This window comes from Bacillus sp. MYb56 (assembly GCF_002976445.1).
GTDB classification, from domain to species: Bacteria; Bacillota; Bacilli; order Bacillales; family Bacillaceae_G; genus Bacillus_A; species Bacillus_A mycoides.
This window is the reverse complement of sequence record NZ_PCOH01000004.1, coordinates 1-57,671: the sequence shown is the minus strand read 5'-3', so window position 1 is coordinate 57,671 and position 57,671 is coordinate 1. Positions and strand designations below refer to the sequence as shown.

The window sequence follows — 57,671 nt, the reverse complement described above, 5'->3', positions numbered from 1 at the left end:
TTACAAATAGTAGTGTAGAGAATGTAACGGAACAAGGCTGTATTCCTGGATGGATTCGAGGAGACGGAACAAGTTGTGATCCGAAAGATGTTTCTCATCAGGAAAGTTTTACAGGAGGTTCGTCTATTTTATTAGAGCGTAGCCAATACGGTGGTTCAAATGTAGGATATGGTCAGTATATAGACTTAAATCAGAAAAAGGCAGAAACATTAACGCTAACAGGAATGTCTAAATCTGAAAATGTAGAAAATGATGCTCCAGATAAATTATCTAGAGACTACTCTGTTTGGGCAGATGTACATTATCAAGATGGCAGCGGTGAAAATTATCAAGCAAAATTCCCAAGTGGGACAAATGATTGGAACCGTAGTGCGGTTGTCATTCCAGCTAAGAAACCAATTAAGCAGATTCAAGTATATCTGTTATTTAGAAACAATAATAAAGGAAAAGTATGGTTTGATGATGTTCGTTTATTAGAAGGAAATGCTCTTATTAAAAATGAGTATGACAACGATGGAAATGTCATCGCAGCGTATGATGAAGAGGGGCAAAAAAATACATTCACGTACGATGCATCAGGAAATAAAAAGAGCGAAACAGATGAAAAAGGAAATACAAAACTATATGATTACAACAAAGATAATCTATTAACAAAGGTTACCCTGAAAAATGGTACCTCTGTAAATTATCTTTATGATCATAATGGAAATACAACAGGAAAATCTGTCATGTTTGGTGGGAAAACACAAACACACAAATATGAATATGATGTAGATAATAAAAATACAGTCTATATCGATGCGTTAAACCGTCGTATTGAAAACACGTATGATGAGAATGCAAACAAGATTAAGACAAAAATGCCAAATGGCTCGGTTTTAGAATCTGTTTATGATTCAGCAGATCGCGCGATTGGTGAAAAGCGAAATGGAAAAGATTCATTTACATTCGAACGTGATCAGAATGGACAAGTTACGAAAGTCAAAGACCATGTCAATGGTGTAGAACGTACAAAAACATACGATAAGGCAGACCGTGTCACAAGTGCAACGGATAGCCGAGGCGGAAAAATTGACTGGGCGTATCATGACAAAGCAAACAGTAAGACAGAAAAACTAAAAGAACAAACAGTAACGCAAGGCGGATACACAAATAAAGTATCGTATGACTACAACACGTTAGATCAAAACATACGTGTGACAGATGGCTCTCAAACATATCGATTTGACTACGATGATCAAGGAAATGTTCGTACGTATACAGCTGGAAATGGTTCAGGTTCTACCTTTAACTATGATCACGCAAATAAAATTAAAGATTTAGTAGTGGGTACTTCAAACAGTGTTCTTCTTTCTGAACGATATGAATATGACCAATCAGGTAACCGTACGAAAATTAAACATGAAGGTGCGGGCGGCAAAGTAACAGAAACAAACTTTGTATATGACCCGATTAACCAACTATTAAACGAGGCATTACCAAACGGAACAAGTAAATCTTACACATATGATGGATTTGGAAACCGTACAAGTGTGAAAGTTGTAGAGAACGGAAAAGAAACAAAATCTATAGCGGCAACATTCAATGATGGAAATCAGCTTGTAAAATTCGGAAGCGAATCGTTAACGTATGATGCCAATGGAAATCGTACATCGGATGGAAAGTACAAGTATACATGGGGTGAAAATGACCAAATTGTAGCTATCACAAAACAAGGTGAAAGCAATGCATTTGCAACATATAAGTATGATGAAGATAATCGTCGTATTGAAAAGAGTGTAAATGGTCAAGTAACACGTTATTTCTATGATGGAGATAGTATTAACCCATTGTATGAAACAGATGGAAGTGGAAATGTTCTTCGTCAATATGTATACTCTATGGATGGCGCACGTTTGGCAATGAAATCACAAGGGCAAACGTTATACTATCACTATAACCCTCGTGGTGATGTTGTTGCGATGACTAATCAAAACAAAGAAGTTGTAGCAACGTATGAATATGATTCGTGGGGTAACGTATTAAAGAGTGAAGTAAAAGGTATCGCAGCAGATAATCCATTTGGATATGCGGGATACATGTATGATAAAGAAATTGGTATGTATTATTTGATTGCTCGTTACTATAATCCAGATCATGGTGTGTTTTTATCGGTAGATCCTGATCCAGGTGATGAAGATGATCCGATTACAATGAATGGGTATACGTATGGTGATAATAATCCGGTGATGATGGTGGATCCGGATGGCAAGTGGGCATGGTTAGTACCAGTTGCAATTGCAGGAGGAATTATAGCAGCTAGGGTTGGTGGGAAATATGCAATCCGTTATGGTGTGAAATATGGTAAAAAAGCGGCTAAATGGACAGCAAATAAGGCAAAGGATGCATGGAAAAATCGCAAATACACCATTCAGGGGCCAAGCAAAAGAGATGGTAGGGTATTTGCTATTGTAAATCGCAAAAAAAAGCAGACAAAATCAACGGATTCTAGATGGTTTGCATTGGATTATCATCAAATTAGAGAAAATAAAAAAAGGACAACCAGAAAGGTTTTACATGTGCATTGGAACTATAAAAAGAATAAACATCACATTATATATCCTAAAAGAAGTAAGGTGAAATGGGAATAAAATAATTATAACCTTGAGAGAAAAGAAGGTGTATTATGGATTTTACATTCGAAAAGGTCCAACATATTGAAGATGAAAATATATATCGTGTTAGTAATGTAACTGATATATATGAAACAGATTTATTTGATGATTATAATCGTAATGTTGATAACTTAATTTTACTTTTTCATGAGAGGATTAATCAGTTTATTGTACATGTAGATAAATCAGAGGGAAAAAATTTAAAAGAAGAACTAGATTCTAAAAACATTTCCTACACAGTTTTTGATTTGGGAAGAAAGAATATTTTCTTTGTTTTTGATTCTATACCAAGGACAGAAGTATCATATATAATAAAGATGTTTTATGGTGTAAGTATAGAAAATGCTTTGGCTATTATCAGTTTAGGAAATAGCGTTGGCATTAAACTAGAGAAAATAAATCAAAGTAAATTTATGGAGTGTTTAACGGGAGAATGTTTTGTGCCACAAATCAAATTGGTTCCATCATCGGCATGTGCATTTATCCAATATGATGGTGCGCTTTTAACAATTGCTAGTAATAATTTGGATATTTGTGCAACATGAAAATAATAAGATGTAATTAAATGGTTTTCTTAGCACAAGGAGATACTAGAGAATAGCTTGTATAATAGTTTCTAAGTGTTTTATGGAAATAAATCGTAAAGAATAAATAGAAAAATGATTTGTAAAAAAGAAGGGCTAGTTTTGGCTCTTCTTTTTGTTATAAGCCTTTATGCAAATACGTATCAATTTGATTACGATGATCAAGGAAATGTTCGTACGTATACAGCAGGAAATGGTTCAGGTTCTACCTTTAACTATGATCACGCAAATAAAATTAAAGATTTAGTAGTGGGTACTTCAAACAGTGTTCTTCTTTCTGAACGATATGAATATGACCAATCAGGTAACCGTACGAAAATTAAACATGAAGGTGCGGGCGGCAAAGTAACAGAAACAAACTTTGTATATGACCCGATTAACCAACTATTAAACGAGGCATTACCAAACGGAACAAGTAAATCTTACACATATGATGGATTTGGAAACCGTACAAGTGTGAAAGTTGTAGAGAACGGAAAAGAAACAAAATCTATAGCGGCAACATTCAATGATGGAAATCAGCTTGTAAAATTCGGAAGCGAATCGTTAACGTATGATGCCAATGGAAATCGTACATCGGATGGAAAGTACAAGTATACATGGGGTGAAAATGACCAAATTGTAGCTATCACAAAACAAGGTGAAAGCAATGCATTTGCAACATATAAGTATGATGAAGATAATCGTCGTATTGAATAGAGTATAAATGGTCAAGTAACACGCTACTTCTATGATGGAGATAGCATTAATCCGTTGTATGAGACGGATGGTAGTGGAAATGTTCTACGTCAATATGTATACTCTACAAGTGGCGTACGACTAGCAATGAAGTCAAAAGGACAAACGGTATACTATCACTATAATCCTCGTGGTGATGTTGTTGCGATGACAGATCAAAATAGAGAAGTTGTAGCAACGTATGAATATGATTCGTGGGGTAACGTAGTAAAGAGTGACGCAAAAGGTATCGCAGCAGATAATCCGTTTGGATATGCGGGTTATAAGTATGATAAAGAAATTGGTATGTATTACTTGATTGCTCGTTACTATAATCCAGATCATGGTGTGTTCTTATCAGTGGACCCGGATCCAGGTGATAGCGATGATCCTGTAACACAGAATGGGTATACGTATGGTGATAATAATCCGGTGATGATGGTGGATCCGGATGGACATTGGGTTTGGTTGGCCATAAATGGTGGATTTGCAGTGTATGATGGTTATAAAGCCTATAAATCTGGTGCAAGTGCTAAAATGATTGTGCGTAAAGCTGCCTATAGTGCAATAGGTGGTGGGAAATTTAAATTAGCTAAAGGAGCGTTAAAGAGTGGCAGGACTTTAACTAAAATTCCACAAAAGGCTTATAAAGTACACAATCAAATAAAACAAAATAACGGCAAGGCACCAAAAGGATATGTCGGAGGTAGAACATTCAAAAATGATGGTAGAGGAAACGGACAAGTTTTACCAAGAAACACTAACTATCGTGAGTATGATGTGAATCGTAAGATTGAGGGAGTCAATAGAGGGAAGCAAAGGCTTGTAATTGGTCAAAATGGAAAAGCATATTATACAAAAAATCACTATAAAACTTTTGTTCAATTACCACGTAAAAAAAGGATGATAAGATAATGCAAATTGAAAATAAAATAAAATCGTTAAATACACCTTTTCTACATTTACTATTCATAAATGAGCTTAATAATTTAAAAGATTTAAGAATAGAAGATAATATCGAATTAATACCTATTAATGGTAGTAAATGTAGGGATATTAATGGGCTATTTAGCGAATTCTCCAAGAAAATGAATTTTCCAGATTATTTCGGTGATAATTGGAATTCTTTTGACGAGTGCATAAACGATTTAAGTTGGTTAAAATCTAAACAATATTTAATTTTGATTAATGATACAGATAAATTGTTGGCGAACGATAATGAGAATTTTGAAGTGCTAATAGAAATATTATCTGATACGTGTATGGAATGGGCAGAAGGCAGGGAATATGGTGAGTTAATAACTTTTCCAACCCCTTTTCATGTAATTTTTTGTTGTACAGATAATAAAGAGAAACATATTATTGAGAGATTTAAGTCCATAGGAATAGTTGAATTTGATATTATAAAGTAAATTATGTGTTTATTTTGTATGAAATAAATTTGAATTTATTAAAAGCATTGTAGTAGTAACTACAATGCTTTTTTATAAATATTTCTCTAAAAATTACAGATATATATGGCATAATATTTAAACCGTAGCTAGTAATTGTTGAAATGTATTATAAGGTGAAACGCGGGGGAAATGGGTTATGTAGTAGGGCATTTTGAAGATGAGTATTATATAGTATCTTTATGTTCGGAAAATCAAGTATTTGTTTGTTATGCGGAAGAACGGATCATGGAGTAAAATAAAAGCTACAAAAGTTTCTACGTCGAGAATGAAAATGCACTCGAATTTTTGGGGGCGTTTTTTTTACAACTTCTATATTTAGAATCACTGAGAGGATTTTAATCTATATGAAAGATATCGTATGTAAAGAGTTAATAAGTTTTAAGTCTATAGTTGAAGCTTATCAATTTAAAAAAATGAGTTTGGATTATAAACAAAATGTAATGTTACTAGTACAAGATAATACTGATCAACCTTGTATTATTTATTTGGATAAAAATAATGTGAATATAAGTAAATTCAATTTAAACGTAGATATCGATGTTGAATCTGTGCGATGTATGCAACGAATTGGAGAGAGATGGTTACTTATATTTAATTATGAAGAAGATAATGCGGTTATTTATAATTTGGACGGAAGTGAACATTGTAAGTTTTATGCCGGAGAAGGGATTCAAGATTGTCAGGTTGATGCGAATGAAGATATATGGGTTAGTTATTGTGATGAAGGGGTTTTCGGAGAGTGCCCAATTGGAGCAAACGGGATAGTTGCTTTTGACTCTACAGGTCACTTGATTTTTAATAATTATGATCAATATGTAGAAAGGTTTAATGTACCTCCTATAGATGATTGTTATGCAATGAACGTTATAGATGGAGACGTTTGGCTCTATTATTATTCAGAATTTCCTTTAGTTCAAATGAAAGATAAAAAAATTCATATGTCATGGAATGAAATAAATTTAATTAGGGAAATATGGTCGGAAAGTTTTGCGGTTGCTCAAGATAAAGTAGTATTCATTACTCGAGATAAAAAGTTGGTTGTTTATGATTTAAACAATAATCATGTCTATGATAGTAATCCTCGTAATGAACTAGGTGAGCCAATTCCATTTGTTACTTATTATAGCCGCGGATCTGTTATGTATTTTCAGACGGATGATACGCTGTATTATGTTGAGTTACTTAATACATGAGGGGATAAATGTGAGCGAACGTTTAAAGAGAATTGCAATGTTAAGAGAAAGGATTGTCTTTATACGCAGGGTTTTATCTTTGGTATTCTACAGGTAAACATAATTATAAACAGCAAAATAGGCCAGCCTATAACAAGGAATATGTGAATAAAGCTGCTAGAAAAGCAGGTTGAAATTAGGTCTCAAAGCATTTGTGGGCGTTAGATTAATAGAAAATGCTTATGTTTTGGATAGGCAGTATACAAAGGACATAAACAAACATATAAAAACTAGCGTTAAAATAATAAAAAATCCAGAAAGTGATCTTGGTGAATTTGATGATGAATTTTAATAGTGTAGATAATTTATTTTCGATACTTTTAAAGTATCCAGTACGTATAATTTTAATATGTATTGGAATCGGCTGGATTTTTAAATGTATCAAACAAGGTTTCTTATTTTCAGCTGCACTTATGTTAACGATACTTACACTACTTTTTATGGTTACATTTACAGACATATTAGCGTCTGTTTTAAATGGTATTCCCCTTGCTATACAATATAGTGGTGTAGTATTTTTGGTAATACTATCATGTATTATATTTGACTATGAATCTTCTCGGCAGTAAACTACTCACCACTTACCGTTCTTGCAGACTGTTTTTCTATGTAGGTGTGTTGGTATAGCCGGTGGGATTTTATAAAAGAAAAGTAGTTCTTATAATTAAGTGAAAATAATGAAAAATATAGCGAAATCAGCGGTCAAAGGAGCGCTATTCACTGGTAGTAAAGCTGTTGGAGGGATAGGACTGATTCCGGACGCGGCGGTTTTTGTAGATGGATATTATAAGGTGTATAAAAAAGGATATAAGGATTATAGAACGAAAAAAACTAATTCTAAGAAAAGGTGGTTTTAATATATCAGTTACAAAAAAATGTCCGATTTAATGCAAGAGGATCACAAATAGCAGGTTACTATAAAGAAAACCTGTAAAAATAACTTTGTGCTGTAGCAGATAAAGCAGCTTATTACGGTCCGTTTGGAACGCTTAATATTTACGTTATTGGTACATAACAAGATATAATAGAAGAAATCAATAAGGAGGCTAGCAGTGAAAAATTTTCGTTATCTCAATATATTCACTATTTTAATTGTATACACACTACTCATGTTTTACATCGGCTGGAACGGATGGGTTTGGCTCAGTACGGTGTTCGGCTGGGAATCTTGGGGATATTACGCTTTCATAGTCGGATTTATTTCATATGCGTACATTCTCGTACAAGTGTTTAAATTTCTTCCTTTCCTGCGAACGGTCGGTTCAATTTGGTTTGCAGTTATACAATACGCGCTTATGTTATTGCCGTTAGCCGATATTGCCGTCTTATTATTACAGTTTTCAGTGGAGAAAGAGACGGCAATTATTTGGACAGGAACGGTCGTTTTACTCGTATTCATCTTTATCTTTGCATATGGAGTATTCAACGCATATAGTCCAGTAGTAAGAAAGTACGAAGTGCACATACCGAAAAAAGTAGGAGGGCGTAAAAGTTTACGCATTGCGATGGCCTCTGATATGCATTTCGGTAAACTGTCTGGAGTTGCTCATTTAAAGAGACTCGTTCGTCATGTAAATGAAATGAAACCCGATATTATTTTACTGCCTGGTGATATTATCGATGATCATCCAGGTGTGTTCATTCAAAAAAATATGGGGCCAATCATGAAACAGATGAAAGCTCCATTAGGCGTATATGGTGTGTTAGGAAATCATGAATATTACGGCAGAGCTGTTCCTGAGTTTTTACAAGAGATGGATAAGATTGATATTCGTATTCTTTTAGATGAAGTCATTACAATTGAAGATGATTTTTATCTCGTTGGAAGAAGGGATAAAACAGAGCGTGATCGTCAAAGCTTTGAAAATCTAATGAGTACGGTAGATAAATCGCTTCCTGTTATCGCGATGGATCACCAACCATTTGAATTAAAACAAGCAGCGGACGCCGGCGTTGATTTATTATTATCCGGTCACACGCATCGCGGACAAATGGCTCCGAACCATATTGTGACGAGAAGAATGTACGAACTAGACTGGGGATACGCACAAAAAGGTGCATTCCACGCAATTGTTTCTTCTGGATTTGGATTCTGGGGACCACCGCTTAGACTGGGAAGTAGATCTGAGATTGTGCAGGTTGAAGTTACATTTGAATAGGGTTGTGAAATAGAGAGCTGAGTGCTCTCTATTTTTTATTTAAAGGTACAAAATATTCGATTGAGGTTCTTTATTTACTCTCTGGAAAAAGAGATACTATAAGAAGACTCTGCTTGAAAAGGGGGATTTTAAGTGATCATATTAGATGTCATATACGGTGAGTTTAAAGTAGATAAAGTGTTAGAAGAATTAATTTTAAGTAAACCTGTGCAAAGGCTGAAAGGGGTTCATCAGGCCGGAGCAAGTTACTTAATGAATGAGAAATGGAATGTAACGCGCTTTGATCATTCAGTTGGTGCTATGTTGTTAATTAAAAAACTTGGTGGTTCAGTAGAAGAACAGATTGCTGGCTTACTACATGATGTATCGCATACTGCTTTTTCCCATGTGATCGATTACGTTTTTGATAACGAAAACGAAAGTTATCATGAAGAAATATTTAGTTCTGTCGTGAAAAACTCGGAAATCCCGGCGATTCTTTCAAAACATGGTTATAACTATGAAGATATTTTGTTAGATGATTCGAAGTGGACATTACTTGAAAAATCTGCGCCAGAATTATGTGCAGACCGAGTGGATTACACATTACGGGATATGTTTACATATGGATATATTTCTTTAGAAGAAGTTCATAGTTTTTTAGAGGATTTAATCGAAGTAGATGGGAAAATGGTTCTTCAAAATATTGAAATTGCAGAATGGTTTACGAAGACGTATTACAAAGAAGTAATTGATTTCTTTATGAAACCAATGAATATTTATGGAAACGATATGTTAGCTAAAACGTTAAAATTAGCTCTTCATAAAAAGATAATCCATCCAGATGATTTTCTTCTTGAAGATCATGAGCTTATTACGAAATTGCGGCTATGTAAAGATCAAGAAGTAGATGCTTTATTAAGAAAAGTTCATCCAAGTATAGAAGTAAAAGAAGATAGAAATGAGTATGATCTACATCAGAAAAATAAAGTGCGTCTTATTGATCCTCCATTACTTCGTGAAGGTGAAGTTGTTCGATCGTCTGTTGTATCGGAAAAAATAAGACAGATGAGCGATATCGCTTATGAAAAGGCGATAAGAGGGATGTATGTGAAAGTGATTTCTAATTAGTTTATTTGTAATAGGAAAAGGTGTCATCAATTATGATGACACCTTTTCGCTTTAAAGGGTTGTTCGTATGGAAATGTGTTACATTTTTACGAGACTATAATATTTTACCAGAGAAATACCTTTTATAGTAAAAAATAAATTTTATAAAGTTTTCCATCAAAAATAATTTGTGAAAAAAGTACTAATTTTTAATGTGACAAAAATAATATATTTTTCAATAATCGCTTTAGAATCTTTCGTTCTTTATATATGGATTGTTATATTTTTTAAGGTAATTTAAAGATTTTTGTCGTTTTTTGTTGTAATTTTCATATTATGATAAACGTAATGTTCGGAATCAGCCATTATAACAGAAAAATTTTTAAAAAACAGAATTGAATCATATTTCTTATTTTAATATAATTTATTTGTTAATTAATAACATATTTAGGGTATGATTCTTTATTGCGGTGAGAATTCTTTTTAGCATAGGAGGATTTACAGAATGGTTAAAACGGCAAAACCTGAAATGATGAATGAATTAAAAGAAACAGTTTACAAATTCTTTCCGAAAAATATTGTGAAAGAAGAAGGATTGTACGAGGAGTCCAAAGAGCATAAAAAGTTTGTAGACTTGAAAGAGAGTTTTATAAAAAACGAAAGCTCTCAAAAGGAAGTTTTGTCTTTAATCGAGTCAACATTTTGTGATTATCACGTGTCAGACTATACAGATTTAAACCCATATAATTGTCTAGAATATAATGTGTTACTAAATGGAAAAGAACCGATGTTAAATGATGATATTGATTGGATACGAAAATCAAGAGGCGAGCGCCTTGATTTAGGGGTTTTTGTTAGCTTACTTGATAAATATTATTATTACTACGTATTAAAAACAACATATGATGAAGATGTAAGGGAATGGACTTTTGAAACAATCGATGTAGAAATGGATACCATTTGTGAATTTGAGAAACTAATGAATACAAAAGGATTTGTAAGAGTAGAACGAGAGGTTGCTAGAACTGCAATTCCTGATATAGAAACGGAATGTTTACGTATGGGGGAAGTTAACGTATTCCACGCTTTATTCACGGATTCTGTTAGTGAAATATAGGTTTTAAATTATTAAAAAGGTTGTGTAGAAAATAGCTGCTATTTTCTACACAACCTTTTCATTTTCACTAATCAAACCAATTCCAAACCTCAATATCTCCAAGAGTCGCATAACGTACGTGCGGGGAGTTTTGTAATTTTAATAATTCTTTCGACGGCCCAGTAATGACAATGCCGTATACTTTTACACCGTTATCTTTTACATATTTATAACGTTTATCTAAGTTTAGTTCTTTCTCAGGAAGTGCTGCTATTTTACTTACCGTTTTTTTATGGATAGAAAGGACGCGCATCATTTCGATTACTTGATCTTCTGGCGTTTTGTACTTGTCTGCGTTACTATCTAGAAATCTTACATGTTCTGGAAATCCTGTAGCTTCTCCGCCATGTAAGATATAGTCATCTACATTTTTTCTTTCTTGTCCTGTATCTAAAGCGTACCATACAGGAGTTGGAGGGAGTTCTTGTGCTTCGAATATGCTATATAAAAGCGGTTCTAATTCTTTTAAAGTGTAAGTTTTATCAAAAGAAATTGCTACTTCTGCAACGGTTCCATCATGTACTTTTGCAAGTGTATCCCATACTTTTTTTGAGGAATCCTTTAAATAATCACCCTGCTTTGTTTTGGGATGAACAAAGAAGAGTTTTGGTTGATAGAACGGATTCATCCAAGTTTGTTTCGTGACATCTACAGATGATAAGAAGCTTTTTGTTTCTACTGTACCGAGTGGCATTTCTTTTTTACCGACGGTTCTTACTAAATCGAAGCTGCTGTTCGTACGGAAAAAAGCTTCTACACTTGTTCCGCCCCCCATAACACGGCTATTTGGGATAGTTGCTTCAAGTGCAAGCGAAGGAACTTCTCTAATTTCTTCTAGCCTTTTATCATTATTAGCTTGAAAATAAAAGGCTGATAATACCCCACCGATTATATATATAACGATGCAAATGGATAATATAAAACCAAACGTTTGTAACCGATGTTTCCACTTAATTCTCCAAAAAGGAACTTTAAGATCTTTTGGCGGTAATTTTTTCTTTACGGGTTCACTCTTCGCAAGCAATTCATCTAAATGAGCTTCACATTCTGCACAAGTTTCTATATGACTTTCTAACTGTTCTTGTTCGTCATGTGTGAGCGTTCCTTTTTCGTATTTCGTCCACAGTTTTTTAAACTCTGCACAACCCATCTGTATCACTCCTTTATGCTTTTCGTTTCTTTTCGTCCTCGGTGTAATTCAATTTTTACTTTTGCTAACGAGAGACCAGTCATTTCTGCTATTTCCTTATAAGAGAATCCGTAGTAATCTCGTAGTAGTAACACATTTCGTCTTTCGAGCGGAAGAGAGGATATACTTTGTAACCAACTAGCAATCTCATGTTTTACGAAATAAGAGTGTTCTGTACTTGGCACGTTTGGTAAATGGAATTCTTCAATTTGCGTTGTTTTATACTTCTTTTCTTTTCGGTACCAATCGATAAAGGCGTTGTAGGCGATTGTAAATAACCACGGCCTAATTTCTTCTCCTTTATAATAGTCAATATGGATGAGCATCCGGTAAAATGTTTCTTGCATGAGATCTTCAGCACTATGAGAATCTCCGGTTAGGGAGAGAAGATAGCGAAATAAATCTTGCATATGCTCTGAGTAAATTTCTTCTAATGATTGTTTGCATTTCACTACATTTCCCTCCCTTCATACATAACAACGAAATACATATAAAAAAGTTACAATTTTTACGAAATTATAGTAAAAAACGTCAAGAATTGGATAGGATTCTCTTTTATCATAATACATATAAGGCGGGTGAACAGAGATGGAAAGCTATGAAACACAAATTCAAAGGTCAATTGATTATATTGAGGAAGATGTAATGGAAAAACAAACGCTGCGTAATTTAGCACGTGTTGCAGGTTTTTCTGAGTCGCATTTTCATCGTGTATTCCAGGCGTTAGTAGGCGATACAGTAATGGAGTATGTTCGAAAGAGGAGGTTAGCCCGGGCAGCTTATCAACTTTCTCATACGGATGAAAAAGTTATTGATATCGCATTTGAGCATGGCTTTCAATCTCATGAAACGTTCACGAGAGCCTTTAAAAAATTATTTCAAATGACACCAAGTGAATATCGAAAACAAGAAATTGAAACACCAATGTATTATAGAGTGAATGTAAAGCAAAGAAAATTAAATCCATATTTAGGGGGCATACAAATGGAATATCGTATTGTAAATAAACCAGAATTTTTAATGGCGGGTTATGAGCTGAAGACGACAAGTAAAGAAGGAAAAAACCATCAAGACATTCCAGCATTTTGGCAAGAATATTTACAAAAAGATCTTGGAACGACGATTCCGAATCGTAAAGATACGAGCCAATGGGTAGAACTTGGATTATGTACTGATTTTAATTTAGAAACAGGGGACTTCACTTATATTATTGGAATGGAAGTTACAGACTTTGAAAATGTACCAAATGAAGTTGCAAAGCGTACATTCCCAGCGGCGACATATGCAGTATTTACAACGCCGAAAGTTCCTTATGAAGAAATGGTACCGTCTATTCACCAAACGTGGAATGCAGTATTCTCAGAATGGTTCCCGCATTCAGGATACGAACATTGCGGCGTTAATGAGTTTGAGCTATACGATGAACGTTCCCATGCAGATAAAAGTGAGTTCGCTCAAATTGAACTTTGGATACCGGTGAAGAAGAAATAATAGAAAGAAAGACCGTTCAAAAGGTATTTTTGGACGGTCTTCTTTTATTAATAGGTTGCTACTATTGTTGTATTTTATAGTTAAGTCGATATAATTTCATTTACTAGCGCGCTGCTCCGAAAAGAGAAAGGTGCTTTATAAAAGCACCTTTTCCTACGAACTAAACGGAAACACAAGTATAATCGTCGTTCCTTTTCCAAGTTCACTATCAATGAAAATCGTTCCGTTATGGGCATGAACGAGCTGTTTTGTAATGGCGAGACCAAGTCCTGTTCCGATGTTGCTTTCTTCTGTATTCGTTCCTCTGTAATATCGCTCGAATAGAAGTTCTTTCGTTTTATCATCCATACCTTTTCCATTATCTGAAATAGATAGTGTAAATGAATTTGCATTTTGCGAAAGTTTTACGATTACGTTTGTCGTTTCATTATTATGTTTTACAGCGTTTGCGAGTAAGTTTTCGATAATACGTTGGAACCATTTTTCTTCAATAAAATATTGGATTTTGCTTGAACTTGGCACGAATTCAATGTTTTGATTTTGTAGTGTCGGGTTATTAATAAATTGTAATAGTACTTTTCGGACGAACTGATTAATTTCAACATTTACGTGTTGCGCAGGAAGAGTATCATTTTTTAATTGATATGTTAAGCTTAAGTCGTCAATTAATGTAGTCATATATTGAGATTTTTCTTTCATTACATGGCCAAATTGTTGAATGTCTTGATCCGTCCAATTATATTGCTTCGATTCTAGTAATAATGCATAGCCGTATATAGAACTAAGCGGTGTTTTTAGATCATGCGTCAGGCCGGTAATCCACTCTTCACGTGTTTGTTGCAGTACTTTTCTCATTGCATCGTTCTTTTTCAAAGTAATAGAAAGGTGCTCTAGTGAGTTTGTAACATCTTTAAATATGCGGAACGACCATTTTTCTTTACCAGAGCGCCGAAACCGAACAGGTTTGCCTTTTTTACTAACAGGTTCTTCATATTTTCCTCCGGCTATGTTTTTAAGCCAGCTCATCGTGTGTAATAAAGGCTTTCCAAACTTATTTCCATACCAAATTGAAAGAATGACTAAATAAGCAAACACAATAAGGAGGATTAAGCTGCATCCGATTAGAAGTTTCTTGGTAAATATATCATCTAATTCATCATCTGGATAATAATGAGCGTTTGGGGCGGATACAACGACGAGATGACCGCTATTTGAATCGTAAAAACTAGATGTGTTTTCTTTATAATTCCACGGTTCTTTTTCATTAAGAGCTGTTTTTATAGCCGAAAATGTTTTTTTCTTCCCAGTTGGATAGGAAAAAACTTCTTCGCCATTGTTATTAAATATTTGCAGTGTTGCTTTTTCTTTAGAAAGTAATTGTTTTTCTTGTTCAGTTAATGCAAATTCATTTAATGATAAAGAAGGGTGTCCTTGTTGTATCGTTTTTAGTAATGCATTACTTTTTAGTTTGGCACCGTAAATAACGATCACTGGTTTCTTTTCTAATTTAATTTCCCAATAGTTAAATTTATAAATATTATTGCTGCCATTCTGTAAATACGTAAGTAAGGATGTCTTTGTGTAAGAGGTAGGAACATCGTTAGGCGTATTAAAGTTGTAAAGGACCTCTCCATCTTCATCTACAATTTGAAGCCAATCACTCTTTTCTATTATTAAATCTTTTACCTCAGATTTTAAAGTAATGTTATTGTCTTCAGAAGAAATATATTCGGAGATTGTAAAGGTATCATAATCAGAAATATTAGGTTCATATAAAGTACTATTAAGAAGAAAAATTAAATAAGAAAAAGAAGCAATTACTGCGATAAGTAACGTAACTAAGACAAAAACGTGTTGTAAAATAAACTGGATTATAAGTCGTTTATTAAAATTCATATCTTTAACCTACTTTGTAATGAACTTATAGCCAAGTCCACGAACTGTTTTTATGTATTCTGGTTTACTTGGATCTTGTTCAATTTTTTCACGTAGTTTTCGAATGTGAACCATAACAGTATTATCATCTCCATTATAGGCAGGTGCTCCCCAAACTTTTTCATATAATTCTTCCTTCGAAAATACGTAGTTCGGATTCTCACAAAAGAATAGTAGTAGTTGAAAGAGTTGAGCGGAACATTCGACAACGTTTCCATCTACTGTTAGTTCCGCAGAATGTTGATCAATTTCAAATCTCCCAAAAGAAAAGGAGTATATTCTTTGTTCTTGTATGTTTTGTTTCATATGTCTTCGGAGTTGAGCTTTCATACGAGCGACTACTTCTAGTGGATTAAATGGTTTCGTAATGTAATCATCCGCACCGTATGAAAATCCGGAAATTTTATCTACATCAGATGTTTTTGCTGTTAGGAAGAAGATAGGGCAATCCGTTTTTTGGCGAAGGATTGGACAAATGTCAAAACCGGATTGTCCAGGAAGCATTACATCTAAAATAATTAAATCGTAATTGTTTTGCTCGGTGAGAGATAAGGCTATTTCCGCAGATGTTGCAGTTGTAATATGAGAAAAACCTTCTTTTTCAAGAATGGTAGTTAGTAATTGTAAAATTGCTGTTTCATCATCAATGAGTAGAATATTTGCGTGATACATATGAATCCCTCCTAATTTCCTCGAATATCATATCATCTTTTTGTAACTTATGGAATTTTTAAGGAAATTTTAAGGTTTTCTTTCACAAAAAATTAAGATTCAAATGATATGATAAAAGTAACATGGGGAGGAGATGAATGTGAATCCGTTTCAAACGATGCGAGCTAGATATTTTTTAATTGTATTTGCATTACTAATTTTAATAGCACGAAGTAGTAATGAAGTGCTAGAAAATACATTTCATATACAGAATTCATCTTTTATAAATATGCTTATATTTTATATCCTTCCAATAATATGGCTTTTTTACGGATATAGAAAGCATCGTGTTTCATTTTCATTATTTATTAATAGAAACGAAACATTTAACCTAGTGCAAGTTTTGTACATCGCGATTATACTTTGTATGTTTAGTTACGGCTATCTTATTTTATATATGTACAGCTTTGCATGGATTACACCAGATTTTATTATGAATGCCTTGCATGAACCGATTATAGATAGTACCGGGGGATATGTATTTCAATTTATTAGGGTTGTATTTATCGCGCCTATTGTCGGAGAGTTTGTTTTTCGAGGGTTTTTACTGCAGCGTTTTGCAGCAAAATGGGGTACTAGTATAGCAATGGTCGTTGTAGCACTTTTATTTGCTTGCTTACATGTTGATTTCCTTGGTGCAGTTGTGTTTAGCATCGTACTATCAATTGTATATATTCGTACGAAAAGCTTACTCATGCCAATTGCTATTCATATGTTAAACAATGCGCTTGTGCTTAGTTCTTCTTTTTTAGTAAGTAGAGAAAAGATAATGAGTTTTGCCGATTTTTCGAACTATACGACATTCTTTCCAGGATTAATTATTTTTATGACAGGATTAAACTTAGTGCTCATCTTTTTATTTGTGAATCGCAAATATTGGAGTAAAGAAGTGCCTGTTATATATGCGGAGAGGGAGAAGAACTTTTCAAGTATAATAGGAGATAAATAAGGTAGAGAAGACGTTTGAGAAAATATTGAAGGAAATGATAGATTATTGTACTTCTATTAGATATAAATACTTTTCCATCAATAATGATACAGGAAATATTATTTTTCTTTTTATCGTGTTAGGGACATTAATAATAGTCAGCTTTATTATAGAAGAAATGATGAAGCGCATTTTCAGACAATATGTAGAAATGAAGTGAATTATGTTAGGACTCATAAAATGTTGGAGAAAGCAATGGGGACTTTTATTTTATCCCGCATTAACTGTCCGTAAACGCCCGATTGGTTCAACTAATAATCAGTGGGGATGAACAAAACCCCACTGATTAAAGTTTCACTTTATGAAAACTAAATCATTATTAATTCGAAATTTGAAAGGGATGTATAAAATTATATGAATGAAACAATATCGTCAAATAAGTTTTTTTATTTGATTGTACTGAGTTTAGTATTGATTACGACAGTAAATGTTGTTCTTCGCTGGGAGGAAGCTTACTTTTTTATGTATTTAGCGCTCCATTTATTAGGGATTTTATGCATAACGGGCGGAGTAGTTGCTGAGAAAAAGCATGAAGAAAGTATTAATTATATGTGTGTGATGGGTCTTATTTTACTTTTAACTGTACAAGGTATTATGAAATATAGTTCTTTTTCTTTGCAAGATTTTAGTTTGTTAATAGATGTACTTCCTTAAGAAGGATTTTAAGGACTATGAATATATACGATATGTAAAGGGCACTGGTTTGTAAGTACATTTCTTATACCAGATTATGAGCCGGTGAAACTCTTCTTGTAATAGAAGAGTTTTTTTATGTAAATTGAACGAGCTAGAGCAATTATCACGATTAGCTTGTTCTAATTTTGAAAGTACGAACTTACAATAATAATAGACAGGCAGCATAGAGGAGGGAATAGCGTGAGGAAAGTTATTGGGTGGTCGCTTTTTTTATACGTTGGGTTTGCGTTACTTATATATTGGTATTTATTTGGATGGAATCATGAACTCATTCCGGACATGTATAAAGGAACGAGTGCAGATCCAGAAACCTTTATGAATGCGAGGGAGCTTACGCTAAGTCAAGATTATTCGCGTGTGAAAAATTTACTGTTCTTTTTAGCGACGCCTCTTGAATGGATTATTTTATTATTTGTACTCGTGCTCGGTATTTCAAAAAAGTTTGAGAAATGGTCGAAGGAAACGACCAAAATAAATGTCTTACAAGTTGCGATTTATTTCTTTTATTTATCACTACTAACAACAGTTCTTGCATTACCGATGCAATGGATCGGGCGTAAAGTGTCCGTTGATTACGGAATATCTACGCAAAGCACACAAAGCTGGATAAAAGATCATGTCATCGATTTTTGGGTGAACTATGCGACTATGTTACTCATTGTTACGGTTTTGTTATGGCTCATCCGTAAATTTCCGAAGAGATGGTGGCTAGCAGGATGGGCGCTCTCTGTTCCGTTTACGATTTTCTTAACGTTTGTGCAACCTGTTGTAATTGATCCACTTTATAATGATTTTTCAACGCTGAAAAATAAGGAATTAGAAACGAAAATTTTAGCGATCGCAGATAAAGCTGATATTCCAGCTAAACACGTATATGAAGTAAATATGTCGGAAAAAACGAATTCGTTAAATGCGTACGTAACGGGAATTGGCCCTAACGCCCGTATTGTAATGTGGGATACAACACTTAAGCAATTAAAAGATAAAGAAATTTTATTTATTATGGCCCATGAAATAGGGCATTATGTTATGAAACATATATATTGGGGTGTTGCGAGCTATGTGTTGCTATCGTTTATAGGTATGTATTTAATTAGTCGTATTATAAATATGTGTATTCGAAAATGGGGAGATACACTGCAAATTCCAAAATTAGCATGTTTCTCAATTTTACCTTTATTTTTCTTAATTTCCTCTTTATTATCTTTTGCAGCACAACCAGCAACAAACTACGTTTCTCGTATAGAGGAACGAGCGGCAGATCAATACGCTTTAGATATGACGAAAGATGGAAAATCAGGTGTGAAAACTTTTCAATATTTATCAAAGACGAGCTTAAGCCAAGTGAATCCGCCTGCATTAGTGAAGTTTTTCTTATATACACATCCACCGATTTTCGAAAGAATTCATACGTTTGAACAATATGAAAAAGAGAAGAAGCAGTAGTGTACTGCTTCTTTTTATTGTGGATGATTCGAGTTTTGGAAAATTATAGTGTATAATACGTAGAATATTCAGTTAAATATTTAGGAGGTTAATATTTTGTTTCATTCAAAATCAATGCCGGCTATAAAAATGATCCTTTCGATGTCTATTTTCGGATCGATTGGATTTTTTTCTGTCCAAACGGGTTTACCATCTTTTGAATTAGTATTTATTCGTTGTATTTGTGCGACTTTATTTTTAACGCTATGTTGGTTTGCAACAGGACAATATAAAAATGAGAAATGGAATAAAAAAGAAATTGTGCAAATATTAGCGTGTGGCGTATTTCTCGTTTTTAACTGGGTGTTTTTATTTAAAGCGTTTGAAGTCATGTCGATTACCATTGCGATTTCTGTATATCATCTTGCACCGATCATCGTATTAATGATTGGTAGTATTGTATTTAAAGAGAGGTTAACAGCATTTGCGGTTCTGTCCATTACCATATGTTTCATCGGTACAGTTTTAGTAGCTGGGGTAGATGGAAGTATGTCGCTTGAGAAACTTATGTCGTCTGGAATGGTGTGGGCGCTTCTTGCAGCTTTATTTTATGCATTTACAACGTTGCTCGGAAAAGGAATTAAGCATACGAGTGCATATGCGATGACATTTTTACAAACTTTTTTGGGTATATTTTTATTGCTACCATTCGTAGATTTCGGGAAGTTTCAAGGATTAACAGAGATGAACTGGATGATGATTACTGCGACAGGACTTATACATACTGGGTTTGTATATTACTTATTTTTTGACAGTTTAAGAGATTTACCGACGAGACTTATTTCTGTATTAGTGTTTTTAGATCCTGCTGTTGCAATACTATTAGATACAGTCTTTACTGGATTTAGACCGACTAGTATGCAAATTGTAGGGATTATTCTTATATTTGTAGGAATGGCGTTTACTTTTCGAAAAACGAGGGATGAAAAAGTAGTGGTAAAAGAAAATACGTATTATGAAGTGTGAAAAATTACCTCCTATCGTATTTAGAATTTTCTTATTTTTTTGTACAATATAAAAGTAGGAAAATAAAGGAAGAAGCGGATGAGAGAGATGAAAAAGTTATTAAAGATAGCGACATCATTAACTTTAATAGGGGGGATATTTGTTAGCGGTAATATTGTTTCAGCAAATACAGATGGAATTCAACAATCTCCACCTCCACCTGATATTATGCTAGAATTTGATGATTTAGCAAATGATCATTGGGCTTATAATGAAATTATGAATTTAGTGTATCACCGGATTATGTATGGCTACGGAAATGGGAAATTTGGTGTAGAAGATAATGTAACCCGTGAACAAGCAGCAGCAGTACTGTATCGCGCACTAGATTTGAAACGAAATGTACATATTGAAAATCCATATGGAGATATTGACGGGAAATCAACAATGTTTCCTTATGAAATTTTACACTTAACAAAGATCGGTATTTTTAAAGGAGACGAAAATCAGAACTTCCGTCCAAAAGATACGTTAACTCGTGCGGAACTAGCGCAAATTTTGGTAAAAGCATATAATCTGAAAGCAAAACGACATCATACATTTACAGACGTATCAGAGGATTATTGGGCAAGAGATGCGATTAGTGCGCTGCAATCTAATAACGTTGTAGCAGGAACAGGCGCTGGGAAATTTGAACCTGAAATGCTTGTAACACGCGGGCAATTTGCGAAATTCTTAAAAAAGACAATCGATAATTCGCCAGGGAAAATGGAATAAATAAGAGCTACATTATTATGTAGTAAAAGTGCAAATAGATCATATTTGTACCTTTTGTATGAAAAGTGAAATGACATATCAGAAAATCATTGGGCTAAAGATTTGATTAGCGCCTTACAGTCTAATAAAGCTATAGTTGGAACGGGTAATGGTTTATTTGAACCAGAAAAACTTGTAACCCGTGAACAGTATGCGAAGTTCTTAAATATTGCAATTCAAAGATTCTACGCAAACGATTAATCTATGAAGCTCGAAAAAAGCGCAAATATGATATTTGCGCTTTTTTTGTCTATAAAGTGAAATTTTTATAAGTGAAGGACTTGATTAGTAGATAGTAGAATATTGTATATATAACATCTTTGCAAAAGCTTTTGTTTATCCTTTTTGAAAATCAAAGAGAGAAACTAGAGCGCAAAGATAAGAATATTTCTTCAAATGATTTGCATGCGATTCAGAATACCAATTGGAATTGAGAGCGAATTGGCTCACCTAGTAATCTTCAAAATAATAGATGTTAAAAATGCAATATATTACATACGGTTTGCAAATGCAGCATATGTAATATGGGAAAAGAATTTAGTCTATTATTTTCCACTTTTAATAAAGTGGAAATGAAGGAGAGAGGACAATGAAGAAAAAAATGTTCCGTATAATGGCGGCAGCGACTATTATGGGTGGATTATTGGTAAGCGCAAATGTTCCTAATATAAAAGCAGAAGAATATCCAGAAATGATTGTATTTGATGATGTTCCAGTAGAACATTGGGCATATGAATATATTATAGAAGTGGCGTATCATAAAGTTATGCTAGGTTATGGAAATGGAAAGTTTGGTGTAGGTGATAATGTAACCCGTGAACAAGTGGCGGCAATACTGTATCGCGCACTTAATATAAAACATGAAGGCCCATTAAAAAATCCTTATAAGGATATTTCTGAAAGATCAACAATGTTTCCAAATGAAATTTTAGCATTAACAGAGCGCGGTATTTTTAAAGGTGATGAGAAGGGGAACTTTAGACCTAGAGAAACAATAACACGTGCAGAGGTAGCGCAAGTTCTTACACAGACATATTCCTTTGAAGCGAAGCAACAGCATACATTTAAAGATGTACCAAATAATTACTGGGCAAAAAATGCAATTAGTGCTCTGCAAGCTAATAATGTCATAGTAGGAACAGGGAATGGAAAGTTTGAACCAAATAAAGTTGTAACACGTGAGCAATATGCAACATTTTTAAATAAAGCTATTATTAATTTTCATTTGAAAGATGAATAACATGAAACGGAAGTTTTTAAAAATATAGTACAGGAAAAATAAAATTATATTAATATATCATATTCCTTTAAAAAAAGCGCGGAAATTACGCGCTTTTTTTTTATTTTAAATTGTTTATCTGTATATTTATTCTGCTGTTCATAGTTCGGTGGTTAGTATTTATGGAAAAAACAGGTTAATTATAGTTACTTTTTATGAGGAAAAAGTACAGTTTAGTAACTTTATTGTTAATTAAGTATAAAGATAAGTATGTGAAATACAGTTCGCAAATTAGACGAATATTATATGGATAAGTGTATTGTTACTTTTCCATAAATTCTTTATATTAGAAAAAATATGTTTTTTTAGGGAGAGAATACAGTGAAGAAAAAGATTTTAAAAGTAGCAACAGCTTTAACAATTATGGGTGGAATTGGATTAAGCGGACAAGGTACTACAGCAAATGCTGAAGTAGCAGTGAAACAACAACAAGCTGCTCCTGTTACATTTAAAGATGTACCGAAAGGGCATTGGTCTTATGAAGCAATTCAAACTTTAGCAGAACATGAAATTATGCTTGGTTACGGAAATGGTGTGTTCGGTTTTGGACATAACGTAAATCGTGAACAAGTAGCCGCTTTAATTTATCGCGCACTAGATCTTGATGAACAATTTGGTGAAGATGAGGTATTAGAAAGCCCGTATAATGATATTGTTGATGACAACTCAACGATGTTTCCTTTTGAAGTTTTAGCAGTAACAGAATTAGGTATCTTTACAGGTGACGAGAATGGAAACTTCAGACCAAAAGCTACGTTAACACGTGCAGAAATGGCGCAAGTTCTTACGAGAGCATTTGGGTTACAGGTACAAGGACCAGCAGGATTTAAAGATGTACCAAAGGGACATTGGGCAGAAAATGCGATTAATGCAGTAGGTTCAAATGGTATTTCAGTAGGAGATGGAAAGGGTAACTTCGCTCCGAACATGAAAGTAACACGTGAACAATATGCACAGTTCTTATTTAACTCAATGTTTGAATAAATAATAAAAAAGGAGCCGGTGTTGTATAACACTGGCTTCTTTTTTTTGTGTAATGCCGGTGGAAGAATACAGTTTTGTAAAAAAAGTGATTAAATTTTCAAAAAAAACTTCCTTTTCTGAAGATTTGTTATATAATATAAAACATAAAATCAAATCTGTTATAAGACAGTTTGAAAAGGGGATGCTAATATGTCGACGCAAACTTCACGGGTTACACTGGCCGGAGAAATGTTACCAGCGTACAACGAAATATTGACACCTGAGGCGCTTAGTTTTTTAAAGGAACTGCATGAAAATTTCAATGAACGCCGCACGGAACTTTTACAAAAGCGTGTGGAGAAACAAAAAAGAATTGATGCAGGGGAGTTTCCTAAGTTTTTAGAAGAAACAAAGCATATACGTGAAGGGGATTGGACAATCGCCCAGCTTCCGAAAAATTTAGAGGATCGCCGCGTGGAGATTACTGGTCCGGTGGATAGAAAGATGGTCATTAACGCTTTAAATTCAGGAGCAAATCTTTTTATGGCAGACTTTGAAGATTCGAATGCACCAACTTGGAGAAATGCTGTCGAAGGTCAAATTAACTTACGAGATGCGAGTAAGGGAACGATCTCACATAAAAATGAAAACGGAAAAGAATATCGTTTAAATAGTAAAACAGCTGTATTAATTGTGCGTCCGAGAGGGTGGCATTTAGAAGAAAAACATATGCAAGTTGACGGTAAGAACATGTCTGGCAGTTTAGTAGATTTTGGTTTGTACTTTTTCCATAATGCGAAGACGCTTTTAGCAAAAGGAAGTGGCCCATACTTTTACTTACCGAAAATGGAAAGTTACTTAGAGGCAAGATTATGGAATGACGTTTTCGTATTCGCTCAAAAGTATATCGGTATTCCGAACGGAACGATTAAAGCGACTGTGTTAATAGAAACGATTCACGCTTCATTTGAAATGGATGAAATTTTGTATGAACTAAGAGATCATTCTGCTGGTTTAAACTGCGGACGATGGGATTATATATTTAGTTTCTTAAAGAGCTTCCGTAATCATAATGAATTTTTACTTCCGGATAGAGCGCAAGTCACGATGACAGCGCCGTTTATGCGCGCGTATTCTTTGAAAGTTATTCAAACGTGTCATCGTCGTAATGCGCCAGCAATCGGAGGGATGGCGGCGCAAATCCCAATTAAAAATGATCCAGAAGCAAATGAGGCAGCTTTCGAGAAAGTGCGTGCTGATAAGGAGCGCGAAGCTTTAGACGGTCATGATGGGACTTGGGTTGCCCACCCGGGACTTGTACCGGTTGCAATGGAAGTATTTAATCACATAATGAAAACGCCAAATCAAATTTTTAGAAAGCGTGAAGGAATACGTGTAACAGAAAAGGATTTATTAGAAGTACCGATGGGAACGATTACAGAAGGTGGTCTTCGCACGAATATTAACGTCGGTATTCAATATATTGCATCTTGGTTAAGCGGGCGGGGAGCAGCTCCAATTTATAACTTAATGGAAGATGCAGCAACAGCAGAAATATCAAGAGCACAAGTATGGCAGTGGATTCGTCATGAGGGTGGAAAGCTAAGTGATGGCCGTAATATCACTTTTAAATTAATGGAAGAATTGAAAGAAGAAGAACTAGCAAAAATAGAAAGAGAGATTGGTAAGGAAGCATTTAATAAGGGGAGATTTGAAGAAGCTACAAAACTGTTTACAAACCTTGTTCGTAATAACGAGTTCATGCCGTTTTTAACATTACCGGGTTATGAAATTTTATAAGAAACAAGAAAAGGGGATGGAACATATGAAAAACGAAAGAATTGATAAATTGCAGGAAAGCTGGGAATTAGATACGCGCTGGAAAGGGATAACACGTCCATATACAGCTGAAGATGTAATTCGTCTGCGCGGATCGATTGATATTGAACATACGTTAGCGCGCTGTGGTGCAGAGAAGCTTTGGAAATCACTTCATACAGAAGATTATATTAATGCACTTGGGGCATTAACAGGAAACCAAGCGATGCAACAAGTGAAGGCTGGATTAAAAGCAATTTATTTAAGCGGTTGGCAAGTAGCGGCAGATGCGAACCTTTCTGGGCATATGTATCCTGACCAAAGCTTATACCCAGCGAACAGTGTGCCAGCTGTTGTAAAGCGAATTAACCAAACGCTTCAACGTGCTGATCAAATTCAGCATATGGAAGGTAGCGGTGATACGGATTATTTCGTCCCAATTGTGGCGGATGCTGAAGCTGGGTTTGGTGGACAGTTAAACGTATTTGAATTAATGAAAGGGATGATTGAAGCGGGTGCATCTGGCGTGCACTTTGAAGACCAATTATCTTCAGAGAAAAAATGCGGGCATTTAGGCGGAAAAGTATTATTACCGACGCAAACAGCGGTGCGTAATTTAATTTCGGCACGTCTTGCTGCGGATGTAATGGGTGTACCAACAATTATCGTCGCAAGAACAGATGCAGATGCGGCAGATTTAATTACGAGCGATATCGATCCAGTTGATCAAGAGTTTATTACAGGTGAAAGAACACCGGAAGGGTTTTATCGTACGAAAGCAGGTCTTGATCAAGCAATTGCACGTGGTTTAGCGTATGCGCCGTATGCAGATCTCGTTTGGTGTGAAACGTCGGAGCCAAATTTAGAAGATGCAAAACGCTTTGCGGACGCAATTCATAAGAAATATCCAGGGAAGCTACTTGCTTACAACTGTTCCCCTTCTTTTAACTGGAAACAAAAATTAGATGAAAAAACAATTGCAAGCTTCCAAAAAGAAATTGCATCATACGGTTATAAATTCCAGTTCGTAACGCTTGCTGGATTCCATTCATTAAATTACGGCATGTTTGAATTAGCGCGTGGTTATAAAGAGCGCGGCATGGCAGCGTACTCTGAATTACAACAAGCAGAGTTCGCAGCAGAAAAAGATGGTTATTCTGCAACGCGCCATCAACGCGAAGTAGGAACAGGATACTTTGATGAAGTAGCACAAGTAATTACGGGCGGTACTTCATCAACGACTGCTTTAAAAGGATCTACGGAAGAAGAGCAGTTTACGAAATAAAGGTATAAGTAGGTGCCCCAAAAAATATTTTTGGGGCACTTTTCTTATTTATTATTACGTCGCTGACATTGTTAAACTTTGTCGGAAAGTTGATGTAATTTTATTTGTCGTCGTATTGTGGGACGTTCACTTCTATTTAAAATATCCAATCCAATATAGTGAATATACCAACGATAGCAGTAAAAAGAAGGAATACGAATAATGAAAGACAGCCCCATGTAAATAGTTTGTCTTTCCATGTTTCTTCATAATCATCAATTAGTTCCTCTATCACTTTTTTCTGCAATGGCTGTAAGGGACGTTCGGTTTGTAGTCCTGTAATAATGTTACGATCTCCTTTGAATTTTAAAGCACGTACAATATGATAAGAGTCGTTTCCCATCGATTTTTCAAATTGTAGACATGCCGCGTGCATAACATCTGTTTTCTCTTTTTCAAGATACCAATACCGTCCGGCCATTTCTGGGTATTGTAATGTAAAGTAAATGTCACCGAGTTTTTTCCTAAGTGCTAATTCATTCGGATAAGTAGTGATTAATCCGTGTAATCTATCTCTTGCTTTTCCAAGGTTGTTATTTTCAATATCTTTTTCAATTCTTTTTAATGTTTTTTTAGGGATTATTTCTGTCATACACGCCTCCTTATTAGAATAGGTGTGGTTATATTTTATAAGAAATACTAAAATTTAGAAATTTTATTTTTAAAAAGATTGTACATTCTATTTTAAGTGTGTTATGATAATACCAGTTGAATAATTAAATTAAGCAATCCATATATTATCAAATGCCGAAAACAAACGGGAAAAAGTATGTGAGAACTAGTTTATGTTTCGAATTTGATAATGTGTGGATTCTTTTTTTATACATGAAGACTAAATAAAATGTATTTTCGTAGGAGGAAATAATTATGACAGTTACAGGACAAGTAAAATGGTTTAACAACGAAAAAGGCTTCGGTTTCATCGAAGTTCCAGGCGAAAACGATGTATTCGTACATTTCTCTGCAATCGAAACTGATGGTTTCAAATCTTTAGAAGAAGGCCAAAAAGTTAGCTTCGAAATCGAAGATGGCAACCGTGGACCTCAAGCTAAAAACGTAATCAAACTATAATTTTATAGTTTATTATAGAAAAAAGGATGGCTTATGCCATCCTTTTTTTGTTGTTGAGATATACGATATTTATATTAGTAATAAAGACAGCCTAAAAAGTACGATTGAAGAAATAAAGGCGTACTCGAAAACTTATGAAAATGATAAAGTGACGGTAATTGATTTGAGGAAGTCTCATTCTCGGTATTTAGATCAAGAACCATATATAATCATAGTACAGGTTGAAAGAGATACAGAGAATCTTGGAAGAAAAAATAGTAGGTTTTTTTGAGGATGAAGAAGAATGAAGGAAATGGCAATCGGTATGTAAAAAGGGCTTTCCGTAAAGGAAGGCCTTTTAGTGTTCTTTCACAGCTTTTTTCTTTTCACGTTTCTTGCATTCTGGACATCTAGATTTACGAAAAGGCTTCGCGAAGAACAGTAAAATAAAAAATAAACCGAATATAATACTCGCTGAATTTTTTACGATAACAATGCTACTATTTTTCATTTGAATTGTTGGATGATCTTGCTTTTCTTCCATGAGAGACCTCCGTATATTTGATTTATATTTTAATTATAGCAAAATTAATTGCTGTAATTATATGAAAAGGGGAATGTGTTAAATATATTACAAATGATATAAATTCTTTTTTCGTATATAGAATCCTCTTTTTATACAGATTATTTTTTTGATATCCATATATTTTTATTAATATATTTGTATTATATTTGATTTATTATAAGTATTTGTAAAGAATCGCAGAATGTAAACCATTTCCTTTTCGTAGGTGCTACTATAAAAGGGAAATGAAGAAGGGAAATTAAATAGCAATTGAAAATTTAAAAAAGAGAGGTGAAAAATCTGTTACTAACAAAAGAGCGAGTATAGATAAAAATATTCTTAGCGTGCAAAAACTACATACTCTAAGGATATACATTTGCCTATATTTGTAGTAGCAGACAGTAGACTATGGAAAGTAAAGTAGAACGTTATGTCGAAAACTATGTTGTAAGCAAAAATACAATGGCCTTACTTCCTGTTGTTCTAGGAGAAAAGAAAGTTGTTACGCGAATTGTAGAAATGGAAGATTCTTTTTTCGTATTTCAAAAGCCTCTTGATATTATAGAGAGAAGTTGCCGGAAGCATGGTTCTAGTTTCTTTGGAAGAAAAGAAGGAACGAAGGAGTTAACTCGTATTACACATAAAGCTCCTATCGCAATTAGCCCGACAGATCAACTTTATTTTTTCCCTACGTATTCTTATTCTCGAAAAGAGTGTGCGTGGTTATCTCATTTTCATATTGAAGATAATAAAGAATTAAAAGATGGAAATCTTATTATTAGATTTATAAATGGTTTCGCTGTGAAACTAGAAATGTCAAAAAGTAGCTTTGAAAATCAGCAAAATCGTACAGCGAAATTACGGACAGAGTATGAAGATCGTAAGAAAAAACAAGGAAATCCTTGCTTTAAAGAGATTGATAAAAATGAAGAATCTAAATTAACACCAGCATATGAGAAAGTGTATTTTGTGAAGGAAGGCGAAGTGTGAGAGGGAGAGGATGGGGAGACTCATCCTTTTTGATTTTGTTATATATACTATTTGCACGGTAAGATTCATAAATAAAACAAGGTTAATTTCCTGAATTTTCGTTCTCTAATAACTTAAGGTGATATATATAATTACAATATAAGGGTTTTTTTCCTAAATATACTTAATGTAGTGTGATTATATATCGTTTTATATTCGCGGTATACAGGATAGTTCTTTCCTTATTATATAAAAAAGGGGGCTGTTATGTTGAAAAGGACCATGTTATTTTGGGCGCAATATATTCTTGTTTTGCCTATATTATTTCTTACCTTTATGTTTACTGGTTTCGTTGGCAGTCAGTTAATGATAGGTGCTGATAAACAACATTTTATTTTTACGCCTCAAAATGCAACAGAATATAGTCAAATTAGTGAAATTGATAAATTGCTATTTGCTTTTTCAATTCAACCAGTTGTCACCATAGTATTTCTTCTATCGATTGTGTACGTACTGACACTTATTGTCTTTCAAATTATTGAATGTAAGAAGGAAAAAAAGATATTACATAGTTTACAATATATGGTTCTCATACCGATTTTTCTTTACTTGTGGTTAGGAATAATGCAATTTTCCGCAGTTGATTTAACTTGGATAGATAATTGGCAAGAGCACCTTATATTCACTCCTACTACTATAACGAATGAGCAAGATATATATATGATTGATAAGTTTTTATACAAATTTCGAATGTTACCTATTCCAAGTACAGTATTAATACTATCTTTCTTATATTTATTAATACTTATCGTGATTGATAGTATACGCTTACTAAAAAAGTTTCTTGTAAGAACTAGTCATTAGAAAAGGAGAATTGTTTGAAGGTATAACAATTATTTGTCATTACTCATTTCCATACAGGTAGAAAAAACCTTACGCGTAGTAAGGTTTTTTTTGAAACTACAGATTGACACTTTCTGTAGTTTCTTCTTTTTTATAATATGTAACCGTTAAGTTATAATCTGTGCGTGGTGTCTAAATTATTCTCATGTCTTGTCGAATATTGAAAGATTATCATAGCATAATAATGAAGGAATTCTAGCGAATGATATGGAAACTTTAATAAATACATCTCCATATGTCGTATCTACCATTTCCTCTTTCATTTAAGCGATGATACAGTAGAGGTAGTAATTAGAGTAAAGGGGTAAAGTGTAGAATGGATTTTCAAACGATCAAAGAGTATTTTTCACCAGAAAATATGGATCATATTGTTGAAAGTTATCGTGCGTTCGGACCGCTTCTCGGTATTGGCTTACCGATGATAGAGGCGCTTATTCCGGCATTGCCACTCATTGTGTTTGTGTTGGCGAATGCTGTTGCATTTGGTTTTTGGTTCGGTTTTCTTTATTCATGGATTGGGTCAGTAATTGGTGCAATGCTTGTATTTTTCATTATTCGTAGCTTTGGAAGAAGTCGTTTCTTTTCTTTTGTAAATAAGCATGAGAGAGTGCGAAAAGCGATGGGATGGATTGAAAGAAAAGGGTTCGCGCCAATCTTTGTTATATTTTGTTTTCCGTTCACACCATCTGCGCTTATAAATGTTGTAGCTGGTTTGTCTCGCATTAGCGTAAAACAGTTTGGACTAGCATTAGCATTTGGAAAGCTTGTTATGATCTTTATTTTAACGTATATCGGTCATGATTTAGTGTCATTTATTCATAAGCCGGTGAAATCGGTTATTGTGGGCGTTGTTATTTTTATTTTATGGTATGTCGGTAAAAAAATTGAAGTAAAGTTAGAACTACATTAGGAAAAGTCTTCTTTGTAAAGATAAGCTTCATCATTAAAGGGCGAGGGGAGAAGCGAATGAAGAAAACTTTGAAAAAAGAAGGGCTAGAGTGGGTAAGAACAATTTTAATTGGTGTACTATTAGCTGTATTTTTTCGAACGTTTTTCTTTTCAACGTACGTTGTAGAGGGGAAGTCAATGATGCCGACATTGCAAGATGGAAATATGCTCGTTGTGAATAAGGTGAGTTATCAAGTAGGGGACTTGAATCGATTTGATGTCGTCGTTTTTCATGCGAATAAAAAAGAGGACTATGTAAAGCGAATTATCGGTTTACCTGGGGATCATATCGAATATAAGCATGATAAATTATATATAAACGGACAATTCGTGGATGAACCTTATTTAGAGACGTATAAGAAAGAGACAAATGGACGGCAATTAACAGGCGATTTTAAACTAGAAGAGTTAACGAAAGAAAAGTTTGTACCACCCGGTTCTATTTTTGTAGTTGGTGACAACCGCCTTGGTAGCTGGGATAGTAGGCACTTCGGCTTTGTGAAAGCTGATACAGTTGTCGGTAAAGTTGATTTACGATATTGGCCGATTCAAGAGGTACAAACGAATTTCTCAAAAGGCTGATATAATAAAATGAAGTATAAGGAAAAGACAAACGAGTATGTTTGTCTTTTTTATCGTCCTATAATACAATTGTGATAGCAAACTAACGTTCGTTATGTAAGTGAAAGGTGGGGGTTTCATGTCACTTCGATTTGTGATTGGTAGAGCTGGAAGTGGAAAAAGTACACTTTGTTTACACGAAGTGCAAGAAGAGTTAAAACAGCGCCCAAGAGGGAAAACAATATTATATCTTGTGCCAGAACAGATGACATTCCAAACGCAGCAGGCGTTAATTGGGAGCGAAGATGTAAGAGGTTCTATTCGGGCACAAGTTTTTAGTTTTTCGCGATTAGCGTGGAAGGTGCTGCAAGAAGTTGGCGGAGCGAGTCGTCTTCATATTGATGAAGCGGGTGTACATATGTTGCTTCGTAAAATTGTAGAATCTCGTAAAGATGGACTATCTGTGTTTCAAAAAGCAGCGGAGCAAAACGGTTTCTTTGAACATCTTGGTAGTATGATTGCTGAGTTTAAACGTTACAATGTGACGCCGTCTAACGTATATGAAATGTGGCAACAATTAGACACGCATAGCAGTAGTGCAGAGCAAAAGCTACTAGCGAATAAAGTGTATGATTTACAGTTACTATATGATGATTTTGAACGTGCTTTAATCGGAAAGTATTTAGATTCAGAAGACTACTTACAATTATTAATTGAGAAGCTTTCAGACTCTGAGTATGTAAAAGGAGCGGAAATTTATATAGATGGATTCCATTCATTTTCTCCTCAAGAGCTAGAAATCGTTAGAGGGCTAATGAGATTAGGAACAAGAGTAACAATAACATTAACGATAGATGAAAAAACGTTAGCGCAGCCAGTGAATGAACTAGATTTATTTTATGAAACGACGTTAACGTATGAAAAAATAAAACAAGTAGCGCGTGAAGAGAAAATAGAAATTGAAAAAACAATTCCACTTATGGAACAACCGCGTTTTCATTCTCCAGCATTAGCTCATTTAGAAACGCATTATGAAGCGCGTCCGAATGAAAAGTATCATGGTGAAGCGAGTGTAACAATTAGTACAGCAGCTAATTTACGAGCTGAAGTAGAAGGTGTAGCTCGTGAAATTAGAAGACTTGTGGCGGATGAAGACTATCGTTACCGAGATATCGCAGTCCTTCTTCGTAACGGAGAAAGTTATTACGACGTAATGCGAACGTTATTTACGGATTATAATATCCCGCATTTCATCGATGAAAAACGCCCAATGTCACATCATCCGCTAGTAGAATGTATTCGTTCTGCACTCGAGATTATTAGCGGGAATTGGCGTTATGATGCAGTATTCCGCTGCGTGAAAACAGAGCTTTTATATCCATTAGATGTAAGAAAAGAAGCGATGCGCGAAGAGATGGATGAGTTTGAAAACTACTGTTTAGCGTACGGTGTACAAGGGAAGAGATGGACTTCTGAAGATCCGTGGATGTATCGTCGTTATCGTTCTCTTGATGATGCGAGCGAAATGATAACAGACAGTGAGCGTGAAATGGAAGAGAAAATAAATCGACTTCGCGACGTTGTAAGAACGCCAGTTATTCGTATGCAAAAAAGACTGAAGCGTGCTGGAACAGTTATGCAAATGTGCGAAGCGGTATATTTATTTTTAGAGGAGCTGGACGTTCCGAAAAAACTAGAAGAATTACGTGTTCGTGCAGAAGAAAATGGAGATTTCTTATTTGCGACAGACCATGAGCAAGTATGGGAAGAAGTGATGAATCTTCTTGATACGTTCGTTGAGATGCTTGGCGAAGAGAAGATGTCCCTTTCAATGTTTACGGAGGTTATGTCGACAGGTCTTGAGGCACTTCAATTTGCGAACATTCCGCCGTCACTAGATCAAGTGTTAGTTGCTAACATTGATCATTCTAGATTATCAGATATTAAAGCGACGTTCATTATTGGAGTAAATGAAGGAGTGATTCCAGCAGCGCCTATGGATGAAGGGATGCTTTCTGATGAGGAAAGAAATGTTCTCACCGCTGCAGGTATCGAATTAGCACCAACGACGAGACAAACTTTATTAGAAGAACAGTTCGTTATGTATCAAATGGTGACGAGAGCATCTGAGAAGTTATACATTTCCTGTCCGCTTGCGGATGAAGAAGGAAAGACATTACTTGCTTCTAGTTTTATTAAAAAAATAAAAAGAATGTTCCCTGATGTGAAAGAATCGTTTATTACGAATGATGTAAATGACTTATCGCGTTCGGAACAAATCTCATATGTAGCAACGCCAGAAGTAACGTTGTCTTATGTCATGCAGCAACTGCAAACGTGGAAGCGATACGGATTTGAAGGGAATTTAGACTTTTGGTGGGACGTATATAACTTCTACGTTACTTCAGATGAATGGAAGCAAAAAAGTAGCCGTGTGTTATCAAGTTTATTCTACCGAAATCGTGCACAGAAACTAAGTACAGATGTAAGTAGGGATTTATATGGAGATACAATTAAGGGAAGCGTTTCTCGTATGGAACTATTTAATCGCTGTGCGTACGCTCATTTTGCTCAGCACGGTTTATCGCTAAGAGAGCGTGATATTTTCAAACTTGATGCGCCAGATATCGGTGAATTATTCCATGCAGCGCTGAAGAGAATTGCAGACAAGCTATTACGTGAAAATCGGACTTGGGCGGATTTATCAATAAAAGAGTGTGAACACCTTTCTGCTTTAGTAATAGAAGAAATTGCACCGTTATTACAAAGACAAATTTTATTAAGTTCGAACCGTCATTTCTATTTAAAGCAAAAACTACAACAAATCATTTTCCGTACGTCACTTATTCTTCGTGAACATGCGAAGTCGAGTGGATTTGTACCAGTTGATTTAGAAGTACCGTTCGGTATGGGCGGGACTGGATCTCTTCCGCCAATGGAATTTGCGTTGCCAAATGGTGTGAAGATGGAAGTAGTTGGCCGTATTGACCGTGTTGATAAGGCGGAAGATGAGAGTGGTACGTTCCTTCGTATTATTGATTATAAATCAAGTTCGAAAGCGTTAGATTTAACAGAAGTGTATTACGGACTCGCACTTCAAATGTTAACGTATTTAGATGTTGTTACTTCAAATGCACATACGTGGATGAAAAAGGGCAGTACTGCATCACCGGCGGGTGTATTGTATTTCCATATTCATAACCCGATTGTTGAGATGAAAGGCGATGCATCTGAAGAAGAAATTGAGAAAGAAATTTTAAAGAAATTTAAAATGAAAGGTCTCGTACTAGGAGATGCTGACGTTGTGCGTTTAATGGATAATAAACTTTCAACAGGAAGCTCTGATATTATTTCTGCTGGTCTGAAAAAAGATGGTAGTTTTAGTGCGCGTTCTAGCATTGCAAGTGAACAAGAGTTTAACGTACTTCAAAAATATGTACACCACTCGTTTGAAAATATCGGAAAAGACATTATAGAAGGTGTTATCGATATTGCTCCTTACAAAAAGGGGAATAAAGCGGCATGTACGTTCTGTAACTTCAAATCTGTTTGTCAATTTGATGAATCACTTGAAGATAACCAATTCCGTACGTTAAAAGATATGAAAGATAGCGAAGCGATGGAGAAAATTAGAGAGGAGGTTGGCGGAGAATGATAGAAAATTGGCCTCAGAAACCAGAAGGTAGTCAATGGACAGATGACCAGTGGAAAGCGGTTGTAGCGAACGGACGTGATATTTTAGTCGCAGCGGCAGCTGGATCAGGGAAAACAGCGGTATTAGTTGAACGTATTATTAAAAAGATTATAAGTGAGGAAAATCCAGTCGATGTCGACCGCCTGCTCGTTGTAACATTTACGAATGCAGCAGCGCAAGAAATGAAAAATCGAATTGGGGAAGCGTTAGAAAAAGTATTAATTGATGGGCCAGGTTCACAGCATATAAGAAAGCAGCTTAGCTTATTAAATAAAGCTTCCATTTCAACAATTCATTCATTTTGTTTACAAGTTATTAGAGGATATTATTACATGCTTGATGTCGATCCTCGTTTTCGTATTGCGAACCAAACAGAAAATGAGTTATTAAAAGAAGAAGTGCTAGATGACATATTAGAAGAAGAATATGGAATCGAAGATAATAGTATTTTCTTTGAACTAGTTGATCGTTATACGAGTGACCGTAGTGACGATGACTTACAACGAATGATTTTAGCGCTTCATACAGAATCAAGAGCGCATCCAAACCCGGAGAAGTGGCTTGATAAATTAGTAGAAGCATACGACGTTGAAGGAAAGACGATTGAAGATTTAGTGTACGCTTCTTACTTATTAGAAGATGTGAAGTTTCAGCTTGAAACAGCGGAAAAGCATATTCGTAAGGCGACTGAACTCGCAATGCTTCCTGATGGTCCAGCGCCTCGCGTTGAAACTTTACAAGCAGATTTAGCTTTACTTGGAACGTTATCCTCAGCAGCGCGTGGATCGTGGACAAGCGTTTATGAAGCGATGCAAAATGTATCGTGGCAAACGTTAAAGCGTATTAAAAAAAGTGATTACAACGAAGATGTTGTAAAACAAGTAGATTCTCTTCGTAATAAAGCGAAAGATGAAGTGAAGAAATTACAAGAAGAGCTATTTAGCCGCAGACCCGAAAGTTTCTTACGAGATTTTCAAGATATGCATCCTGTATTAGAAAAACTCGTGAAGCTTGTAAAAGTATTTACAGAGCGTTTCCAAGCGATTAAGCGAGATAAAGGAATGGTCGATTTCACAGATTTAGAGCATTTCTGTTTGCAAATTTTAAGCGAGCAAAGTGAAGGCGGTGAAATGAAGCCGTCAGCAGTAGCACTTCAATATCGTAATAAATTTGCTGAAGTACTAGTTGATGAATATCAAGATACGAACTTCGTACAGGAATCAATTATTAAATTCGTAACGAAAGATTCTGAGAGTGAAGGAAACTTGTTCATGGTTGGTGACGTAAAACAGTCGATTTACCGTTTCCGACTAGCAGAGCCTGGTTTATTCTTAGGAAAATATAAACGTTTCACACAAGAAGGATCGGGCGGCGGAATGAAGATTGACTTAGCGAAAAACTTCCGTAGCCGTCATGAAGTGCTAGCAGGTACGAACTTTATTTTCCAACAAATTATGGGCGAAGAAGTCGGCGAAATCGATTATGATGCTGACGCTGAATTAAAGCTAGGTGCTAGCTATCCAGAAGGTGAAGATGTAGCGGCAGAGCTATTATGTATTCAGCAAACTGAGGAAGAAGTGCAAGACGGTGAAGAAGGTGCCGAAGTAGAAAAAGCGCAGCTTGAAGCTCGTCTTATGGCGCAGCGTATTAAAGCAATGGTCGATTCAGGCTATGAAGTGTATGATCGTAAAACTGATAGTATGCGCCCAGTGCAATATCGTGATTTCGTTATTTTACTTCGCTCCATGCCATGGGCGCCGCAAATTATGGAAGAGTTAAAACTACAAGGAATTCCGGTATATGCTGACCTTGCGACTGGTTACTTTGAAGCGACAGAAGTAAATATTATGATGAACGTATTCCGCGTCATTGATAACCCGATGCAAGATATTCCGCTTGCAGCTGTACTTCGTTCACCGATCGTTGGACTAAATGACGAAGAACTTGCGACGCTTCGTGCTCATGGAAAGAAAGGCTCGTTTTATGAAGTGATGAGCTCATTCTTAAAGGGAGCGCCGCTTGAAGAAGAACAAGAATTGCATGATAAATTAGAGTGGTTTTATAACTTACTGCAAGGGTGGCGTGAATTTGCGCGACAACAATCACTTTCCGATTTAATTTGGAAAGTGTACGGTGAGACAGGCTATTACGACTTTGTCGGCGGTTTACCAGCCGGAAAGCAAAGGCAGGCAAACTTACGCGTACTATATGATCGTGCAAGACAATATGAAGCAACATCGTTTAGAGGATTATTCCGCTTCTTACGTTTTATTGAGCGTATTTTAGAACGCGGAGATGATATGGGAACGGCGAGAGCTCTTGGAGAACAAGAAGATGTTGTTCGCATTATGACGATTCATAAAAGTAAAGGGCTAGAGTTCCCAGTCGTATTTGTAGCTGGACTTGGTCGCCGTTTTAATACACAAGATTTAATGAAGCGTTTCTTACTTCATAAAGATTTCGGTTTCGGTTCACAATTTATCGATCCTCGTAAACGAATTAAATATACGACATTATCGCAACTAGCGATTAAGCGTAAAATGAAGATGGAATTAATTGCGGAAGAAATGCGCGTACTATACGTAGCATTAACACGTGCAAAAGAGAAGTTGATTTTAATTGGAACAGTTAAAGATGCAAATAAAGAAATGGAAAAATGGCTCGATGCAAGAGAGCATAGTGAATGGTTATTACCAGACCATATTCGTGCCGGAGCGTCTTGCTACTTAGACTGGATTGCACCTTCCTTATATAGACACCGTGATAGTGAAATGCTTCTTGAATTAGGACAAGGAAATATTCCAGGCGAAATTTATGAATATAGTGCTAGCTGGAAAGTAGAAGTTGTTGAAGGAAAAGATTTACTTGCACCAGAACCAGTTCAAGAAGAGAAACAAGAGTTATTAGAAGCGCTTCGTGATAAAAAAGCTGTTCCGTTAGAAAGTGAACGGAAAGAAGAAGTGTACGACAGATTGATGTGGGAATACGGGTATGCGGACGCGACATCTCACCGTGCGAAGCAGTCTGTTACAGAAATAAAGAGAAATTATCAATCTGAAGAAGGTAGCGATAACGCCTTTATTAAAAAAATTCGTGCACCAATTAAAACACGTCCGCGCTTTATGGAGAAAAAAGGGCTAACATACGCAGAGCGAGGGACAGCAGTCCATGCCGTTATGCAGCATGTAGATTTGAAGAAACCAATTACGATTGAAGTTCTTCAAGAACAAATTGCAAGAATGGTAAATAAAGAACTATTAACATTTGAACAAGCTGAAGAAATAGCGATTGAAAAGGTAATTTCATTCTTTGACAGTGACTTAGGTAAAAGGGTATTAGCAGCAAAAAGTGTTGAGCGCGAAGTACCATTTACGATGATGCTTTCAGCAGAAGAAGCGTATCAAGATTGGCAAGGGAAGAAAGGCGAATCAATACTTGTCCAAGGGGTTATCGACTGCATGATCGAAGAGGAAGACGGAATTACTTTAATCGACTTTAAAACAGATACGATTGAAGGAAAGTTCCCAGGCGGATTTGATCAAGCGAAACCAATTTTAGAAGACCGATACAAAGTACAGCTTTCACTATATGCAAAAGCACTCGAGAAAAGCTTAAAACATCCTGTGAAAGAGAAATGTTTATATTTCTTTGATGGAAATCATGTTGTAAATATTGACGAATAGAGCTTAGAAAGGGGTTATGGATTATGGCGACGTTAAGAACTTGTGATCAAGGACACGAGTACTACAAAAGTAGCGATTGTCCAACTTGCCCAACCTGTGAGAAAGAGAGAAAGCCAAAAGAAGGCTTTCTTTCTCTTCTTTCAGCACCAGCAAGGCGAGCGTTAGAGCACCATGGAATAACGACTGAAGCAGAACTTTCAAAGTATAGTGAAAAAGAAATTTTGAAACTGCACGGTATAGGACCAGCATCTTTACCTAAATTGAGAGCGGCTTTAGAAGATAATGGATTATCATTTAAATAAAAAAACTAATCATTAGCGGGGAGTAGCATCTTCATTAATGATTAGTTTTTATAATCGGTATTAATTAGCTAGATAAACGCGTATAACGAAATCCCATTTTGAAAATCTTAAATCGATGGACAAAACGCTTTAACAGATGAATTTATGAAGTGTAGAGAACTTGATAAAGAATATAAGTGAATTGATTATAATAGTAAGGAAGGAAGTGCAACACGATGGATTTTGAAACAGTAATGCAAGAGCTTGAAACTCTCGGCAAGGAACGAACTAAAAAAATATACATATCCAATGGTGCAAAGGAGCCACTTTTTGGAGTAGCTACAGGTGCTATGAAACCAATCGCGAAGAAAATAAAAATCAATCAAAGTTTAGCTGAAGAGCTTTATGCTACAGGTAACTATGATGCGATGTACTTTGCAGGCATTATTGCAGATCCAAAAACTATGAACGAATCGGATTTTGATCGTTGGATGGATGGGGCGTACTTTTATATGCTGTCCGATTATGTGGTAGCAGTAACTTTATCAGAGTCAGAGTTTGCACAAGACGTTGCTGATAAATGGATTGCAAGTGGTGACGAACTAAGAATGTCAGCGGGATGGAGTTGCTACTGCTGGCTTTTAGGGAATCGAAAAGACCATGAATTTTCCGAAAGTAAGATTACCAATATGCTAGAAGTTGTGAAAAATACAATTCACGATGCGCCAGAACGAACGAAATCCGCTATGAATAATTTTCTAAACACCGTGGGGATTTCATATGTGCCGCTACATGAAAAGGCAGTTGAAACCGCAAAGGAAGTAGGCATAGTAGAACTAAAACGGGACAACAAGAAAAGCAGTTTTCTAAACGCTTACGAAAGTATTCATAAAGGACTTGATAGAGGAAGACTGGGGTTCAAACGTAAATATGTAAGGTGTTAAAAAACAGAAGGAAAAGCATTAGCTCTATACAAGAAGAGCTAATGCTTTTTTTACGCTGTTCCAATTTGATCTTGGTCTGCAACGTCCGAATCAAATGTATTTGTTGCGCTAACGCCGCTAAAAGTGTTGACGACAAATCCGACATTGGAAGCTCCAGAGCCGTTATAAGCTTTCGTATTTTCTTTCGGAGACACGTTATAAAAATCTCCTAAGTTGAAAGAGCCGTTACTGTTTTGAACGACAAGATTTCCTACAACCGAAGGCATACCATCCACCTACTTTACTAAGCTTTTTAATTACTATATGAATTATTTAGAGGAAGGTTCATCAGTAATAAATTGGCGGATTTGTAGCGTGCGAGAATTATTAAAAACATAGTCAACATTGCCGATTTGGAAGCACGCGGAATTTAAAAGTGTTCGTAAGTGAACGTCATCTACTTCAATGAAAGGGCACTCATTTACAATATTCATTTTTACATCTGTCGTTCGCTTCGGAATTGTAATGTACTCATCTGTAAAGATTTCAAACGCATCAAAACGACCTTCACCTTTTATATAACAAGGGATTTCTCGATGAACGATAAGTGCTCTATTTTTTAATTCTATTTGATTAGAATCCCCGGCCTGGAAGACAGCTGCAACCCCCATAGAAACGATAGAAACATTTTGTACAATTGAAGTATGACGGAGCATAATTTTTCCTCTCCTCAACCTGGAGTCGGAGGGACATCTGTTACTAATGGTACAAATGGTCCCTCTGTAACAGATTCGAATGGCGTATCAAGAATAGAAGAAAGGATGAGAAGGTTTGCATCTCCAATTAAAAATAATGCGGAAGAAGAAACCCCGTTCATTTTAATCTGGCCTACTTTTAACTCGCGGTTTACAACATTTAAATTCATACATACTCACTCCTTTCGGAAATTGCCCGGTATGTGTTGAATAAAGGAAAGGAACGCCTTGTCAATATCTTGTTTCATCGCTTGAATAATGATGTCTCGTAAATAATCGGGATCTGTGGAAATACCCTCATACGATTGAACTTGTGATAAATAATATGGAAGTCTATGTTCCATCTGTTTTTTTATGTCATCCACCATCATTTGTCGATACATCTCATCAAGCGGCGTTCTCTCTTCTTGTTCAAAATGGAGAATTCGACTATACGCTTCTTCATCTAAATAGCGATGCATTTCTTGGAGGATACCTTGATAAAAGTCTGGATTTGTTTCTGTTTCAGGATTTACTTTTAATGTTTCTGTATCCACTTGAAAATCTTCAATTTGTTGCCCTTTTGTTGAAAATGGATTCAAGCCAATATTTAAAGTGCCGTTTAAATTTTCTACTTTTAATTGATCGAATTTATATTCCACTTTTCCTATAGAAGAGGAGGGACGACTTTTTAACTCATTAAGCTCTTCTTGTAGTAGGCGAACTTGCTCTTCAAGGTTTAGAATAGTTTGCTGCTGTATTTGGAGAGCTTGTTGAAGTTGGTGTAGGTAAGTATATATATCTTGATTCATTTGTGAAACCTCCTTTTCAATAGGGAGGGGAAATATATTCCTGCTATATATTTATGACAAGGATACCTTAAGAAGAACTAGTTGATGGTTTGATGGAAATAATTTGTCCTTTCGCATGTAAAGGGCGAAGCGGTTCTGTAAATCCGCCAGAATTTGAGAATTTAGAAAGAGCCTTAATACTACCTGCAGTTCCAATTTGAAAAACGGAAGAGGTCGTAATGCTATCGATTTTAATGCTGTTAATGATGATACTTTGGTTCACATAAAAATTCAATGCAATCGCCCCCTTTAGTTCGAACCAATTATTGCTTGATCAATTACATCTGAATCATTGACGGTCGTTGAGCTTTGATAATTGTAGACAGAGACGTTATCCCCAACATTAAATGAACCGGCTCCCGCAAAAGCGCGTGAATAACTAATAGGCCTAATCGCAAATACATCTCCAATATGAAAAATACCACTTGATCCAATGTTAACGATACGAATATGTCCGACCATAGCTGGCATACAAAACACCTTTCGTTTTTAAAATTTTCTTTTCTACTATTGTATGGGCGTTTTCAATAAAATGTGTATTTTTTCGAAATAAAAGAAACACATACGTTATTGCGTATGTGTTTCGAACATTTGAGTATGTGTGCAATCTGTATGTATAGGCCAAACAACATTTAAGAGCCTGTCCAATTCCTGGCTACAATCTACTGTTTTTTGAGAAGTCATTCCGTAGCGTTCAGCAAAATAGATCATTTTTTCGCGTTTTTTTTCGATAGCTTGCTCAAACATTGAAATCGGCTCCATCTCTCAATAAATTTTATGTATATATGTAGTACATATTATACAAAAATCCCATAAAAAAGAAACATCTTCGCTAAAAAAAGTATAATTTCTACATTTTATGTCAAATAACGGATGAGGAACAAATGTAAGAATGGTTGAATATTGTAAAAATTAGCGTGTGTAAGAAGGTTTTTTTCTTAAGGATGCGAATACAATTATAGGGTATGAGTTTTAGGATGGAGAGTGGAAATGTTGCGTTTTGTAACGGCGAAGAAAGAAGAAAAAGTATTTGTAGGTATTGTGGATGAAGAGGAAGAAAAGGTATTACATTTAAGAGAAGCGCAAAGACAAAAAGGGGAAAAGGTTACTATCCCAATTACCATGTTAGAGTGTATTGAAAGAGGAAGCGAATGTCTTGAGAAAGTGTACGATATTGTAAATTGGGCGAAGGAAAATGCGGGATCGGCGTATTATCCGTTAGCAGAGGTGAAAATATTAGCACCGATTCCAAGGCCGAGAAAAAATATTCTTTGTGTTGGAAAGAACTATCGTGAGCATGCGGTAGAAATGGGCGGAGTAGAGTCTATCCCTGAAAATATAATGATTTTTACAAAGGCGCCAACAACAGTGATTGGAATTGATGAGCAAATTAATGGTCACCCTCACGCGACGAATGAACTTGATTACGAAGGTGAACTAGCAATCGTTATCGGTAAGCGAGGGAAACAAATAAAAATAGAAAAAGCTCTTGATCATGTTTTTGGATATACAGTTATAAATGATGTAACTGCTCGGGATATTCAAAGGAAACATAAACAATTTTTCCTAGGGAAAAGTTTCGATACATTTTGTCCGATGGGACCGTATTTAATTCATAAATCGATGGTTAGAACGCCGAATGCATTACACATTGAAACAGTGGTAAATGGAGAAGTAAGGCAAACTTCAAATACGAGAGAAATGATTTTTTCAGTAGAAGAAATTATTTCAACTATAAGTAAAGGCATGACATTAGAGCCAGGAGATATCATTGCAACAGGGACACCAGCTGGTGTTGGTAAAGGTTTTACACCACCGAAGTTTTTACATGCTGGTGATGAAGTTGTTATTACAGTAGAGGGAATTGGTACGTTAAGAAATATAGTGAAATGAAAAAAGAGCTATCTTGTGAAAAGATAGCTCTTTTCTATGGGCGTGGATTAACGGAGTAATCTATGATGGCGAAAATATACAATCCGATTAATGCTAAAGTACAAATTCCAATTAGCATAACTGCAAGTGCGCTTCTCTCACGGCCAAAACCGATAATTGTAAGGAAAACAGCAGCCCAAAATGATGTTTTGAGTAGTGTGAATGTATTAGGAGTTGAATAATGACTGAGTAAAGTTGTAGATAATATGAAGCCGATGAATGTCATAGAAATAAAAATTGTAGCTAAATTGTTAATGTGTTTACCGTATTTCAATAGCATACAGTTACCCCCTTTTTAACAAAAACAGAATATTCAATTTTATTTTACGATAAACTACTAAAAAAAGAAAGAGGTTGTCCTATATTTAGGACAACCTCACTATGATTAAGATAGTACAGCTTTAATTTTTTGGAACGCCCACTCTAAATCTTCTTCAGAGATTACTAGAGGTGGTGCAATACGAATTACGTTTTCGTGTGTTTCTTTACATAATAGCCCAGCTGCTTTTAGTTGTTCACAGTAAGGACGAGCTGGCTCGTTTAATTCGATACCGATGAATAAACCTTTACCGCGAATGTCAGTAATCATTGGGTTATCAATTTCTTTTAATTGCCCAACTAGTTTTTCTCCTAATTGAAGAGAACGCTCTGTTAATTTTTCTTCTTCTAATACTTCAAGAGCTGCAATAGAAACAGCACATGCAAGTGGGTTACCACCGAATGTAGAACCGTGAGAACCTGGCTCGAATACACCTAAAATGTCGCTGTTTGCTGCAACACAAGAGATTGGGAATACGCCGCCGCCAAGTGCTTTACCAAGTATGTACATGTCAGGAGTTACATTGTCCCAGTCGCAAGCAAATACTTTACCCGTACGGCCTAAGCCTGTTTGGATTTCATCTGCTACGAATAAAACGTTTTCTTTTTTACATACTTCAAAAGCTTCTTGTAAGAAACCAGCTGGTGGAATGTTAATTCCTGCTTCACCTTGGATTGGCTCTAAAATGAATGCAGCTGTATTTGGTGTAATCGCAGCTTTTAACGCTTCTAAATCACCATAAGGAATTACAATAATGCCAGGAAGCATTGGACCGAAGCCGCGCTTGTACTCTTCGTTTGATGACATAGAAACAGCACCCATTGTACGTCCGTGGAAGTTATCTTCACAAACGATGATTTCTGCACGGTTTGCTTCTACCTTTTTCACATCATAAGCCCAGCGACGAGCTGTTTTAATTGCAGTTTCAACAGCCTCTGCGCCTGTATTCATAGGAAGTACCATATTTTTATTTGTTAGTTTCGCAACTTTTTCGTACCAAGGACCTAATTGATCGCTATGGAAAGCACGAGAAGTTAACGTCACTCGATTAGCTTGGTCAATTAAAGCGTTAATGATTTTTGGATGACGATGACCTTGGTTTACTGCAGAATATGCACTTAATAAGTCCATATAGCGGTTTCCTTCAGGATCTTCTACCCAAACGCCTTCTGCTTTAGAAATAACGATTGGAAGTGGATGGTAGTTATTTGCCCCGTATGTGTCTGTAAGTTCGATAATATCCTTAGTTTGAATCATGATTGTTCCCCCTTTTGTTATTACAAGAAGTTTGTAAATACTCTAAATATTATAGCATTTAAATATAAAAAAGCGAAACATTTCCTGAAAATATATGAACATGTTATCATATAGAGTGAAAAAGTGTGAAAAAGAGGAGGCAGGGATACGATGGTACATATGCATATTACAGCATGGGCGTTAGGATTAATTTTATTCTTCGTTGCGTATTCACTTTATTCAGCAGGAAGAAAAGGTAAAGGTGTACATATGGGGCTTCGCCTTATGTATATCATCATTATTGTGACAGGTTTCATGTTGTACATGAGTATTGTGAAGACGGCAACAGGTAGCATGCACATGTGGTACGGCATGAAAATGCTAGCTGGTATATTAGTAATCGCTGGAATGGAAATGGTTCTTGTGAAAATGAGCAAAAACAAACCAACAGGGGCGGTTTGGGGCTTATTTATTGTCGCGCTAGTAGCGGTATTATACTTAGGACTAAAATTACCGCTTGGCTGGTACGTATTCAAATAAAAATAAAACCACCTTATGATCTCAAATATTTGGGAGATAAGGTGGTTTTTATTTTATGTCGCATCAATATGCAACTCTTCTCCGTTTACTTTCGTAAATCGCAAAATATTTTTATTAGAGGAAGAGTGGCGTACAAAATGATGCTGCAATGTACAAATCATTTCGTCGTTATCGAATAAAAGAATATTTACTCCTTCGCATGCTTCCTCTTTTGGCAAGAAGGATAAATAATTATGACAATACATGCAATCATATAAAGAGTAATTAAGTGATTGCAATGATTCGGTTAATAATGTAAAGACAGAGTCAGGTAATTCCTCAAGCCATTCATTATAGCTAAGAAGTAATTTTTTTCGAATTCGTATCATTTCCCCGTTTTGGAGAGAATGTTGTTCATTTGCAATTTGTAATATGTCTTGTTCATAAAAACGAGCTGGTAGCCAATTGTTGTTATATAAAATTTCAAAACCATCTTCAGCAATATCTTCTAATAGAAAAGCCTCATCATTTTCATCATCAAAGAATACCCATTCTTTGTTTATATATTCTACATTACCGACTGTATGAGCGCGCGGTTGGTTATACAAAATGTGTTTGCGTTGTATCATAGTTCATTTCTCCTTTTATAGAAATAGTTATTCTTGTTATGGACAGTTCGTACGTTCTTTATAACTAGACACACCTAAAGATAGATGGGCATACAATAAAACACGCTTTACACTGTGAAACTGCTATTCCATATGTGGATAGTTAGTTATCGTCAAGTTTGTTGTTTTTATGTATCCGCACTCATAGGGTGGGGATTACTGCACGTTCAGAAACAGATATTAGATTAGGAAGGATGATTCTTATGTGCGGGATTACAGGATGGGTGGATTATAAACGCTCATTAGAAGGGGAAAGGGACATCGTGAAGAAGATGGCGGAAACGCTAGCGAAACGCGGTCCAGATGATAATAAAGTTTGGATTAAAGGGAACGTCGCATTTGGGCATAAACGGTTAATCGTTGTAGATCCTGAAGGTGGTAAACAACCCATGACTTGTTTAAAAGACGAAACGAGTTATGCGATTTGCTATAACGGAGAGCTCTACAATACAGAAGATATTCGCAAAGAGTTATTAAGAAGAGGTTATACATTTAAAGGGCATTCCGATACAGAAGTACTATTGGCATCTTATATTGAATGGAAAGAAGAATGTGTCGATCATTTAAACGGTATATATGCGTTTGCAGTATGGGATGAGAAAAATGAACGAGTCTTTATTGCCAGAGATAGATTAGGTGTAAAACCGCTTTTTTATAAATATGATAGCGGACGATTATTATTTGGTTCAGAGTTAAAAGCGATACTAGCGCATCCAGATGTGAAGGCGGAAGTAACGTTAGAAGGGTTGTCAGAAATATTTGGCCTCGGACCATCTAGAACGCCTGGTCACGGTATATATGCTGGTATTCAAGAACTGCGTCCGGGTCATGCAATGACGTTCTCAAAAGACGGTTTATGCATATGGAGATATTGGAATGTAGAAAGTAAAAAACATGAAGATTCATTTGAAGAAACAGTAGAGAAAACTCGTTTTTTATTACAAGATGCGATTACGAGACAATTAGTTTCTGACGTACCACTATGCACTTTTTTATCAGGAGGTGTAGATTCAAGTGCTATAACAGCAATTGCCGCGAAAGAGTATGAAAGATCAGGGAAAGGTCAATTGCACACGTATTCTGTTGACTATGAAGATAACGACAAATATTTTAAAGCGAATGCGTTTCAGCCGAATTCAGATGCACCATTTATTAATTTAATGACAGAGACATTTCAAACAATTCATCATCGCTGCGTCATTTCTAATGAACAACTAGCACAGTATTTAACAGAAGCAGTACTCGTTCGCGATTTGCCTGGTATGGCAGATATTGATTCTTCATTATTATGGTTTTGCCGTGAAATAAAACAAGATTTTGTCGTCGGTTTATCTGGAGAATGTGCAGATGAAATATTCGGAGGTTATCCGTGGTTTTATAGAGAAGATGATTTACAATCAAGTGCATTTCCATGGATGCGTTCTACAGAAGCGCGTGAACAACTTCTGAAGAAAGAATGGAGAAATAAATTAAATTTACAACAATATGTACAACAACGCTATGAAGAATCCATTCAAGAAGTTCCTATTTTAGAGGGAGAAAGCCCATTAGAAGCGAAGAGACGACAATTATTTTATTTAAACATGGTATGGTTTATGACAACATTATTAGACAGAAAAGACCGTATGAGTATGGGGGCAAGCTTAGAAGTACGCGTTCCATTTGCGGACCACCGACTTGTCGAATATGCGTGGAATATTCCTTGGGAAATGAAAATGTATAAAAACCGCGAAAAAGGTCTATTGCGTAAGGCGTTAGAAGGATTACTTCCAAATGATATATTATATAGAAAGAAAAGTCCGTATCCGAAAACGCATAATCCGCACTATACGAAAGCAGTAACAGTATGGCTCCAAGATTTATTAACGGATAAAGGCTCAATTTTGCATGAATTGTTCGATAAGGAGCAATTGAGCGGATTGATCGAGTCTGGCGGCAGTGCATTTCAAAAACCATGGTTTGGTCAATTAATGACTGGGCCGCAGCTTTTAGCTCATTTAGCGCAAATTCATGTTTGGTTTAAAGAGTATGGGGTAAATATTAAGGAATAGGGAAAGAGCGGCTTATATTTATGTGAGCCGCTCTTTTTCTTAAATAAATTGTCATATAAAATTCGAAATCATATTAGAAATAATACTTATTTAGAATTATTATTTTGACGTACTTATTATTGCTTGTTATAATTGGAAACAAATGTTCTTGAAAAAGATTCTCATTTCCAAAATTGAGGTGCTATATAGATGACGAAGAAGAAAATAGGTTTGCTTGTAATGGCATATGGAACACCGGAGTCATTAGATGATGTAGAAGCTTATTATACTCACATTCGTCATGGGCTTAAGCCATCTCTGAAGAAGCGTTCCAAAATTTAATCGGACGGTATAAAGCAATTAGTGGAATTTCACCGCTTGGGAAAATAATGAAAGAGCAGGCGCATAAATTAACAGATTCAATGAATAAAATGTTTACAGAGTATGAATTTGTTTGTTACTTAGGTTTAAAACACATTGCTCGATTTAGAAGTTTTATATGACACCGATTATGAATGTAAAGTTGTAACTGATGAATTAAATGCCGCATATTTTAGACTAAATATGCCCAATTCACAATCTGTATTTATTGATTGTTTAGCTGAAATTGTTTCCAAAAAAATGAAGGAAATAGTTGACAAGGATTTAATTTTGAATAATAATTAGTTTATAATAATTTTAAATAAATAATAATTACTATGAAAGAAAGAGGAGGATCCCCTTGATGAATCCAAATAATCGCTTAACAACAAACCAAGGTGCTCCAGTTGGAGATAACCAAAACTCTCGTACAGCTGGTCGCCGTGGACCGGTATTGTTAGAAGACTATCATTTAGTAGAAAAACTTGCTCACTTTGATCGTGAACGTATTCCTGAGCGTGTTGTGCATGCACGTGGTGCAGGTGCTCACGGCGTATTCGTAACGAAAAACAGCATGAAGCAATATACGAAAGCAGCGTTTTTACAAAATGAAGGAACTGAAACACCTGTATTCGTTCGTTTCTCAACGGTTATTCATGGTCAAGGTTCTCCAGAGACAGCTCGTGATCCGCGTGGGTTCGCTGTTAAATTCTATACAGAAGAAGGAAACTACGATATCGTAGGTAACCATTTACCAGTTTTCTTCATTCGTGACGCAATTAAATTCCCTGACATGGTGCATTCTTTAAAGCCAGCACCTGATACAAATGTTCAAACGCCAGATCGTTACTGGGATTTCATGACGTTAACTCCAGAATCTACACATATGATGACATGGGTATTTTCTGATTATGGTACACCGGCAAACTACCGTGAAATGGAAGGTTTCGGCGTACATTCATTTAAATGGATTAATGCAGAAGGTAAAATCGTTTACATTAAATATCATTGGAAGCCACAGCAAGGTGTGCGTAACTTAAGTGCAAAAGAAGTCGAGCAAGTGCAAGGTAAAGACTTCAATCATGCAACTCGTGATTTATTCGATGCAATCGAAAAAGGAAACTATCCGAAATGGGATTTACACGTACAAGTAATGCAACTAGATGAAACGGACTCTTTAGATTTCGATCCACTAGATCCGACGAAAGTATGGCCGGAAGATCGCTTCCCATTAATTGAAGTAGGGACAATGACGTTAAATCGTAACCCGAAAAACTTCTTTGCGGAAGTAGAACAAGCGGCGTTTACTCCAAGTGCAACTGTAAATGGTATTGAACCATCTGAAGATAAATTATTACAAGGTCGTTTATTCTCTTACCCAGATACGCAGCGTTATCGCCTTGGTGCAAACTATTTACAAATTCCTGTAAACTGCCCATACGCAGCTGTTCGTAATCAACAACGTGATGGTGCGATGCAAGTGGATCAAAACCCATCTACAATAAACTACGAACCGAGCCGTCATACTGAAAATCCAGTTGAGGATCCAGCTTACCGCGATTCAACTATGAAAGTAGAAGGCTACGTATCTCGTGAAAAAATTGAAAAACCAAATGACTTCAAACAAGCGGGTGAGCGTTACCGTTCATTCTCTAAAGAAGAGCAAGATAACTTAATTGCGAACTTAACAAACGACTTAAAAGGCGTAAATGAGCAAACGAAATTACTAGCTATTTGCAACTTCTTCCGCGCAGATCATGACTACGGAATGCGTTTAGCAGGGGCGTTAAATGTTGATATTACGCAATATGTAGGGAATGCTCCGAAATAAATAGGAAAGGACGACTGTTAAACGGTCGTCTTTTTTGTGTAAAATCATGCAGGGTATTTTGCGTTTTAGCTATGTCGGAATTCGTCGGTAAATCGATATATTGAAAGAAACGATCGATATATTTATGGGAATACAGGGTGGGGTATGCTAATCAGTGCGATAAAAGAGATGCAATCTACTATTAATAGATTGCATCTCTTTTTTAATTTACTCGCTCAGTATACTCATAAGCTTTCTCCCCATGCATCGAAATATCAAGCCCCATTTGTTCTTCGTGCTCATCGACGCGAACAGGAAGGAAGAAGTTAATAGCCTTAATAATGGCGTACGTCATTATGATTGTGAATGCATATGTTGCTCCGATTGCTACAAGTTGTTTGAAAAGGAGAGTGGCGTTTCCGTAAAATAATCCGTTAGCACCATCGCTATTTATAGTAGTAGTAGCAAATAGTCCAGTTGCAATACCGCCCCAAGTTCCTCCAATGCCGTGGCATCCAAATGCATCGAGTGTATCGTCGTATCCGAATTTGTTTTTTAAGAAGAAGACAGCTCCGAAGCATAATATACCGCCGATTGCTCCGATAAGAAGAGCGGAGAAAGGTGTAACGAATCCACAAGCCGGCGTAATTGCGACTAAACCAGAAACAACCCCGGAAGCAGCTCCCATCGCAGTCGGTTTTGATTGGAAGAACCATTCAGAAAGCATCCAAGTTAGAGCTGAGGCAGCGGCGGCTATATTTGTATTAATAAATGCAGTTAAAGCTACGTCATTTAAAGATAATGCACTACCGACGTTGAAACCGAACCAGCCGAACCAGAGTAAGCCTGCGCCTAACATTGTAAATGGTAAATGATGAGGGGAGGTACCGCTTATGTTTTTTCGTTTTCCAAGGAAAATAGCTAATACAAGACCAGCAACGCCAGATGTGATATGAACGACATTACCACCAGCGAAGTCTAACGCGCCGAGTTCTCTCAGCCATCCGCCAACGCCCCATACCCAATGAGCGACAGGATTGTAAACGATTGTTGTCCAAAGAAGGATAAAAATAAGAAAGGCAGAAAATCGCATTCTTTCGGCGAATGCCCCTGAAATTAAAGCGGGAGTTAAAATAGCGAACATGAGTTGGAACATCATAAATAAATTGTGAGGAATAGTAGATGAGTAGTCTGGGTTTGGTGCGTAGGTAACTCCGTTTAGACCGAACCAATCGAGATTGCCGATAAGTCCGTGCCAATCTGGCCCGAATGATAAAGAATAACCGATAACAATCCATTGAATCGAAACGATAGCCATTGCGCTATAACTGTGCATTGTCGTGCTGAGTACGTTTTTACTGCGAACCATACCCCCATAAAAAAGTGCCAATCCAGGTGTCATCAACATGACCATTACTGTCGTTACAAAAATAAAAACTGTATCTCCCGTATTCATTCTCTCTCCTCCTATGATGTTAGAAAAAATAACATCTATATGTTATGTTTCATATCATATTCGAAATAAAAAGAAAAATCAACTAAAAATTCAGAAAACTTTTTAGTTGATGTTAGAAAACCTAACATGATGTATTTTTGGGTGATAAAATCAACGTATGCGATTTGCTTTAAAAATTGGTATAATATTCTTACAATTGGAAGTTTGGGGGATGCGTGTGAAAAAAATATGGACTAAGGAACTATTCATTTGTTTTTGTTTAGCTGTTATTTTGTTTGTACCAGTACATACTTTTGCGGAAGAAAAAAGGGAATGGCGAGATGAAGTTATATATTCCATTATGATTGATCGCTTTAATAACGGAGAATCGAAAAATGACAAACAGTTAGACGTTGGTAATTTAGAAGGGTATCAGGGCGGAGATATACGTGGGATTATAAAAAGATTGGACTACATAAAAGAAATGGGATTTACTACTATTATGCTTTCGCCGCTTTTTGAAAGTGAAAAGTATGACGGATTAAGCGTTCGAAATTTTCGAAAAGTAAATGAACATTTCGGAACAGAAAATGATGTGAAAGAACTTGTAAATGAGGCTCACAAAAAAGGAATGAAAGTTGTCTTTCAATTTCCGTATGAAGAAAATGAACAACAATTAATAGACTCGATGAAATGGTGGATAAAAGAAGTCGATTTAGACGGAAGTTATGTGATACATAGTGAAAAAAAGCCGCGTGCTTTTTGGGATGAAGTGCAAAAGGATTTGCAGGAGGTAAAGAAAGATTTTCACATTATGACAAAGGAAGATAATGAGTACTATAAAAAAATAGTAGAGTCATTTTCAAAAGCAGATATGTCTGTGAAACCTTTATATGATGTGAGTGGAAAAGAAGAGGAATTCGCTACGTTTTTAGATAATCAAGAAACAAAGCGATTTGCACGTATTGCAAAAGAAAATATGTATTACCCACCGTCTCGTTTAAAACTAGCGATCACTTACTTATTAACATCCCCGGGGATACCGAATTTTTATTACGGAACTGAAATCGCATTAGATGGGGGAGATGCTCCAGATAATAGACGATTAATGGATTTCAAATCTGATGAAAAGTTTATGCAGCACATAACGAAGCTAGGTGAACTTAGACAAACGAGACCATCTTTACGACGTGGTACGTTTGAACTTCTATATGATAAGGATGGAATGAGTATACTAAAAAGAAAGTATAAAGATGAAGTAACACTAGTAGCGATTAATAATACGAAAGAAACGCAAAAGGTCTCCTTACCTGTAAGTGCAATTGGTGAAAAACAAGAGTTAAGAGGATTGTTAGAAGACGAAATTATAAGAGAAGAAAACGGAAAGTTTTATCTTGTTTTAAAGCGCGAAGAGTCGAATGTGTATAAAGTTAGCGAAGAAACAGGTGTGAATTGGTTGTTTATCTCCTTAATAGTCGGTGTGAACGTATTATTTATTGCTTTTTTAATTGCGGTTAAAAAGAAAAGATCCTCTGTATAGATAGAGGATCTTTTTTTCTTAGCGATAGTTAATGAATTGTACGTCGATTGGTAAGTCGACGCTGCGAACGGCTGCGATTACTGCTTGTAAGTCATCACGGCTTTTCGCTGTTACGCGTACTTGGTCATCTTGTACTTGCGTTTTTACTTTTAATTTCATTTCTTTAATGATGTTGTTAATTTTTTTCGCGTTATCTTTATCGATACCTTGTTGCAGAGTTGCACGTTGGCGAACAGTATTACCAGATGCGGTTTCAACTTTTCCGTAGTCCAAGTTTTTAATTGGAACGTTACGTTTTACAAGTTTAGAAATTAGAACGTCTTTTACTTGGTCTAATTTGAACTCGTCATCAGAAGTTAAAACAAGTACTTCTTTTTCTAATTTAATATCACTTTTACTACCTTTAAAGTCATATCGGTTTTGGATTTCCTTTAATGCGATGTTAATTGCGTTTGTTACTTCAGGTAATTCTACTTTCGAAACGATGTCAAAAGAACTCTCTTTTGCCATAGTTAGCACCTCCAAATAAATTTCTATCTTTTCATGCACCTAAATAGGCTATGTAATATACATATTAAAGTATAGCGGAAAATACATCGATTAGATAGAGTGTTGCAACTTAAGTGTTTTGACGGGTCATCCGTAGGGGAATATAGTCCTATAGATACAGTCTTTATTTAATTATAGTGAATTTTGGGCAGTTGGACAAATAAAGGAAAAATCGTGTTATAATTAACTTTTGTTTGGAATGATAAAAAAGATAATTTTATATATATAGAAGGGAATTAAAAAATATGTATTTGCAATTAGGATCGATTGAACAGGTAACTGTTTTACGCGAAACGGAAATCGGATATATGGTTGGAAACGAAGAGGAAGAAATCTTCCTACATAAAAACGAATTAGCTGGAGAAATTGCAGAAGGCGATACGATTGATGTATTCTTATACCTTGATCACCAAAATCGTATTTCAGCAACAATGAAGGAACCAATTATTACAACACATGATTGGAATTGGGTAAAGGTTGTAGAAGTTATTCCTAGTTTAGGTGTGTTTGTTGATATTGGTGTATCAAAAGATATACTAATTCCACTTGATGAGTTTCCAATTTATATGCCAGTATGGCCTCAGGAAGGCGACGAATTATATTGTACGTTAAAATTAACGAATCGTGATCGTTTAATTGCTCTTCCGGCAAGAGACAGTGATATGCAAGAAATTATCGTAGATGCAACGCCATCTATGCGTAATAAAAACGTAAATGGACGTGTGTATCGCTCACTTCAAGTTGGTTCATTCATACTAACTGACGAGCATTTCCGTGCTTTCTTACACCATACAGAAAGAAAAGAACAAGTCCGCATCGGTGAGCGCGTAACAGGTCGTATTATTGACGTGAAAGACGACGGTACAATTAACATTTCACTTCTTCCTCGTAAAGAAGAAGGAATGGAAGATGATGCAGCAGTACTTTATGCATATATGGAAGAACGAGGCGGAGCAATGCCGTTTTGGGATAAGAGCAACCCAGAAGACATTAAAGAACGTTTCAATATGAGTAAGGCTGCATTTAAGCGTGCGCTTGGTAAACTGATGAAAGAAGAAAAGATTTACCAAGAAGAAGGCTGGACTTACTTTAAGAAATAAGATAAATGAAAAAGAACTATTTTTTCTCTTAATTTTTAAGAGAAAAAATAGTTCTTTTTTTTATTATAAAGTACATAAAAAGTAAATAAGGTGTAATAAAATTCGCAAAATCTGAAGATATACAAACGACTAGAATACGTTATGGTTTTTATTATAACAAGAAAGAAGAGTATTTCGAATAAAAAGAATATTAAAATGAGTTTTTGGGCTTTTAGTTAACAAAGTTTCGAAAATAAACACTTTATAAAGGTTTCCTTTAAATATGATTATTGTGTTTCGAGGGTTTCCTTATAAATCTTAGCTATATATTTTACAAAATCAATGATGGGATAGTGTATGAGCGAGCGGTGCTGCGTAAAACGAACTCCTGATTTTTCCATTTTCGAAATGATTTGTTCAATTTCCAACTCTTTTTGTTGTATCTTATTATAATTTTGATATACAATGTTTTTCCATTGATAGGAAGAACCATGAAAATAACTCTCTCCTTTTACCCTGTGATTAAATATTATTTCTATTTTTTCTCTACGTTGTCTTTCCTTCATATACGATTCCGTTGACTGCATGGTTATCGCCTCTTTCCTTTGTATTGTATACTGTTTCCGAAAATTCGGTCTAACTCATCATAGCCAATGTACAGTGATTTTGTTGGGGATTGTCGTTTAAGGCTATCTTATCAACTGTATATATTTTGCAATTTCTTAATCTAATATCTTATATCTAAATAAATTGTTAGTGTGTATAAAACGCCATTAATCTTTTAAGTTTTTGCTACCAATAACAAAATTAGAAAGTAACGAAAACGGATGAAAGATAAATTGTTTATCAATCTTTATTATAAAACGATTCTTTATGGATATGCACCTTTTTATACTCACCAAGATTTACAATATGACGAGTATCTTCATCCATGAATGTTATCCTCTATTTGCTGAGGATAGTTTTTTTATTTAGGCTAAGCAACATATCGTATGCCTCAGAACCCTTTTTATAAAAAATGACAATATATGTAACGGTTTCCCTTTTGATATGAAAAAAATCATATAGAAATAAAGCGTTCTTAAAGTGGTTTGTTAAAAATTTGTTGTATTTGACTTAAAAAAAGGAAAGTAATATTTATTTGTAGAAAATTTTTAAGGATACAAATGAATGTAAAAATAGAATGACTATCTACGATAAAAAAGGGGGCACTTATATATGCTAACAAATGATTTAGATTTCCGATTAGAACCACGTTTAAAAGAACTGTATGAACAACATAAAATAAGAGCGCAGAAGATAGACTGGGGTTATCATGAGTTTTTACCATGGGATAAGGGAATGGACTTTAAAAGAGTTCCTTGGGATGAAAGTCAAGTTACTCTTCCTTCTGGTGTAATTACGGCTATTGAGACAGCTTTATTAACAGAAGTGAATTTACCATGGTTTACAACGTATTTATCGGCGACCTTTAAAGGATCCCTTTCTGTTATTACAGACTTTATTCATACTTGGACCTCAGAAGAGGATCAACATTCGAATTTATTGGAGACATATTTACTACTCACTCGAAGTGTGAACCCTAAACGAATACATGATTTAAGAAAGTCAGTCGTTGAGGGTGGATTTGAGCCTGATTTTCATACACCAATCGAAGCAATGACGTATACGACGCTACAAGAACTTGCAACGCTGGTGTTTTATAATAACGTAGCTAAGGTTTCAAGTAAGCATGATCCAGATCTTGCTACATTATTACGTCGTCTCGCCAAAGATGAGACTCTTCATTATGCGTTTTATCGAGACGTCATTCGAACACATTTGGAATTAGAACCTAATTATTGCTATCATATTGCCAATGTGATTAAGAATTTTAAAATGCCAGGTGCCGTCATGCCTGATTTTGAAAATAGAATGGCTGTGATTGCAAAAGAAGCGAATTATGGACCACTACAATATTTTGATCAAGTACTTGATGTAGTGGTTGATTATTGGGGGTTAAAAGACTTACGACCAATTGCACCTTTAGCTGAAAAAGCAAGAATTGAGATTTTGGAATACCACACAAGATTGAAAAAAATACGGGATCGATTTGGTCGTTTTCAAGGGAAAACTGATCTACGTTAATGAGTAGAGATTTCTGAATATAAGCGGGGGAATCTGACACACTCCCTATTGTTTTTGGGGTGTTTTTTACTTAATTTAATTTTTGTCAAAAAAGTAGTTGACGATAAAAACGATTTTATGATATTATAAAATATTTGATAAAAAATCACATATATGTTAAGGTTGAGAAGGTTACCATATATGGAGGTGGATTATATGTTTCAAATTGGCGATAACATTG

54 protein-coding genes and 4 pseudogenes (1 of these 58 running past the window's edge) are annotated in these 57,671 nt (G+C 35.5%); 39 read left to right on the top strand and 19 right to left on the bottom strand.

Annotated elements, in window-relative coordinates; translation table 11 throughout:
* The 9 genes and pseudogenes from CQ058_RS07155 to CQ058_RS07105 all read left to right on the top strand — a co-directional run.
* Positions 1-2,630, top strand: partial view of a DNRLRE domain-containing protein gene (locus CQ058_RS07155; protein ID WP_105589536.1) — the 3' end only. The gene continues 4,015 nt to the left of window position 1, outside the view; 2,630 of the gene's 6,645 nt are visible here — the last part of the coding sequence; the start codon falls outside the window, past its left edge; its stop codon occupies positions 2,628-2,630.
* A gap of 35 nt (positions 2,631-2,665) precedes the next feature.
* Positions 2,666-3,199: a hypothetical protein gene (locus CQ058_RS07150; RefSeq protein WP_002188699.1), complete on the top strand. Its 534-nt coding sequence runs from the start codon at positions 2,666-2,668 to the stop codon at positions 3,197-3,199.
* Positions 3,200-3,370: 171 nt separating this feature from the next.
* Positions 3,371-4,870: pseudogene (locus CQ058_RS32080) on the top strand (RHS repeat-associated core domain-containing protein); the annotation flags it as partial.
* Positions 4,870-5,367, top strand: coding sequence for a barstar family protein (locus CQ058_RS07135; protein ID WP_002188702.1), 498 nt, complete (start codon positions 4,870-4,872; stop codon positions 5,365-5,367). The pseudogene CQ058_RS32080 and the gene CQ058_RS07135, both read left to right, overlap by 1 nt.
* A 386-nt stretch (positions 5,368-5,753) precedes the next feature.
* Positions 5,754-6,602 carry a hypothetical protein gene (locus CQ058_RS07130; protein ID WP_002188703.1) on the top strand — a complete coding sequence of 283 codons (849 nt, stop codon included), beginning with the start codon at positions 5,754-5,756 and terminating at the stop codon, positions 6,600-6,602.
* Between the two features lie 716 nt (positions 6,603-7,318).
* Positions 7,319-7,498 (top strand): hypothetical protein, encoded by a 180-nt coding sequence (locus tag CQ058_RS07120; RefSeq protein ID WP_206703239.1) that lies wholly within the window; start codon positions 7,319-7,321, stop codon positions 7,496-7,498.
* A 195-nt stretch (positions 7,499-7,693) separates the two neighbouring features.
* Positions 7,694-8,800: a metallophosphoesterase gene (locus CQ058_RS07115; RefSeq protein ID WP_002188705.1), complete on the top strand. Its 1,107-nt coding sequence runs from the start codon at positions 7,694-7,696 to the stop codon at positions 8,798-8,800.
* 132 nt (positions 8,801-8,932) lie between these two features.
* Entirely contained in the window at positions 8,933-9,910 is a 978-nt protein-coding gene (locus CQ058_RS07110; protein ID WP_002125846.1) for an HD domain-containing protein, read from the top strand.
* A gap of 484 nt (positions 9,911-10,394) precedes the next feature.
* Positions 10,395-11,006, top strand: coding sequence for a hypothetical protein (locus tag CQ058_RS07105; protein ID WP_002188706.1), 612 nt, complete (start codon positions 10,395-10,397; stop codon positions 11,004-11,006).
* 67 nt (positions 11,007-11,073) lie between these two features.
* On the opposite strand, the gene CQ058_RS07100 is transcribed toward CQ058_RS07105, so the two are convergent.
* Together CQ058_RS07100 and CQ058_RS07095 are read right to left on the bottom strand one after the other, a co-directional pair.
* Complete coding sequence (locus tag CQ058_RS07100; protein WP_002193285.1) at positions 11,074-12,195, bottom strand: anti-sigma factor; 1,122 nt, start codon at positions 12,193-12,195, stop codon at positions 11,074-11,076.
* Between the two features lie 5 nt (positions 12,196-12,200).
* The gene (locus CQ058_RS07095) at positions 12,201-12,686 is read right to left on the bottom strand and encodes an RNA polymerase sigma factor (RefSeq protein WP_002188709.1); all 486 of its coding nucleotides are present in this window, start codon (positions 12,684-12,686) and stop codon (positions 12,201-12,203) included.
* 136 nt (positions 12,687-12,822) lie between these two features.
* Here CQ058_RS07095 and CQ058_RS07085 point away from each other — a divergent pair, with 136 nt between their 5' ends.
* A complete protein-coding gene (locus CQ058_RS07085; RefSeq protein ID WP_002188710.1) occupies positions 12,823-13,725 on the top strand; it encodes an AraC family transcriptional regulator in 903 nt (300 codons plus the stop codon).
* Positions 13,726-13,878: 153 nt separating this feature from the next.
* On the opposite strand, the gene CQ058_RS07080 is transcribed toward CQ058_RS07085, so the two are convergent.
* Positions 13,879-15,621: an ATP-binding response regulator gene (locus CQ058_RS07080; protein ID WP_002188712.1), complete on the bottom strand. Its 1,743-nt coding sequence runs from the start codon at positions 15,619-15,621 to the stop codon at positions 13,879-13,881.
* Between the two features lie 9 nt (positions 15,622-15,630).
* Positions 15,631-16,332 (bottom strand): response regulator transcription factor, encoded by a 702-nt coding sequence (locus CQ058_RS07075; RefSeq protein WP_002011226.1) that lies wholly within the window; start codon positions 16,330-16,332, stop codon positions 15,631-15,633.
* 139 nt (positions 16,333-16,471) lie between these two features.
* Between CQ058_RS07075 and CQ058_RS07070 the strand changes: the two genes are divergently transcribed.
* The 10 genes from CQ058_RS07070 (at position 16,472) to aceA (ending at position 26,646) form a co-directional block, all read left to right on the top strand.
* On the top strand, positions 16,472-17,320 hold the full coding sequence (locus tag CQ058_RS07070) for a CPBP family intramembrane glutamic endopeptidase (protein ID WP_002140783.1): 849 nt from the start codon (positions 16,472-16,474) through the stop codon (positions 17,318-17,320).
* A 393-nt stretch (positions 17,321-17,713) separates the two neighbouring features.
* Positions 17,714-18,013, top strand: a complete 300-nt coding sequence (locus tag CQ058_RS07060) for a hypothetical protein (protein WP_001006056.1) — start codon at positions 17,714-17,716, stop codon at positions 18,011-18,013.
* A gap of 222 nt (positions 18,014-18,235) precedes the next feature.
* Positions 18,236-19,501: a M48 family metallopeptidase gene (locus tag CQ058_RS07055; protein ID WP_002188715.1), complete on the top strand. Its 1,266-nt coding sequence runs from the start codon at positions 18,236-18,238 to the stop codon at positions 19,499-19,501.
* A 96-nt stretch (positions 19,502-19,597) separates the two neighbouring features.
* Positions 19,598-20,506, top strand: a complete 909-nt coding sequence (locus tag CQ058_RS07050) for a DMT family transporter (RefSeq protein WP_002188717.1) — start codon at positions 19,598-19,600, stop codon at positions 20,504-20,506.
* Between the two features lie 78 nt (positions 20,507-20,584).
* On the top strand, positions 20,585-21,262 hold the full coding sequence (locus tag CQ058_RS07045; RefSeq protein ID WP_002188719.1) for an S-layer homology domain-containing protein: 678 nt from the start codon (positions 20,585-20,587) through the stop codon (positions 21,260-21,262).
* 75 nt (positions 21,263-21,337) lie between these two features.
* A complete protein-coding gene (locus CQ058_RS07040; protein WP_080019337.1) occupies positions 21,338-21,502 on the top strand; it encodes an S-layer homology domain-containing protein in 165 nt (54 codons plus the stop codon).
* Positions 21,503-21,890: 388 nt separating this feature from the next.
* Positions 21,891-22,541: an S-layer homology domain-containing protein gene (locus CQ058_RS07030; protein WP_002188720.1), complete on the top strand. Its 651-nt coding sequence runs from the start codon at positions 21,891-21,893 to the stop codon at positions 22,539-22,541.
* Between the two features lie 360 nt (positions 22,542-22,901).
* Positions 22,902-23,564 carry an S-layer homology domain-containing protein gene (locus tag CQ058_RS07025; RefSeq protein WP_002188723.1) on the top strand — a complete coding sequence of 221 codons (663 nt, stop codon included), beginning with the start codon at positions 22,902-22,904 and terminating at the stop codon, positions 23,562-23,564.
* 189 nt (positions 23,565-23,753) lie between these two features.
* Complete coding sequence (aceB, locus tag CQ058_RS07020) at positions 23,754-25,343, top strand: malate synthase A (RefSeq protein WP_002188724.1); 1,590 nt, start codon at positions 23,754-23,756, stop codon at positions 25,341-25,343.
* Positions 25,344-25,368: 25 nt separating this feature from the next.
* The gene (aceA, locus tag CQ058_RS07015) at positions 25,369-26,646 is read left to right on the top strand and encodes an isocitrate lyase (RefSeq protein ID WP_002149914.1); all 1,278 of its coding nucleotides are present in this window, start codon (positions 25,369-25,371) and stop codon (positions 26,644-26,646) included.
* A 136-nt stretch (positions 26,647-26,782) separates the two neighbouring features.
* Here aceA and CQ058_RS07010 read toward each other — a convergent pair whose 3' ends face one another.
* Positions 26,783-27,277 (bottom strand): DUF6584 family protein, encoded by a 495-nt coding sequence (locus tag CQ058_RS07010; RefSeq protein WP_002188725.1) that lies wholly within the window; start codon positions 27,275-27,277, stop codon positions 26,783-26,785.
* A 275-nt stretch (positions 27,278-27,552) separates the two neighbouring features.
* Between CQ058_RS07010 and cspA the strand changes: the two genes are divergently transcribed.
* Both cspA and CQ058_RS32240 read left to right on the top strand, forming a co-directional pair.
* Positions 27,553-27,756, top strand: a complete 204-nt coding sequence (cspA, locus tag CQ058_RS07005) for an RNA chaperone/antiterminator CspA (protein WP_002011282.1) — start codon at positions 27,553-27,555, stop codon at positions 27,754-27,756.
* A 58-nt stretch (positions 27,757-27,814) separates the two neighbouring features.
* Positions 27,815-28,043: pseudogene (locus tag CQ058_RS32240) on the top strand (hypothetical protein).
* A 50-nt stretch (positions 28,044-28,093) separates the two neighbouring features.
* On the opposite strand, the gene CQ058_RS06995 reads toward CQ058_RS32240, so the two are convergent.
* Positions 28,094-28,279 carry a hypothetical protein gene (locus CQ058_RS06995; RefSeq protein WP_002188726.1) on the bottom strand — a complete coding sequence of 62 codons (186 nt, stop codon included), beginning with the start codon at positions 28,277-28,279 and terminating at the stop codon, positions 28,094-28,096.
* A gap of 293 nt (positions 28,280-28,572) precedes the next feature.
* Between CQ058_RS06995 and CQ058_RS06990 the strand changes: the two are divergent.
* The 9 genes and pseudogenes from CQ058_RS06990 to CQ058_RS06950 form a co-directional block, all read left to right on the top strand.
* Positions 28,573-28,659: pseudogene (locus CQ058_RS06990) on the top strand (RNA-guided endonuclease TnpB family protein); the annotation flags it as partial.
* Between the two features lie 49 nt (positions 28,660-28,708).
* Positions 28,709-29,290 (top strand): competence protein ComK, encoded by a 582-nt coding sequence (locus tag CQ058_RS06985; protein WP_002011279.1) that lies wholly within the window; start codon positions 28,709-28,711, stop codon positions 29,288-29,290.
* Between the two features lie 246 nt (positions 29,291-29,536).
* Entirely contained in the window at positions 29,537-30,133 is a 597-nt protein-coding gene (locus CQ058_RS06980; protein ID WP_002140800.1) for a DUF4306 domain-containing protein, read from the top strand.
* A 355-nt stretch (positions 30,134-30,488) separates the two neighbouring features.
* On the top strand, positions 30,489-31,082 hold the full coding sequence (locus CQ058_RS06975; protein ID WP_002011278.1) for a TVP38/TMEM64 family protein: 594 nt from the start codon (positions 30,489-30,491) through the stop codon (positions 31,080-31,082).
* Between the two features lie 56 nt (positions 31,083-31,138).
* Positions 31,139-31,702, top strand: coding sequence for a signal peptidase I (gene lepB / locus CQ058_RS06970; protein ID WP_002011277.1), 564 nt, complete (start codon positions 31,139-31,141; stop codon positions 31,700-31,702).
* 118 nt (positions 31,703-31,820) lie between these two features.
* Positions 31,821-35,336 carry a helicase-exonuclease AddAB subunit AddB gene (gene addB, locus CQ058_RS06965; RefSeq protein WP_002188729.1) on the top strand — a complete coding sequence of 1,172 codons (3,516 nt, stop codon included), beginning with the start codon at positions 31,821-31,823 and terminating at the stop codon, positions 35,334-35,336.
* Positions 35,333-39,058 carry a helicase-exonuclease AddAB subunit AddA gene (addA, locus tag CQ058_RS06960; RefSeq protein ID WP_105589534.1) on the top strand — a complete coding sequence of 1,242 codons (3,726 nt, stop codon included), beginning with the start codon at positions 35,333-35,335 and terminating at the stop codon, positions 39,056-39,058. The genes addB and addA overlap by 4 nt, the downstream gene beginning before the upstream one ends.
* 23 nt (positions 39,059-39,081) lie before the next feature.
* Positions 39,082-39,360: an RNA polymerase alpha subunit C-terminal domain-containing protein gene (locus CQ058_RS06955; protein ID WP_105589533.1), complete on the top strand. Its 279-nt coding sequence runs from the start codon at positions 39,082-39,084 to the stop codon at positions 39,358-39,360.
* Between the two features lie 215 nt (positions 39,361-39,575).
* On the top strand, positions 39,576-40,283 hold the full coding sequence (locus CQ058_RS06950; protein ID WP_002188732.1) for a DNA alkylation repair protein: 708 nt from the start codon (positions 39,576-39,578) through the stop codon (positions 40,281-40,283).
* A gap of 50 nt (positions 40,284-40,333) precedes the next feature.
* On the opposite strand, the gene gerPF is transcribed toward CQ058_RS06950, so the two are convergent.
* From gerPF to CQ058_RS06915, 7 genes are all read right to left on the bottom strand, one after another.
* Positions 40,334-40,549 (bottom strand): spore germination protein GerPF, encoded by a 216-nt coding sequence (gene gerPF, locus CQ058_RS06945; protein WP_001141570.1) that lies wholly within the window; start codon positions 40,547-40,549, stop codon positions 40,334-40,336.
* 42 nt (positions 40,550-40,591) lie between these two features.
* Positions 40,592-40,978, bottom strand: coding sequence for a spore germination protein GerPE (locus CQ058_RS06940; RefSeq protein ID WP_002188733.1), 387 nt, complete (start codon positions 40,976-40,978; stop codon positions 40,592-40,594).
* Between the two features lie 14 nt (positions 40,979-40,992).
* Positions 40,993-41,187, bottom strand: coding sequence for a spore germination protein GerPD (gene gerPD / locus CQ058_RS06935; RefSeq protein ID WP_001052805.1), 195 nt, complete (start codon positions 41,185-41,187; stop codon positions 40,993-40,995).
* Positions 41,188-41,193: 6 nt separating this feature from the next.
* Entirely contained in the window at positions 41,194-41,808 is a 615-nt protein-coding gene (gene gerPC, locus CQ058_RS06930; RefSeq protein WP_001070757.1) for a spore germination protein GerPC, read from the bottom strand.
* Positions 41,809-41,875: 67 nt separating this feature from the next.
* Entirely contained in the window at positions 41,876-42,082 is a 207-nt protein-coding gene (gerPB, locus tag CQ058_RS06925) for a spore germination protein GerPB (RefSeq protein WP_001012505.1), read from the bottom strand.
* A gap of 14 nt (positions 42,083-42,096) precedes the next feature.
* Positions 42,097-42,318 (bottom strand): spore germination protein GerPA, encoded by a 222-nt coding sequence (gerPA, locus tag CQ058_RS06920; protein WP_001111190.1) that lies wholly within the window; start codon positions 42,316-42,318, stop codon positions 42,097-42,099.
* A gap of 96 nt (positions 42,319-42,414) precedes the next feature.
* On the bottom strand, positions 42,415-42,594 hold the full coding sequence (locus CQ058_RS06915; protein ID WP_002087032.1) for an aspartyl-phosphate phosphatase Spo0E family protein: 180 nt from the start codon (positions 42,592-42,594) through the stop codon (positions 42,415-42,417).
* A 243-nt stretch (positions 42,595-42,837) separates the two neighbouring features.
* Between CQ058_RS06915 and CQ058_RS06910 the strand changes: the two genes are divergently transcribed.
* Positions 42,838-43,740, top strand: a complete 903-nt coding sequence (locus CQ058_RS06910; RefSeq protein ID WP_002125896.1) for a fumarylacetoacetate hydrolase family protein — start codon at positions 42,838-42,840, stop codon at positions 43,738-43,740.
* A gap of 34 nt (positions 43,741-43,774) precedes the next feature.
* Here the strand turns inward: CQ058_RS06910 and CQ058_RS06905 are convergent, their stop codons facing one another.
* Entirely contained in the window at positions 43,775-44,059 is a 285-nt protein-coding gene (locus tag CQ058_RS06905; RefSeq protein ID WP_000925332.1) for a hypothetical protein, read from the bottom strand.
* A 105-nt stretch (positions 44,060-44,164) separates the two neighbouring features.
* Positions 44,165-45,355: an ornithine aminotransferase gene (gene rocD, locus CQ058_RS06900; RefSeq protein ID WP_000616665.1), complete on the bottom strand. Its 1,191-nt coding sequence runs from the start codon at positions 45,353-45,355 to the stop codon at positions 44,165-44,167.
* Between the two features lie 150 nt (positions 45,356-45,505).
* Between rocD and CQ058_RS06895 the strand changes: the two genes are divergently transcribed.
* Positions 45,506-45,874, top strand: a complete 369-nt coding sequence (locus tag CQ058_RS06895) for a YisL family protein (RefSeq protein WP_002011256.1) — start codon at positions 45,506-45,508, stop codon at positions 45,872-45,874.
* A 53-nt stretch (positions 45,875-45,927) separates the two neighbouring features.
* On the opposite strand, the gene CQ058_RS06890 is transcribed toward CQ058_RS06895, so the two are convergent.
* Positions 45,928-46,482, bottom strand: coding sequence for a DUF2777 domain-containing protein (locus CQ058_RS06890; RefSeq protein ID WP_002140810.1), 555 nt, complete (start codon positions 46,480-46,482; stop codon positions 45,928-45,930).
* A gap of 242 nt (positions 46,483-46,724) precedes the next feature.
* Between CQ058_RS06890 and asnB the strand changes: the two genes are divergently transcribed.
* The 3 genes and pseudogenes from asnB to katB all read left to right on the top strand — a co-directional run bounded on the left by asnB (position 46,725) and on the right by katB (position 50,742).
* A complete protein-coding gene (asnB, locus tag CQ058_RS06885; RefSeq protein ID WP_002188735.1) occupies positions 46,725-48,572 on the top strand; it encodes an asparagine synthase (glutamine-hydrolyzing) in 1,848 nt (615 codons plus the stop codon).
* A 189-nt stretch (positions 48,573-48,761) separates the two neighbouring features.
* Positions 48,762-49,217, top strand: a pseudogene (locus CQ058_RS06880) (ferrochelatase).
* Positions 49,218-49,275: 58 nt separating this feature from the next.
* The gene (gene katB, locus CQ058_RS06875; RefSeq protein ID WP_002188737.1) at positions 49,276-50,742 is read left to right on the top strand and encodes a catalase KatB; all 1,467 of its coding nucleotides are present in this window, start codon (positions 49,276-49,278) and stop codon (positions 50,740-50,742) included.
* 202 nt (positions 50,743-50,944) lie between these two features.
* Here katB and CQ058_RS06870 read toward each other — a convergent pair whose 3' ends face one another.
* Positions 50,945-52,177, bottom strand: a complete 1,233-nt coding sequence (locus tag CQ058_RS06870; RefSeq protein ID WP_002011245.1) for an ammonium transporter — start codon at positions 52,175-52,177, stop codon at positions 50,945-50,947.
* A gap of 157 nt (positions 52,178-52,334) precedes the next feature.
* Here CQ058_RS06870 and CQ058_RS06865 point away from each other — a divergent pair, with 157 nt between their 5' ends.
* Positions 52,335-53,696 (top strand): alpha-amylase family glycosyl hydrolase, encoded by a 1,362-nt coding sequence (locus CQ058_RS06865; protein ID WP_033728002.1) that lies wholly within the window; start codon positions 52,335-52,337, stop codon positions 53,694-53,696.
* An 18-nt stretch (positions 53,697-53,714) separates the two neighbouring features.
* Here the strand turns inward: CQ058_RS06865 and CQ058_RS06860 are convergent, their stop codons facing one another.
* Entirely contained in the window at positions 53,715-54,206 is a 492-nt protein-coding gene (locus tag CQ058_RS06860; protein WP_002030284.1) for a YajQ family cyclic di-GMP-binding protein, read from the bottom strand.
* A 284-nt stretch (positions 54,207-54,490) separates the two neighbouring features.
* Here CQ058_RS06860 and CQ058_RS06855 point away from each other — a divergent pair, with 284 nt between their 5' ends.
* On the top strand, positions 54,491-55,345 hold the full coding sequence (locus CQ058_RS06855) for a CvfB family protein (protein WP_002011240.1): 855 nt from the start codon (positions 54,491-54,493) through the stop codon (positions 55,343-55,345).
* 266 nt (positions 55,346-55,611) lie between these two features.
* Here the strand turns inward: CQ058_RS06855 and CQ058_RS06850 are convergent, their stop codons facing one another.
* Positions 55,612-55,911 carry a hypothetical protein gene (locus tag CQ058_RS06850; RefSeq protein WP_002030282.1) on the bottom strand — a complete coding sequence of 100 codons (300 nt, stop codon included), beginning with the start codon at positions 55,909-55,911 and terminating at the stop codon, positions 55,612-55,614.
* Between the two features lie 631 nt (positions 55,912-56,542).
* Between CQ058_RS06850 and CQ058_RS06845 the strand changes: the two genes are divergently transcribed.
* Positions 56,543-57,451 carry an acyl-ACP desaturase gene (locus CQ058_RS06845; protein ID WP_002030281.1) on the top strand — a complete coding sequence of 303 codons (909 nt, stop codon included), beginning with the start codon at positions 56,543-56,545 and terminating at the stop codon, positions 57,449-57,451.
* The last annotated feature ends 220 nt before the right edge of the window (positions 57,452-57,671 follow it).

Excerpts from the sequence above, each read along its gene's own strand:
- CQ058_RS07150 (WP_002188699.1), top strand. The coding sequence starts at position 2,666 with ATGGATTTTACATTCGAAAAGGTCCAACATATTGAAGATGAAAATATA.
- CQ058_RS07135 (WP_002188702.1), top strand. The coding sequence starts at position 4,870 with ATGCAAATTGAAAATAAAATAAAATCGTTAAATACACCTTTTCTACAT.
- CQ058_RS07130 (WP_002188703.1), top strand. The coding sequence starts at position 5,754 with ATGAAAGATATCGTATGTAAAGAGTTAATAAGTTTTAAGTCTATAGTT.
- CQ058_RS07120 (WP_206703239.1), top strand. The coding sequence starts at position 7,319 with ATGAAAAATATAGCGAAATCAGCGGTCAAAGGAGCGCTATTCACTGGT.
- CQ058_RS07105 (WP_002188706.1), top strand. The coding sequence starts at position 10,395 with ATGGTTAAAACGGCAAAACCTGAAATGATGAATGAATTAAAAGAAACA.
- CQ058_RS07100 (WP_002193285.1), bottom strand. The coding sequence starts at position 12,195 with ATGGGTTGTGCAGAGTTTAAAAAACTGTGGACGAAATACGAAAAAGGA.
- CQ058_RS07085 (WP_002188710.1), top strand. The coding sequence starts at position 12,823 with ATGGAAAGCTATGAAACACAAATTCAAAGGTCAATTGATTATATTGAG.
- CQ058_RS07080 (WP_002188712.1), bottom strand. The coding sequence starts at position 15,621 with ATGAATTTTAATAAACGACTTATAATCCAGTTTATTTTACAACACGTT.
- CQ058_RS07075 (WP_002011226.1), bottom strand. The coding sequence starts at position 16,332 with ATGTATCACGCAAATATTCTACTCATTGATGATGAAACAGCAATTTTA.
- CQ058_RS07060 (WP_001006056.1), top strand. The coding sequence starts at position 17,714 with ATGAATGAAACAATATCGTCAAATAAGTTTTTTTATTTGATTGTACTG.
- CQ058_RS07045 (WP_002188719.1), top strand. The coding sequence starts at position 20,585 with ATGAGAGAGATGAAAAAGTTATTAAAGATAGCGACATCATTAACTTTA.
- CQ058_RS07030 (WP_002188720.1), top strand. The coding sequence starts at position 21,891 with ATGAAGAAAAAAATGTTCCGTATAATGGCGGCAGCGACTATTATGGGT.
- aceB (WP_002188724.1), top strand. The coding sequence starts at position 23,754 with ATGTCGACGCAAACTTCACGGGTTACACTGGCCGGAGAAATGTTACCA.
- aceA (WP_002149914.1), top strand. The coding sequence starts at position 25,369 with ATGAAAAACGAAAGAATTGATAAATTGCAGGAAAGCTGGGAATTAGAT.
- CQ058_RS07010 (WP_002188725.1), bottom strand. The coding sequence starts at position 27,277 with ATGACAGAAATAATCCCTAAAAAAACATTAAAAAGAATTGAAAAAGAT.
- cspA (WP_002011282.1), top strand. The coding sequence starts at position 27,553 with ATGACAGTTACAGGACAAGTAAAATGGTTTAACAACGAAAAAGGCTTC.
- CQ058_RS06995 (WP_002188726.1), bottom strand. The coding sequence starts at position 28,279 with ATGGAAGAAAAGCAAGATCATCCAACAATTCAAATGAAAAATAGTAGC.
- CQ058_RS06985 (WP_002011279.1), top strand. The coding sequence starts at position 28,709 with ATGGAAAGTAAAGTAGAACGTTATGTCGAAAACTATGTTGTAAGCAAA.
- CQ058_RS06980 (WP_002140800.1), top strand. The coding sequence starts at position 29,537 with ATGTTGAAAAGGACCATGTTATTTTGGGCGCAATATATTCTTGTTTTG.
- CQ058_RS06975 (WP_002011278.1), top strand. The coding sequence starts at position 30,489 with ATGGATTTTCAAACGATCAAAGAGTATTTTTCACCAGAAAATATGGAT.
- lepB (WP_002011277.1), top strand. The coding sequence starts at position 31,139 with ATGAAGAAAACTTTGAAAAAAGAAGGGCTAGAGTGGGTAAGAACAATT.
- addB (WP_002188729.1), top strand. The coding sequence starts at position 31,821 with ATGTCACTTCGATTTGTGATTGGTAGAGCTGGAAGTGGAAAAAGTACA.
- addA (WP_105589534.1), top strand. The coding sequence starts at position 35,333 with ATGATAGAAAATTGGCCTCAGAAACCAGAAGGTAGTCAATGGACAGAT.
- CQ058_RS06955 (WP_105589533.1), top strand. The coding sequence starts at position 39,082 with ATGGCGACGTTAAGAACTTGTGATCAAGGACACGAGTACTACAAAAGT.
- CQ058_RS06950 (WP_002188732.1), top strand. The coding sequence starts at position 39,576 with ATGGATTTTGAAACAGTAATGCAAGAGCTTGAAACTCTCGGCAAGGAA.
- gerPF (WP_001141570.1), bottom strand. The coding sequence starts at position 40,549 with ATGCCTTCGGTTGTAGGAAATCTTGTCGTTCAAAACAGTAACGGCTCT.
- CQ058_RS06940 (WP_002188733.1), bottom strand. The coding sequence starts at position 40,978 with ATGCTCCGTCATACTTCAATTGTACAAAATGTTTCTATCGTTTCTATG.
- gerPD (WP_001052805.1), bottom strand. The coding sequence starts at position 41,187 with ATGAATTTAAATGTTGTAAACCGCGAGTTAAAAGTAGGCCAGATTAAA.
- gerPC (WP_001070757.1), bottom strand. The coding sequence starts at position 41,808 with ATGAATCAAGATATATATACTTACCTACACCAACTTCAACAAGCTCTC.
- gerPA (WP_001111190.1), bottom strand. The coding sequence starts at position 42,318 with ATGCCAGCTATGGTCGGACATATTCGTATCGTTAACATTGGATCAAGT.
- CQ058_RS06915 (WP_002087032.1), bottom strand. The coding sequence starts at position 42,594 with ATGTTTGAGCAAGCTATCGAAAAAAAACGCGAAAAAATGATCTATTTT.
- CQ058_RS06910 (WP_002125896.1), top strand. The coding sequence starts at position 42,838 with ATGTTGCGTTTTGTAACGGCGAAGAAAGAAGAAAAAGTATTTGTAGGT.
- CQ058_RS06905 (WP_000925332.1), bottom strand. The coding sequence starts at position 44,059 with ATGCTATTGAAATACGGTAAACACATTAACAATTTAGCTACAATTTTT.
- rocD (WP_000616665.1), bottom strand. The coding sequence starts at position 45,355 with ATGATTCAAACTAAGGATATTATCGAACTTACAGACACATACGGGGCA.
- CQ058_RS06895 (WP_002011256.1), top strand. The coding sequence starts at position 45,506 with ATGGTACATATGCATATTACAGCATGGGCGTTAGGATTAATTTTATTC.
- CQ058_RS06890 (WP_002140810.1), bottom strand. The coding sequence starts at position 46,482 with ATGATACAACGCAAACACATTTTGTATAACCAACCGCGCGCTCATACA.
- asnB (WP_002188735.1), top strand. The coding sequence starts at position 46,725 with ATGTGCGGGATTACAGGATGGGTGGATTATAAACGCTCATTAGAAGGG.
- katB (WP_002188737.1), top strand. The coding sequence starts at position 49,276 with ATGAATCCAAATAATCGCTTAACAACAAACCAAGGTGCTCCAGTTGGA.
- CQ058_RS06870 (WP_002011245.1), bottom strand. The coding sequence starts at position 52,177 with ATGAATACGGGAGATACAGTTTTTATTTTTGTAACGACAGTAATGGTC.
- CQ058_RS06865 (WP_033728002.1), top strand. The coding sequence starts at position 52,335 with ATGCGATTTGCTTTAAAAATTGGTATAATATTCTTACAATTGGAAGTT.
- CQ058_RS06860 (WP_002030284.1), bottom strand. The coding sequence starts at position 54,206 with ATGGCAAAAGAGAGTTCTTTTGACATCGTTTCGAAAGTAGAATTACCT.
- CQ058_RS06855 (WP_002011240.1), top strand. The coding sequence starts at position 54,491 with ATGTATTTGCAATTAGGATCGATTGAACAGGTAACTGTTTTACGCGAA.
- CQ058_RS06850 (WP_002030282.1), bottom strand. The coding sequence starts at position 55,911 with ATGCAGTCAACGGAATCGTATATGAAGGAAAGACAACGTAGAGAAAAA.
- CQ058_RS06845 (WP_002030281.1), top strand. The coding sequence starts at position 56,543 with ATGCTAACAAATGATTTAGATTTCCGATTAGAACCACGTTTAAAAGAA.